Genomic DNA, 49,388 nt, shown 5'->3' with positions numbered 1-49,388 from the left:
TCCTCAAACTTTGGTCGGTGAGAGAAGCTACCTATGCTACCGCAGCTTACCCTCTAACCAACTCTGTCGAGTTGCACTTGGAAATTGAATTCGCGATTAATAATTGCGATTATCTCAATTGGATGAAACAAAAATCGGCGGCTATCTTTGATGGACGTACTGAGGTAGGTGCGCATTTACCAAAACCCACAAACAGGAGAATAAAATGGAACTGAAAGGCAGCAAGACAGAACAGCATCTGAAGGATGCCTTTGCTGGCGAATCCCAGGCCAACCGTCGTTACCTCTACTTCGCCAACAAGGCTGACGTGGAAGGTCATCCAGATGTTGCGGCACTGTTCCGTTCAACCGCAGAAGGTGAAACCGGTCATGCCCACGGCCACCTGGAGTACCTGGAGCAGTGCGGTGATCCCGCTACCGGCATGCCGTTCGGCTCAACCTCTGACAACCTCAAGACCGCCGTAGCCGGTGAGACCCACGAGTACACCGACATGTATCCCGGCATGGCGAAAGACGCCCGTGACGAGGGCTTCGACGAAATCGCCGACTGGTTCGAGACCCTGGCCAAGGCGGAGCGTTCCCACGCCAACCGCTATCAGAAAGCCCTGGACGAGATGGATTAATGTCCGTCAGCCGGGGCCCAATGGCCCCGGCTTTTTGCTTAAGCAGATTCAAACAATAACGAGATCTGGAGAGACACCATGGCTGTACGAGAAGGTAACCTTGAAGCCCCCACACGGCATCCCCTGGATTGGAAAACCCCCGAGTTCTACAACGAGGAGTCCCTGTTCAAGGAGCTGGAGCGGGTGTTCGACCACTGCCACGGTTGCCGACGCTGTGTCAGCCTCTGCCAGTCCTTCCCCACCCTCTTCGACCTGGTGGATGAGTCCGACACCTTCGAGGTGGACGGAGTAAAGAAAGAGGATTACTGGCAGGTGGTGGACCACTGCTATCTCTGTGATCTCTGCTACATGACCAAGTGTCCCTATACACCACCCCACGAGTGGAACCTGGACTTCCCCCACCTGATGCTGCGGGCCAAGGCGGTGAAGTACAAGAAGGGCGATGTGAAGACCCGCGACAGAATTCTTACCAGTACCGATGCTGTCGGTAGCTTTGCTGGCATTCCGGTGGTGGCCGGTATCGTAAACGCAGCCAACAAGGCAAAGCCCACCCGCAAGGTGCTTGAGTCGCTACTGGGTGTGCATGCAGATGCCAGGTTACCTGAATTCCATTCCAAGACCATGCGCTCCCGCCTCTCGGAAAAAGTGGGCAACCAGGCCACAGGCGAGACTGCAGGCCCAACCAAGGGCAAGGTGGCCCTGTTTGCCACCTGCTACGGCAACCGCAACGAACCGGTGATCGGCGAAGACCTGGTGGCCGTATTCGAGCACAACGGTATTCCGGTCACCATGGCCGAGAAGGAACAGTGCTGCGGTATGCCGAAACTGGAACTGGGTAACCTTGATGCGGTGGAAGATGCTAAGAATGCCAACATTCCCGTACTGGCAAAACTGGTGGACGACGGATGGGATATCGTCGCGCCAGTGCCCTCCTGCGCCCTGATGTTCAAGCAGGAACTACCGCTGATATTCCCTGATGATGCTGATGTAAAGAAAGTGAGCGAAGCGATTTTCGATCCCTTCGAGTACCTGCTGCATCGCCATAAGTCAGGCTTGCTGAAGACCGACTTCAAAACCGCCCTGGGCAAGGTGGCCTACCATGCGGCCTGTCATCAACGTGTTCAGAACGTTGGCGCCAAAACCAGGGAGGTATTGTCATTGATTCCCGATACGGAAATAACAGCCATCGAGCGCTGCTCTGGTCACGACGGCACCTATGCCGTGAAGAAGGAGTTCCACGAAGCCTCGATGAAAATCGTGCGGCCGGTAGTGAACCAGGTGAAACGTGCCGAAGCCGACCACTACGGCAGCGACTGCCCCATGGCGGGCCACCATATCGAGCAGGGCATAAATGACGGCAGCCAAACCGAACACCCCATGAGCCTGCTCCGCAAGGCTTACGGTATTTGAGTGTCGACCTCTGGGGCGAGAGATCCAATAGATTTGAACTGAATTGAAGAGGAAGCACCCGATGAGCAAGCTGTCTCATGAAGATCTCTACAGTCTGGAAGAGTATGCCCGCGTTCGTCCTGAATTCCGGGCAAAGGTGATCGAACACAAGAAGAACCGAAGGGCAGCCATCGGTGAGCATGCTGCGCTCTACTTCGAGGATGCGCTGACCATGCAGTACCAGGTCCAGGAGATGCTGCGCATCGAACGCATCTTCGAACACGACGACATCCAGGAAGAACTCGACGTCTACAATCCGCTGATCCCCGACGGCAGCAACTGGAAGGCCACCTTCATGATGGAGTACTCTGACGTCGAGGAACGTAAAGTGATGCTGGCCAAGCTCATCGGTGTTGAGAGAGCACTCTATATCCAGGTCGAAGGTTTCGAGCGGGTTCACCCAATTGCCAATGAAGACCTGGACCGGGAAACCGAAGATAAGACCTCGTCGGTTCACTTCGTTCGTTTCGAGTTGAGCCCGGAGATGATCGCCGCAGCCAAGGCGGGTTCGGCACTTGTTGCCGGTATCGACCACTCGGCGTACACGGCGGAGACTGAGATCACCGGAGAGACCCGGGGCTCACTGGTGGGTGATCTGCATTAGTCGTACACCTTCTACACCAGTTAAAAAGGCTGATGGAAAGAACTCAAGCCGCCTGGCTTCGCTGCAGCTGTGCCCGGTTCAATGAAGAGAGAGTACCGCGTTGAGTGAGGCGCTGACCGTATCATGGTCGAATGAGACGCCGGATACCCGTCGGCCATCCACGTTGATCTGCACATAGGCCACCGCTTCTGCATTGGTGCCTTCGCCAATGACGTGTTCGCTGTAATCCACCACGTTGAGATGCTGACCGTTCATACGGATCCAGGCATCAACGAAAGCCGAAATGGCCCCTTCACCCTCGCCCTTGATGGTCTGCTCCCTGCCGTCAACGATGATGTTGGCCTCGATCACATCATGGGTCTCGCGATCCAGGCGATAACCGGCCAACCGCACTGGCGCCCGGTCTGCCACGAAGTTTTCCACGAACAGGCCGTGGATCGTCGCACTGTCGACCTCCCCCGCTTGCTGTTCACTGGCAGCTTGCACCAGCTGTGCCAGTTCAACCTGGAGCCAACGGGGCAGGTTCAGGCCGCAGTCCCGTTCCAGGACGAATGCCACACCACCCTTGCCCGACTGGCTGTTCACCCGGATCACTGCCTGGTAATCGCGCCCGAGATCCTTGGGATCGATGGGCAGGTAGGCCACCTGCCAGGGCTTGTCCGGGTGCTGCTTGTGGAGGCACTTGCGTATGGCGTCCTGGTGACTGCCCGAGAAGGCGGTGTAGACCAGCTCTCCCACCCAGGGATGGCGTGGATGCACAGGAATACCGGTGCACTCGGTTACCACCTGGATGATCTCGTCGGGAGTGGACGATGGCCCGCTTGACGCCCTTGAGCGCCTCAAAGATGCGTACGATGAGATTCTCACGCGCCTAGACCAGGGCCTGCACGGTAACATCCTCGGGGATCTGGTTCTCATCGATGAGCCAGCGAACGAAGTCGTAGTCCGGCTGGCTGGCAGAGGGAAAGCCCACCTCGATCTCCTTGAAACCCAGTTTGACCAGCAATTGCCAAAGTCGTCGCTTCTTCTCGACGCTCATGGGCTCCAGCAGTGCCTGGTTGCCGTCACGCAGATCAACGCTGGTCCAGATGGGAGCCTTTTCGATGACACGGTCGGGCCACTGGCGGCTGGTCAGGCTGACCGCCGGTGCCGGGCGATATTTGTTGTGGTCAAACGGTTTCACAGGTTACTCCTTCAATGTTCTAAAACCGTACTCGACGGATTGCGGACTCTCACCGGGTAGATGGAAAAGCCCTGCCGGTCCTTTTGGGCCCCGGCTGTTTCCTGACCGATATTGGGTAAACAGCGGTCAATTCGTCCGTGGGTAACGGACAGTCATAGATTAATTCAAAATTGGAGATAGATTCTTGCGAAATTGCCGTAATAATGTACTTTATAAATATATTTTTGCGTTTTTTGATATTTTTTAGCTATTTTTTATCTCATTGAGCCTATTTGAGGGCAGCAAATGAAACTCGATCGCTACGATAAGCGCATCCTGGAGATACTTCAGCAGGAGGGACGTCTCAGCAACCAGGAACTGGCTGAGCGCATCGGGCTCTCCCAATCCCCATGCCTGCGCAGGGTCCGGGCATTGGAGGAGAGTGGACTGATCACCGGTTACCGGGCCATGGTGGATGCCCAGAAGCTGGGACTGACCCTGTTTGCCCTGATCCATATCTCAATGGACCGCCACACGCCGGAGCGTTTTGCCAACTTCGACGCCACGGTCAGCGCCCTGCCGGAGGTGCTCGAATGCCTGCTGATCACTGGCCAAGAGGCTGATTACCAGCTCAAAGTGGTGGTAAAGGACATGGAGGCCTACCAGGAGCTGCTACTGAACAAGATCACCCGCATCGAGGGGGTAACCGGTGTGCACTCCAGTTTCGTGATGCGCCAGGTGGTGACAAGGACGGTGCTGCCCCTGCCGTGATCAGGCTAAAGGGTTTTCTGAACCCAGAAGGTATAGATTCCATCATCAGCAGTGGTCGCCACCAATTCCAAGCCCGGAAGACGACAGAGGGAGGGAAACTCTTTCTGTGAATCGGGATGGGTGGCAATCACCTTGAGAACCTGCCCTACCTCCATCTTCGCCAGCTGCGCCTTGCTTTTGAGCACAGGCAGCGGGCAGGAGAGCCCGGTAACATCAAGCAACTCGTGGTAGCCCTTCTCTTGGTTCAGTTTCTCTGCGGCATTCCCCATTTGACCATCTCCTCCAGCCAAGCCTTTAAATGAACAGCGGGAGGTTAATGATATTTCTTTTTATTATAGATGCAACAGTTTTTTTATGGCTTCGCTTTGCCACGTATCAATGAATCAGTCCCTGCCCCAATCAACTGCTGTGTAGTATCCTATGCCTCTTTTTGACGACAGGGCCAAAGAAGCCCTTATTAACCGATGGGAGAATCCGAGTGGAAATCGCATGTTTAGATCTGGAAGGTGTACTTATTCCAGAGATCTGGATCAACTTTGCCGAACGTACCGGCATCGATGAATTGAGGGCTACCACGCGCGATATCCCCGATTACGATGTACTGATGACCCAGCGCCTCCGAATTCTCAAGGAGCACAAGCTGGGTTTGCCCGATATCCAGGAAGTGATTGACGGCATGGGTCCCCTGGAAGGTGCCCGTGAATTCCTGGACTGGCTGCGGGAGCGTTTCCAGGTGGTGATCCTGTCGGACACCTTCTACGAGTTCGCTGCCCCGCTGATGCGCCAGCTCGGTCACCCCACCCTGCTCTGCCACAAGCTCAGCGTGGACGAACAGGGTTTTGTCACCAACTATCACATACGCCAGAGCAATCCCAAGCGCCAGTCCGTTCTCGCACTCAAGAGCCTCTACTACCGCATCATTGCAGCGGGAGACTCCTATAACGACACCACCATGCTGGCCGAAGCGGACGCAGGCATCCTGTTCCGCCCGCCACCGAACGTGATCGATGAGTTCCCACAGTACCCCGTGGTGAATGACTACGAGGCCTTTAAAAAGGCATTCTGCGAGGCGAGCATCAGGGATTTGAGCGTTTAAACAGAAACGACCTGAACGGTCAACGCCGTTCAGGTCGTAAAGACGGAGAGGATGATCCACACCCTTATCAACAAACCTCAGGCAGGAACAGACCGCGGGCATGACCAGCTACTGCCGTGCTCCATCGAGAGCAACCCGTTCGATCTGCACGCGGTAGTCAATCGCACTGTTCACATGATATCCGCCAAGGCCTCGGAGAAAGGATTGGCCCTGGTCTGTCATATTGGCCCACTGATACCTTTCCGGCTGATTGGTGACCGGTTGCACCTGATCCAGGCACTGTCCAACCTGCTCGACAACGCCATCAAGTTCACGGATAGAGGAAGGGTCACTCTCCTCTGCAAACACCTTGATCAGAAAGACTGTTCAGAGCGGATCCGTTTCAAGGTCATAGATACCGGTATCGGAATACCTGAATCGCTGCAACAAACGATTCTCGAATCTATCGCCCAGACAGATGCAGACCCAACCGGAGATTTCAGCGGCACAGGGCGCGGCATCAATATCTCAAGTCAGCTCGTGCGGCTCATGGGGGGACAATCGGCCTTGAGTGCGCCCCGGATCAGGGTTCAACATTCTGGTTCGAAACCGGATTCCGATGTCAGCAGGACCTGGTCGATGAACAGGATATGCGTGACATCAGGCACTGCCAAACCGTTCGGCTTACCTCGCCTGATACCGGGATTACCGACACATCCCACTGCCTGAACGGCTGGGGTGTTCCTTACGTGGATGTTCATGATATCGAATCTGCAATAAGCAAATTGTCGGAAACGGACTGCCAGGTCCTGGTCATCGACGGATTCCACGTAAACCACGACAGGCTTGAAAAACTCGCTTCAGTACTGGGCAAGGATGGCATCGGCCTGGTAGTCGTTAAAGATGATATCGGTCCTGACGCAAACCCCGGCGAGCTCCCCCAAGGCACCACCTTGCTCCAGACACCTATCCGGAAACCCCACCTCTTCAATTCGCTGCATGCACGTCTTCCGGCAGGCTACGAGAAAGCGAATACGGCAACACCGATGGAAGATATTGGAGATATCAGTCTCAACCCGAATCTCCGGGTGCTGGTTGCTGAAGACAATCGAATCAACAGTGTCATCATAGAGAGAATCCTGGAACTGACCGGGATAGATTACCAACTGGTCGAAAATGGACAGGAGATCCTCGATTCCCTGGACAAGAGAGCTTATGACCTGGTCATACTGGATATGCAGATGCCGGTTCTGGATGGCATCGAAACCTATAAGCGTTATATCCGGCACTGCCCCGATGAAGAGAGGATACCCTTCATCATGCTAACGGCAAATACAACGTCGGAGACACGGGAAGCATGCGAAAAAGCAGGAATTGCCTACTTCCTGACCAAGCCGATCTCTGCTCGCCAGCTCGTCAATACAATCAGAGAGGCTACTGAAACGAGTAGCGGCAGCTCTGAGCATTGACCACCCGTCGAAAAAGTGGATTCAAGAGAGCATTTGTTGCTCGATGAGTTTGTCATTGAAGAGGTGCTGGAAATTGCACCTGACAAAAAGTTTCTGGTCTCTCTTGTGAAGAGTTTTGAGCTAGGTACGGGAACAATATCCAAAAACATGGAACAGGCATGCTCAAAGGGTGATACCCGCCATTTCATTGCCCCCCGAGGAAATTCGGTAGGCATGCCTCACGCTGTACCCTCACGACATGCCAGAAACAGCTTCGTTGCCGCGGGTGAACAGATTATAATCCCCGCGTTGTAAAGCGACCGGGTGAAATATCTGGGTTAACCCATCTCTGGAGTTTCCGTTGGATCAGAAAAACAGAATAACCGGCGTGGTCCTTGCCGGGGGAGAAGCGCAAAGGATGGGCGGCATGGACAAGGGCCTCATAGAACTGGCTGGCCGCCCCATGATCGAGTACGTGATCGATGTGCTATCACCCCAGGTGGACGAACTACTCATCAATGCCAACCGCAGCCAGTCCCGATACCTGGCGTACGGCTTTCCGGTATTTGAAGACGCGGTGACGGGATTTGCCGGGCCGCTGGCGGGCATTGCCGCCGCCATCGATCATGCAGCCAGCGACATGATCCTGACCGTCCCCTGCGACGGCCCCTGGCTCCCGGCCGACCTGGCAGTACGCCTCGAACAACGGCTGTTAAAGGAGGATGCGGATATCTGTATCGCCCATGACGGCAACAGAAAGCAGCCTGTTTTCGGTCTCTTTCACCGCAGGGTCGTCACCAGCATCAATAACTTTCTTGAAGCGGGTGACCGTAAACTGCAGCTGTGGCTGAGTACCCAGAAATTCGCTGTTGAAGACTTCTCTGATCATCCTAACGCCTTCATCAATGTGAACACGCCGAAAGAGAAGGCACGGGTGGAAGAGATCCTGCGCAGCCCGTAGCGAGTGGATTACGTTTTAGGCCTGACCCTGGCAGTTGGCACTGCAGACCAGGGGTCGTCAGGCCAGTAGTGCTTGGGGTATCTCCCCTTCAGCTCTTTCTTCACCTCCTGGTAAGTGCGCTCCCAGAATCCACACAGGTCCCGGGTCACCTGGATCGGGCGTTGAGCCGGCGAAAGCAGGTGCAGCTGCAACGCAACCTTGCCGCCACATATGGTCGGTGTATCGGCCAGGCCGAACATCTCCTGCAGTTTCACCGCCAACACGGGATCGCCCTCCTCCACGTAATCGATGCGCTTGCGTGAACCGCTGGGGACCTTGATGTGGGTTGGGACCAGGTCATCCATACGCTGCTGGCTCTCCCAATCCAGCAGCCCGGTCACTACCGCCTTCATATCCAGGCGCTTCAGGTGATCTCTTCTGCTCATACCCGCAAGCCATGGGCCCAGCCAAGTATCGAGTGTTTTCATGAGGCCCTGCTCACTGACATCAGGCCACCCGGCATCCGGCTGCCACTGCCCCAGAAACCTGAGCCGCCTCAGCCACTCTTCACTTTCGCGACTCCAGGGCAAGGCCTTCAAACCCATCTGCCGTACGCCCTCGAGCATCCCCTGCAACTGTGCTTCAGGATCAATCTCTTCGAGTGGCCGGAAAGAGAGCACAACTGCACCGAGACGCTCCTCTTCCCGGGCTGTCACGGCAGCACTCGCCTTGTCCCATCCTATCTGGGTCTCCCGTGATATGCGCCTGGTGTGAGAGGAACTGATCTCATCCAACCTTATCTCTGCCGCCAGAAAAACCCGGCCCTCGGAACGTCCCGCGTCAAGTTGGGCCATGACCAGGAACTCCGAACCACACAACCGGTCTCCTTCAGGCAAACGCGCACCACGCCCCCCGGCCAGGAGATAACCCTCGCCATCTGGAGACCTGCGTTTGGCGATGCGGTCAGGAAAAGCGAGTCCCAGCAACCCCCCTGTGGACAGTTCGAGCAGTGTCGCTTCAGAGACCTTGGCACGCCGCCATTGCCTGCTCGCTTGCTCCACCCTTCGACACGCGTTGTGGTCGATGCCCGGCATCCTTCTCTTGCCCTGCTCACGCCAGGTGTTCAACAGCTGAAGGCGGTCATCGATATCCACCGGCAGCACATCACCACCCCTCTCACGCCTTAACAGGTCACGTTCCGTGAGAATGGCCGCCAGGTCCGCTGCAAGGGAGATCTGTCCACTGCTGCAGGCGTAATTCAGCATATGTCCCAGCCTGGGGTGTACGGCGCTTTCAACCATGCGACCGCCTGTCTCTGTTATGCGCCCTTTTTCGTCTATTGCCTCAAGGTCCAGGAGCAGCGATTTTGCCTGGGCGTATGCCCCTTTCGGCGGTGAATCCAGCCAGCGAAGATCGGCGGGATCAGCCACACCCCAGCTGGCCAGTTCCAGGGCAAGCTGGGCTAGATCGGCACCCTGGATCTCCGGTGGCGTGTGTGCATTGAGCAGGGAGTGCTCCGATGCGGTCCAGAGCCTGTAGCAGACACCGGGGCCAAGTCGCCCCGCCCTGCCGGCGCGCTGGTCTGCTGATGCCAGGGATACCCGCAGGGTCTGCAACCGGGTGAGGCCGCTGTTGGGATCGAACTGCGGCAACCGGGACCAACCGCTGTCCACCACGCAGGCAATCCCTTCGATGGTCAGGCTGGTCTCGGCAATGGAGGTCGCCAATACCACGCGGCGTCTGCCGCCTTCATCGGGCAATATGGCCCTGTCCTGAGCCTCCTTCGACAGATTACCGTAAAGCGAACAGACAACAACTTCTGAACCGAGTTGTTCGTTGAGCAGTTGCTCGGCCTGGCGTATCTCCCCGGTACAGGGTAGAAACACCAGGATATCGCCGTTCTCCGTGTTAAGTGCTCGCAGCACGGCATTGACCGTAACCTTGGCAGTGAGACCCTCTGCCCGCTTCTCGAGATAGTGAATGTCCACCGGGTAACTGCGCCCTTCTCCCTTCACTACCGGTGCATCATTCAGCAGGCTGGAGATCCGACCGGTATCCAGGGTCGCAGACATCACAAGCAGCCGCAGGTCATCCCGCAGGACGCCCTGAACGTCGTTACACAGTGCCAACGCAAGGTCAGCGTGCAGGCTGCGCTCGTGAAACTCATCGAATATCACGAGGCTCACGCCATCGAGCTCGGGATCGTGCTGCAGTCTTCGCGTGAGGATGCCCTCGGTCACCACCTCGACTCTGGTCTGCCTGGAGACGCAGCTGTCAAAACGCACACGGTAACCGACCTGGGCCCCTATCTTTTCACCCAGCAGCTGCGCCATGCGCAACGCAGATGCCCTGGTTGCCAGGCGGCGCGGTTCCAGCATCAGGATCTTCTTCCCGGCCAGCCAGGACTCGTCAAGCAGTTCAAGGGGCACAATGGTGGTCTTGCCCGACCCGGGCGGAGCGGAAAGAACCACCGAGGAGGCGTTCGCCAGGGCCTCCCTCAGGTCAGGAAGAACAGCGTGTATCGGAAGGGATTCCATTCAGGAGGCTTCAACGTTCCCGGGTTATGTACTTCAGGATCTCAACCACCTGCTCAGGTGTCTCGGCCACGGCCTGGGCGGCAGCGTCCACCTCCTTGAGGGCATGGGTCAGCTCAGGTGCATGCAGAATGATGGTGGACTTGCCGAGGGCTGAGGCATACCCCGCATCAAAGGCTGCATTCCACTGTTTGTATTTATCACCAAAGCGCACTACTACCAGGTCCGCCTCCTCGATCATTTTCCGGGTGCGGATGGCATTGATCTTTGCCGCCTTGTGATCCCGCCAGAAAGGATTGATCTCCTCCCCCAGCAGCTTTTCCCCGCACTCGTCGCTGTCGGCATGATCGGTGATGGGCCCGGTGAAGAGCATGGAGAGCTCTGCCTCCTCCGCGCCCTCGATTATCTGTTCACGCCAATCGGTATGGATCTCCCCAGATAGATAGACAATCCAGTCGTACATGCTCCTCTCATCCTGATTATGAAACTCTGTCGATTATTCCGTTATGATACTTCCAATGGCAAAACAGAAACACCCGACCACCCAGGCCGTACGCGCCCTGCGCCAGGCAAAGATTCCTTTTGAAGGCTTCCCCTATACCTACGAAGAGGGCGGCGGCACTGCGCTGTTTGCGAAGCTGTTCGACGTGGATGAGCGCCAGGTGATCAAGACCCTGATCATGGAAGACGAACGGAAACAGCCGCTGATCGTTCTGATGCATGGCGACCGGGAGGTCTCTACCAAGGCACTGGCCCGCCAGATCGGGGTCAAGTCGATCCAGCCGTGCAATCCCAAGGATGCAGACCGCTACTGCGGCTACCAGGTAGGGGGCACCTCCCCCTTCGGCACGCGAAAGAAAATGCCCGTCTACTGCGAGGCGGGCATTCTTGAGCTGGAGAAGATCTACATCAACGGAGGTAAGCGGGGTTACATCATCTCGATGCAGTCACAGGATATGGCCAGGCTGCTTAACCCCACACCGGTCTCCGCAGCTCAAGACTGACCCCGGCTTCATTTATTGCGCTTTCGGGTCACCCAGCCAACCAGCCCAACAGCGCCGAAGAGTGCGGCGATCATGGCGTGGTTGCGCTCCATGCCCAGTGCCAGGTAGCCGGCAGCCCCGCCCCCTATGGCACCGAAAGCGAGGCCGCGCATGAAGCTGCAGAAGGCACAGCTTTCGTAACGATCGGTCATGGCGCTAGTAATGGGTCTCTTCTCCAATCGGCATTGGCTGATCAGTTGGCGCGGAAGCCAGTACCTGCTGCTCCGTCACCAACTCACGCTGCTCCCTATTACAGGTAATAGGCAGATCGAAGACGTGGTCGTTCGGGAACTCCTGGGCCACGATCCAGACCTGGGTGATCTCATCACTGAGATCGGGCAGTACCTTGAGTGAGCTGCGGGTACGTTCCTGGTCGAAGAAGGCAAAGGGTTCATCCAGAAAGATGAACTGCTTGCCCACCACGGTGCTGTTGACCAGCTCCTGGGAGAGGACCAGGCGTACCGCCAGCATGATCTGGCGCTGGGTACCGCTGGAGATCTCTTCCAAGTCCATGAAATCCCGTTTCTCGTTGGAGAAGACACGGACAGTGAGGTCCCCGTCTATCTGCAGGTGTTCGTAACGGTTATCCGTGAACAGTGGCAGCGTACGCCCCACCAGGTCGCGCAGATCGCGATTGAAGCGCTGGGAGAGCTGCTTGGTGGCACCAGCCAGCAGTTCGGACGCCAGTTCCCGCTGACGGATTTCCTGACGGTGCTCCTCCATCTTCTGTTCCAGGGCCTGCTCCACGTCGTTGAGCTTCTCTGCCTTGGACAGGCGATCCTTCTCGCTCCAGATCTCCTGCTCAAGCTTGATGAGACGCTCTTGCTGCTGCTGGCGCTCACGTCGCATCCGGGCCAGTTCCCGGCCGACGGAATCCCGCACTTCGAAGGGTGAAGCCTGGGCGGCAGCAATGCGCTGGCAGATGGCGGCAATCTCGGTATCGGCGGGGGGCAAGTCCTCCTCTTCAGAGGTATCGTCTTCCGATTCCACCTGTTGTTCTGTCTCAGGCACTGCCTCGTAAATGGCGGACAATTTCTCTGAGAGCTCAGTCGCAGATTGGTTCAGCCTGGTAATGCGGCTGGTGAGGACACCACCCCGGATCATCAGGAAAACAAGCAGAATGCCGAACCCTATAGCGACGTAGAGCAACCAGGGCAGATACTGGGCTCCCCACTGGGGGATCTGCTGTTGCAGCAGGCCATCGAGCTGCTGGGCATAGGGGTGCTCGGGCATACGGGTCAGCAGGCCCCAACTGGCCCCGGCAATCAGGGTCAGCAACAAGGAGATGAAACGGAAAAAGCGCGTTATTCCCCGTGCAGAGGTGGCCGACTTTATCTTGGGGTCTGCATCTTGGTAAGCGGTGGACGCAGCGTCCAGTTCCTCGATCTCCCCCTGGAGTTGGCTCTCTGAGGCAACCAGTTGTTCACGCTCACTCTCCAGGGCATTCAACTGGCCGGGGTCGATGGCAAGATCCTCCAGTTCCTGGTCGATGTCGGCGATCTCCTGGTCCAGTTCGCTGATGGCCGCCTCTTCGTGGCGGACCTCTTCTTCGAACTCGTAGGAGACATACTCCAGGGAGGTGATCCCGGCCATCGCCTTCACGGCATAGCTGTGAGGATGAGGCGTGGTGATCTCCCGCTGGGCCAGGTAGAACGATTCGATGAACTCATCGTAGCCATAACCCAGGATGTCGTAGATGGCGTTGTCCACATCTTCGACACCCCTGGCGATGGGATTCTCGGACTCTCCCACCAAGTTGAGGCGCACGCCGTGGTTGCCGTCGCGATCCAGAAAACGGGCCACCTCGTAGTGGGTCTGGTCACTTGATTTGAAACAGAGATTGACGGAGCAGTGGTTCTCACCCCAGCGGATCATCTTCACGAGTTCGCTGGGCTCCAGTGAAAAGGTGCGTCCGAACAGGGCGAAACAGATCGTCTCGCCGATCGTGCTCTTGCCGGACTCGTTGGGACCGCCGATGGCGATCACGCCGGACTCGGGCAGGCCTTTAAGATCCAGGGCGTCGTACTTGAGAACATCCCGTGCGGTGATATCGGTAATGATCATGCGTAACCCTCGTCTTCCAGGGCACGTAGACGGCGAAGGGTCATCTCCATCGCTTCCCTGTATTCGTCCTCTTCGATGGGTTCACCGGAGTTGCGGCGGCGTTCGAACTCCGCTTCGCAGTAATCGGTAAAGTCCTGGGAAGGTCCCTGCAGCTCGGATGTGCTGAGGGGTTTGACCTCAAGCTCTGCGGTCATGTCTGCTCTCCGTATGAATCTGTCTGTTTCCGGTCAATCACCGGTTTTAACAGTTGTTGTTTTTTTAGTCGTTCCAGTATAGGGAGCGGGCCTCGAAAAAGCGAGATCCTGCCACTATTCAATCACCCTGAACCAAGCGGTGAGATCCGCCAGGTCGACCTCCCTGACAGCCAGCCTGATCTCCTGGTCGAGGGGTACTTCCCGGCGCAGCCTCACCCTGGTCTCCATGGCCAGTTCCGGAATAATGACCGTGGCCCGCTTGTCGTTCATCTCGACCACGACCCCCGTCCCCTGCCACAGGGAGTTTCTCTGCAGGTAGACCATTTTCCAATGGGTGTTGGAGAAACGTTCTGCACGACGTATCGCGCCACCCGTCCCGTCTGTGGCACCGATACGCTCCGTGATGTCACTGACCGCCAACAGGGTTTCACCCTTGAGATGGGCACGCAGCTGCTGGTGGGTGACAAGGTCGAGGTATCGCCGCAAAGGGCTGGTGGTGCGGGTATACACTTCCAGGCCCAGGCCGGAATGGGCCTCCTCGACCGCTTTCGACTGGGAGGGTTTCATCTGGCGCCGGTATGCGTACATCTGTGCCATGCCTTCGGGCTCCGCCCTGGCATCGGGCGGAGGCTGGGTGGCAAACGGCACGGGGATATCCCGTACGATGGCGTAGCGCGCCACCGCCTCCCCCGCCATCAGCATGGCATCGGTGACCATCTGGCGGCTATCCAGGCGTTTCAGGGGTTTTATTCTTATGTTTTCATCATTGACCCGGACACTGACCTCGGGCAGGTCGATGGAGGCTGCGCCGGCAACCTTGCGCCGGTTACGGTAGCGTTCCGCCAGCTGATACAGCGTGGCGAATGGCTCTTCTCCCATCCGTTCATTGATCTCTGCATAACTGTGGCGACTCACTCTCACCAGGCTGGCGGCGACCTCCAACTCCTGGGGCTCACCCTGTTCGTCGAGCCGGAACCCGAAGGAGAGCGCCGGAGAGATCTCCTGCAGGCCAAGACCAAGGATATCGGTGATTGCCGGTGGCAACATGTGCACGATGCGCTCGGGAATGTAGAGATTGGCCGCTCTCTCCCTGGCCTCCAGGTCGAGTTCCGAATCGGGCGTGACCAGGGCTGCAACATCTGCAACATGCACCCAGATTCGATCCCCGTCGAGACTGATGGCATCGTCCGGATCCTGGCTCCCCTCGTCGTCAATGGCATAGGCCGCCAGGTGGGTCAGGTCGAGCCGCTCCTCCCGGGGCAGTTCCGGCAGGGAGTGGTCGGGATCGACTTCCACCAGTGACTGTCTCGCGGGATAGGGGTTGTGAGTCGCTTCCCAGTAGCCGACATCCACCAGCATGCGGTGTGCATTCTCGGCGCTCTCCTGGTGCCCCAGTGCCTGAAGGATGCGACTCCTGTCATTCACCTTGAGGGCCATGCGCTCAACCTCTGAAAGGCGCTCCCTGTCCCCCTCTTCGAGGGCACGGGACCGCAGGCGCTCCAGGAAAGTCTCCCTGTCGCGCTCCGCGGCCGCTTTGGCTTCGCATTGCGCCCTGTCCTCTGCGATCTGGGCTTCCGACCGTACCTTGATATTTTCCGGGGTTCCTTCGAAGTAGAGCCCTTCGGCCACCAGTTGCCAGGCTGCCCATGCCGTGGTCGGCGTGTAATCGCCAAAGGCCAGCTCCGCCAACTCCTCCAGGTGGGTCTCTCCCCCCTCCAGGAGGGCCCACGCCTCGTCTACATTCCCTGCGGGATCACCGAGGTCCCCCAGGCTCTTCAGGGGGCCGGGATGGAGTATGGCGATATCCTTGGGCCGTACCCGTTTGCTCTTGCACCCGTCCAGGGTGATATCGATTTTGTCGCTTACGGCAGTAACGATTGCCGGCCTGATCTTGTAGAGGGCCAGGCTGCCAGCGGAGGGGCGATGGTCAAACATGAAATTCCCGTGAAACTACCATGGATAAATACGTATTAGCAGATGGGCTATGGTACCCTCTTGAGCAGTGTTCTGTCCCATGAGACAACATGGATTGCATATCGTTTGACCGATGCCTTGCATATCGGGCTTGCAGACACCACCTTCAACTCCAGCATTACGGATTGAGAGAGAGTTTAGAATAATGAATAGCGAGTGGAAAACTTTCCTGGAGAGCCAATCTGGCCAAATCGACGATAACGGCGGCGTCAACTTCCAGACGACGGAGAGTCAACCTGCCTGCGCCCTTTTCGATCTCTCCCATCTGGGTCTCGTCAGCGTCAGCGGTGAAGATGCAGAAGCCTTTCTCCAGGGCCAGGTCACCAACAATGTCCAGGAGGTGACAGAGAGCCACTCCCAGATGAGCAGCTACTGCACGCCCAAAGGGCGCATGATGGCCAATTTCAGGGTTATTCGCCATAACAGAGCCTATCTTCTGCAGATGCCCCTGGAGACGATGGATGCGGTGACGAAACGACTGCCCATGTTCATCCTCATGTCCAAGGTGGAGGTAAAGGATGCCAGTGATGAACTGGTCAGCATGGGCGTTGCCGGAGATTGTGCCCTGGACCTTCTGAGCAAGCGCTTCAGCCAGCTTCCCGAAAACTTTGGCGACGCCCTGTCTGAACAGGAGATCACAATGGTCTGCCTGCCGGGGGAGAGCCCCAGGTTCGAGTTGATTGGATCCGCAGAGAATATGATTTCACTCTGGAGTGAACTGGCTGCCGGCGGCGCTGTCGCCGCCAATCGTGAACGGTGGTCATTGATGGATATCCGAGCGGGGATCCCAACCGTGCTGAAACCCACCATCGAGGCCTTCGTACCCCAGATGACCAATATGCAGCTGATCGATGGTGTCAGTTTCACCAAGGGGTGTTATACCGGCCAGGAGGTGGTCGCCCGAATGAAGTACCTGGGCAAACTCAAGCGCCGCATGTACCTGGCTCAAGGCGACAGTGAACAACCGCCGGCACCCGGGGACGAGCTCTTCTCCTCCATCAGCCAGTCCGGTCAGGGCGCAGGGCGCATTGTGGACGCCCAACCCTCCCCTGACGGCGGCTACGAATTGCTTGCTGTTGCTGAGATCGCGAGTATCGAAGCCGATGACCTGCATCTTTCAGCTGCCGACGGCCCCAAGCTCACCTTTCGGGAGCTGCCCTACGACTTTGAGGCATAGATCCCAAAACGGTTCTGAATAACAGGCCCCAGGTAAACGGTGATGTTCAATCAAGGGCTGATTTGTAAACTCTGAATTATTCGTTTAGGGAAATCCCTAAAAGCGTTCCATGCTCTTCGCGCAATTTGTCCGGCTCTTCGCTGTGCTCCGCGAAGTTCCCTAAACAACACAGCAAACTGCCGACAAATGGAGAAGGATTCCATTTTCCCTTTAGAAGAAAATCAACAATGATCAATACAGCAGAATTTTAAGAGAAGCTCCAGCAGGCCATTGCAGACGAACAGATCACGCTGCCCACCCTCCCGGAGGTGGCCCTGCGCATTCGTGATGCTGTAGACAGCGCGGACTCGTCGGCAGACGAGATAGCAGACCTGGTTGCAACCGACGCTGCACTCAGTACCCGGCTGCTGCAAGTTGCCAACAGCCCGCTTTACCGGGGCCAGGTACCTATTGAAAGCATACAGATGGCGATCACCCGCCTGGGTATCACCCTGGTTCGGAGCCTGGTGATCAGCCTTGCCATGAAACAGATTTTCCAGGCCACCACGGATGCTGTTGACACGCGCCTCAGGGCGGTCTGGAAAAACAGTGTACAGGTGGCGGCCATCAGCCGCGTGCTGTCCCAGGTACTGCCCAACCTCGACCCCAACCAGGCGATGCTGGCCGGTCTCATTCAAAATATCGGCACCCTGCCGATCCTGATGTTCGCGGAATCCTTTCCTGAACTGATGGAAGATGACAAGCAGCTTGACCAGCTTATTGAATCCCTTACTCCTGAGATCAGTGAACAGATCCTGGACGGTTGGAATTTTCCCGAACCCCCTTGTCCACGTAGCCAAGTACAGCCACAACCTGGATTATGACAACGGGCCATCCGCTGACTACGTGGATGTGGTTCTGGTAGCCCGATTGCAGAGCCAGGACCCCGACCTTGCTGACCATGCCGACTGGGCCGAGATCCCCTCGTTTCGAAGAGTCGGCCTGGAGCCTGAAGTTGAGGCAATCAGCATGGAAGGTGCTGCAGAGGAGATCCAGGAGCAAGCGAGTCTTCGACCTCGTGAAAGATTTTCCCTCTAGCGTGCTGCGCACACGACGGGCAAGCAGTGCGGCCTCACGGCTACCGGGGACTAACCGCCTCGGCTTTCAGCCTTCCATGGCGGTCAGCGGTTGAAGAGATTTTCCTCTAAATCACAGGCATCTTGCTTGTAATCTAATTCCCACAGCAATTGGGGATTCCTGCCAATTACAACCTGGGATAGAGGGACTACCCTTACAGTAGGCTCATTAATGGAGTGGAGTCTCAATGGATTTATCAACGGAAGATAGAATCGAGCTTTACCGCAAGGAGATTGAGCGGCATACACCCCCTATGTCACATCATGACATTTTCATGAACGATGTCTTTCAGTTTCTCCTGAAGTCTGCCCTGGAACAGAAAGCGTTCGAAGATGGCTCCGGGGGGACGACTGTACAGGAAACAGGCTAGATCCTGTTAAAATAAAGAAACGCCATGCCGCTTTACGGACCGGCATGGCGTTTTTTATTGACCCGGCGACCAAGTATGTCGCCGGGTTGATCCCGCGGTGAATCAGATTTCTGCCCGCATATGGGGGAACAGCAGTACGTCCCGTATCGACGGGGAATCGGTGAACAGCATCACCAGGCGGTCGATGCCGATCCCTTCACCCGCGGTGGGCGGCAGGCCATGTTCCAGCGCACGAATATAGTCAGCGTCGAAATGCATCGCCTCCTCGTCGCCCGCCTCTTTTTCCTCCACCTGTTTGCGAAATCGTTTGGCCTGGTCTTCGGCGTCATTGAGCTCCGAGAACCCGTTGGCGATCTCACGTCCACCCACGAAGAATTCGAACCGATCGGTGACGAAGGGGTCATCGTCGTTGCGACGGGCCAGGGGTGAAACCTCGGTCGGGTATGCGGTGATAAAGGTGGGGTTCATCAGGCGGTGTTCCACCGTCTTCTCGAAGATTTCGATCTGCACCTTGCCCAGACCGTAAGAGTCCTTCAAGGGAATCTCCAACCGGGTTGCAAGCGCCCTCGCCTGCTCCGGGTCGTCCAGTTCGGCCTCGCTGATCTCAGGATTGAAATGCAAGATGGACTCTTCCACCGTCATCCTGGCAAACGGTTTGCCGAAATCGAGGTTCTCACCCTGGTAGTTGAGGGTGGTGGAACCCAGGACTTCCATTGCCAGGGCCCGCAGCATGTCTTCCGTGAGGTTCATTAGGTCATGGTAGTCGGCATAGGCCTCGTAGAACTCTAGCATGGTGAACTCGGGATTATGGCGGGTGGAGAGGCCCTCGTTGCGGAAGTTACGGTTGATCTCGTAGACCCTTTCAAAACCACCCACCACCAGGCGCTTCAGGTAGAGCTCAGGCGCAATACGCAGAAACAGCTGCATATCCAGGGCGTAGTGATGGGTGGCGAACGGGCGAGCTGTGGCGCCTCCCGGAATCGCTTGCATCATGGGCGTCTCCACTTCCAGGAAATTGCGCCCATTGAGGTAGTTGCGGATGAACTGAACCATCTGGGTGCGCACCCGGAAGGTGTCCCTGGATGCCTCGTTCATGATCAGGTCCAGGTAACGCTGGCGATAGCGCTGCTCCTGGTCGGTGAGTCCGTGAAACTTCTCGGGGAGTGGACGCAGGGACTTGGTGAGCAACTGGATCTCGTCACAACGCACGGAAAGTTCGCCGGTCTTGGTCTTGAACAGCTGCCCTTCGGCACCGACGATATCACCCACGTCCCACTCTTTCTTGAACTGCTGATTGTAGACCCCTTCAGGCAGCGCGTCGCGCTGTACAAACACCTGGATACGGCCTGACATGTCCTGGATGTGGGCAAAACTCGCTTTGCCCATGATGCGCCGGCTCATCATGCGGCCCGCCACCCTGACACGGACAGCCATCTCTTCCAGCTCTTCACCGCTCTTCTCCCCATACTCGGCATGGAGTTCACCGGCCATCACGTTGCGGCGGAAATCATTTGGGAAAGCGATGCCGCGCTCACGAATCTGCTCGAGCTTCTCTCGGCGCTGGACTATCAGCTTGTTTTCGTCCTGGACTTGATCAGTCATGGTCTAACTCAAATATGCTATGTAAGTGTTAACAGGCCCTATAGGCCGCTCTTCAGGCTGGCCTCGATGAAAAGGTCCAGACCGCCGTCGAGCACCGCCTGTGTATTGCCGGTCTCAACACCGGTTCGCAGATCCTTGATCCGGGATTGGTCCAGCACGTAGGAGCGGATCTGGCTACCCCAGCCGATATCCGATTTCGTCTCTTCCAACGCCTGCTGATCTGCACTGCGCTTCTGCATCTCCAGCTCATAGAGCTTGGCCTTGAGCTGCTTCATCGCCTGGTCCTTGTTCTTGTGCTGGGAACGGTCGTTCTGGCACTGGACCACGGTGTTGGTGGGCATATGGGTAATACGCACCGCCGACTCGGTACGGTTGACATGCTGACCGCCGGCACCGCTCGCCCGGTAGACATCGATGCGCAAATCCGCCGGATTGATATCGATCTCGATAGAGTCGTCGATCTCCGGTGAGACAAAGACTGCAGCAAATGACGTATGGCGCCGGTTGCCCGAATCGAAGGGAGACTTGCGCACCAGGCGGTGTACCCCGATCTCGGTGCGCAGCCAGCCGAAAGCATACTCACCGTCGAACTTGATGGTGGCTGATTTGATGCCCGCCACGTCGCCTAGAGACACTTCCATCAACTCGGTCTTGAAACCGCGGGCCTCCCCCCAGCGCAGGTACATGCGCAGAAGCATCTCCGCCCAGTCCTGTGCCTCCGTACCACCGGAACCCGCCTGAATATCGAGGAAGCAGTGATTGGAATCCATTTCGCCGGAGAACATGCGGCGGAATTCGAGACCGGAAACCTTGTTTTCGTAAAGCTCCAGATCGGCGACCACGGCATCCACCGTATCCTCGTCGCCCTCCTCTACTGCCATCTCCAGAAGATCGGCCGTATCAACAAGCCCCGAATCCAGCTCTTCCAGGGTCAGCACCACGCCCTCCAGGGAGGCACGCTCCTTGCCAAGCGCCTGGGCTTGATCGGGATTGTTCCAGATCTCCGGATCTTCCAGTTCGCGCAGGACCTCGGTCAGTCGCTCTTTCTTCTCAGGGAAGTCAAAGATACCCCCTAAGCGCTTCCGAGCGCTCTTTCAATTCACTGATTTTATTAGTGATGGGATTCAAGTCCTGCATGGTCAGCCTCACATGGAACGGAGCGCGAATATTACACTACTAGTGGGCCATACGGGAAGTGCGCATCTTCGCGCCACAGTGGGGGAAATCACTCTTTTCACTTGTCAGCATTGAGTTTATACCGTAGCTTATCTCTGAAAGCGCTTCCCATGATTTTTCACCTGATCCAGGCAGAGTATTAAGACAAACGCCAAGCCACCCAAGTTGGCGATTATTGATCACGACACATGGAAATCGACCTCAACAAATTCAGGAAGCTGATCCCGATCAACTCCTTGTACGAGGATAATCTCCTCCACCTAGCAAGGGAGAGCACCCTCGAGCGCCGCAGCAAGGGTGAAATCCTGTTTGAAATCGGAGATCAAAGTCCTGACTCTCTTTTTCTCATGGAGGGAGAAGTGCTTGAGATCAGTGTTGAAAATCAAAAAAAGATAGTTCGTGCCGGCACGGAAGAGGCCCACTATGCACTGGCCAACCTCAGACCGCGCCAATTCAGAGCACAAGTCACCTCGGAAACAGCAGTTATCGCGCGGGTCGACTCCAAGCTGCTGGACAAGATGCTGGCCTGGGGCCAGTTCGCCCCTTCCGCCTCCACGGAAGGCATGGAGGTGGCGGAATTTGAAGGCAATGGAGTCGAAGATGGAGAGTGGATGATGGCCATGCTCCAGACCTCGGCCTTTTTGAAACTCCCCTCGGCAAACATTCAACTGCTGTTCCAGAAAATGAAAGAGTATCCCGTGAAGGAGGGAGATGTAGTCATCAAACAGGGAGACCCTGGCGACTACTACTACATGATCAAGGCGGGGCGCTGCAAGGTCACCCGACCCAGTGACTCGGGAACAACCGTACTGGCGGAACTCGACCGCTGCGACAGTTTCGGTGAAGAGGCCTTGATATCCGACGTGCCACGCAATGCCACGATCACCATGTTGACTGACGGAACCCTGATGCGGGTTTCGAAAAATGACTTCCTCAAACTGCTGAAGGAGCCCCTGCTGAACTGGGTGGATCTGAAAAAGGCCAGCAAGATGGTGCGCGAGGGTGCTGTACGCCTGGATGTGCGCCTGGAGAGCGAATTCAAGAAATCCCGCATAAAAGGAGCCGTCAATATCCCTCTCTACATGCTGCGACTGAGAGCCCCCCGGCTGGACAGAACCAGAAAATACATTTTGTATTGCGATACCGGCCTGCGCAGTTCAGCGGCTGCATTCCTGCTCAGCCAGCGCGGCTACCAGGTCTTTGTGCTAAAAGGCGGTCTCTCGGCTCTGCCGCGTCATCACTAGCCATTCTCCCTGTTCTTCAGATTTGGCCTGAAAAGGCTCGCATACGACCAAGTCACCAATCGCTGCCAGCTCCCCATCGATAAAAAGCAACGGTGTACGCCACCGCTCCCAGGGTGGAACCCCGTGCTCCTGGAAAAGCTTTTTCAGGCTGATGCTGATACCCCGGCCTGCCGGTCTGCATTTGAGCCCCTCCTGCCTGAAGCGCACACGCAATACCCCCTGGCGCCAGCGCTCACCATCGATGCCTCCATGTCCGGTTCGCTTTGTGAGCACGCCGATACCGCTGGGCAGTTCCAACTCACTTTCACCATCCCAGGCGAGCTCTACCGATGAGTCCGGATAAGGAAGACGCGGCATGAGATAGAGTGATCCGCGATAACGGCGCAGTTCCGCAGCATCCCAGCTGACCACTGGATTACGGTCGTCACCTGCCCCGAGCACTTCACTCTGAATCTGGTTTATGCGCCTGCTGTTGGGGGCCCTGAAACCGCTCTCCCTGATCCACATACACAGGACCGAACGCTGCCGGGCCGGTTCCAATGCCGACACACCCTCGATGGAGAGGGCATTGTCTTCAGGGTTGAGAACTGTCGCCAGGTCATCCGCTGCAATCCGGTCGATCTCACCCTGGGCCTCGGCACAGTACGAGGCACTGCGTGCAAGGGTCTGTTTCACACTCGGCCAACGCTCGAGCAACTTCGGCATGACACTGTTGCGCAGAAAATTCCGGTCGTAACGGGGATCGAGATTACTTTCATCTTCCACCCAGCTGAGACCATGCTTTTCCCCGTAGTCTTCCAGTTGGCTTCGGGAAAAACTCAACAGTGGTCGCACCAAGCGGCCTGGACCAAAGGGAATCGCTTCAGGCATGGCGGCCATCCCTTTCAGACCAGCTCCCCTGAACAGCTGAAGAAGAAGTGTTTCAGCCTGGTCATCCAGGTGATGTGCGGTAAGCAGCAGGTCGCCATTATGCATCAGTTCCCGGATCGCCCCGTAACGCGCGTTTCTGGCGATCTCCTCGACACTTTCGCCCCGCTGCAGTTTCAGAGTGAGGGTGATGGTCTCCAGGGGAATGTTCAGTGAACGGCAAGTCTCGACACAGTGGGCTGCCCACTGTTCAGCTCCTTCCTGCAGGCCGTGGTTCACGTGCACGGCCAGAACTGGTGAGGATAGGTGCTCTCTCAGGGATGCGAGAGCATGCAACAGGACCTGGGAGTCGCAACCCCCGCTATAGGCAACGATATACCGCCCTACAGAGTCGGGGGTTAATGAAATCAGACGATCGTGGAGATGATCCCTATTGAATTCCATTGATCACAGCCGCAGCAATAGTGAATGATGCTTCACTCCCAATATTAACCCGGTACCAAAAAAGAAAAGGCCGGCATTACCCGGCCTTTTCCGATCAGTTCACAACCCGACCAGCCTCAGTTGGAATGTTGACCGTAGGACATCAGGCGTTGGTAACGGTCTTCAAGCAACTTGTCCGTGGGTACCGTACCCAGGTGTTCCAGCGACTCGATCAGTGCATGCTTGAGGTTTCTGGCCATGGTATCCACATCGCGGTGCGCACCACCCAGGGGTTCGGGCACAATGGTGTCGATCAACTCCAGGTCTTTGAGACGATCAGAGGTAATCGCCATAGCCTCTGCAGCCAGGGATGCCTTGTCGGCGCTCTTCCACAGGATCGATGCACAACCCTCGGGTGAAATCACGGAATAGGTGCTGTACTCCAGCATCATCACTCGATCGCCTACGCCGATCGCCAGGGCGCCGCCTGAACCGCCTTCACCCATCACGGTGCAGATAATCGGCGTCTTGAGGCCAGCCATCACCTTGAGGTTACGTGCAATCGCCTCGCTCTGCCCCCGCTCTTCGGCATCGATGCCGGGATAGGCACCCGGCGTGTCGATGAAGGTAAGAATAGGCATCTTGAAGCGCTCTGCCATCTCCATCAGACGCAAGGCCTTGCGGTAGCCCTCCGGACGGGGCATACCAAAATTGCGATAGAGCTTCTCCTTGGTATCGCGTCCTTTCTGGTGTCCGATGACCATAACGGAAACACCATCCAGCCTTGCCACACCGCCGACAATTGCATGATCATCGGCGAAAGCACGATCACCGTGCAATTCCTGGAAATCATCGAAAATACGCTCGATGTAGTCGAACATGTAGGGGCGCTGAGGGTGCCGCGCCAGCTGGGCGATCTGCCAGGGTTTAAGATTTGAGAATATGGACTCTGTCAGGGCACGGCTCTTGGTTTCCAGGCGGGTAACCTCGTCATGGATGTTGATCTCGTTATCGTCCCCGACAAGACGCAATTCTTCGATTTTCGCCTCGAGTTCGGCGATAGGTTGCTCAAATTCAAGAAAGTTCAGATTCATAGGGCGAAATATACCGGATTCAGAACTGTTATTACAGGGTATTTACATATATTGAACCGGGATCCGGCGTTTGAAATCCCGAGCTGCTGCTGCCGACAAACCAACCATCAACCGGCCATTGCAGCGCCATTCTCCGGCATCTGTTTTCGTGGACCGTAGACCACCTCCACACGACCGGGGCCCAGCATCCTTTCGAGCCGTTTGATCAGTTCGTCCGTGGGCCTTACCCGCCATTCATCTCCCAGCATCATGGTTCCCATGGCCGTTGTGCCTGAATAGGTCAGCCGCAATCCGCAGTTCCCCCCTTGGTAGGTAGCTAGCAGTTGACTGAGTTCACGGACAAAGCCGGCAGCCGAGTAGCTGCCATCCTGGAACCGGTTCCAGTCCACCTGCAGTCGCAGGTAACTGGCATAGGCGTCCCTGGCCTGTTCGAACTCCATCAGGTGGTCGACCCGAATGCTCAGACCGCCCCGGTACTCGTCGTAGTTGAGGGTTCCCGACACCGCCAGTATCTTATCACCCACCAGCAGCTCCCGGTAGGTCTCATAGACTTCTGAAAAGAGTGTTGCCTCTATTCGCGCAGTCCGGTCGTCCAGTGTCACGGTACCCATCCGGCCCCGCTGGGTCTGCCGGTGACTGACCGACAGCGCCAATCCGGCCACCATAACCCTTGGGCCACCCCGTCTGCGGAATCCACCATCCCCACCACCGTTGCCGCCATCGAGAGACAGGTTCGCTATGCGCGAACAGCCCAGTCCGGAGAGTTCGGCTCCATAACGATCGATGGGGTGGCCGGTAAGGTAGAGGCCCAGGGTCTCCTTTTCGCCCTGAAGCCTGATTTCGTCATCCCACTCTTCGGTGTCCTGGGGCACCACCTGCAGGTCGGCTCCCATCTTGGGCTCCGGGTCGGCCATGCCGAACAGATCGTCCTGCCCTGCCGCTTGCATCTCGTGGTGCTGCTCGGCCATCTTCAGGGCCAGGGGTAGCTGGGCCATGAGGCTGGCCCGGTTGGCACCCAGTTCATCCAACGCACCTGCACGTATGAGAGATTCAAGCACCCGGCGGTTTGCCTTTCGCAAATCGATGCGACGGCAGAATTCGAACAGATCATTGTAGGACCCACCCGACTTGCGTCCCTCGATGAAGCTCTCGATAGCCGACTCGCCAACGCCCTTGATTGCACCCAGGCCATAGATCACCGTGTCATCGCCATCCACAGTGAACATGAACTCCGAGTGATTGACATGGGGAGGGTCGACCTTGAGCTTCATGGACCGGCACTCCTCGATTAGGGTGACCACCTTCTCGGTGGTATCCATGTCTGCTGAGAGCACTGCCGCCATGAATGCTGCCGGGTAGTGCACTTTGAGCCACATGGTCTGGTATGAAACCAGTGCGTAGGCAGCGGAGTGGGACTTGTTGAAGCCGTAACCCGCGAACTTCTCCATCAGGTCGAAAATGTAGGTGGCGGTGTCTGCCTCTACGCCTCGTTCTACTGCCCCTGTACGGAAGATCTCGCCCTGCTTTTTCATCTCCTCGTGCTTCTTCTTACCCATTGCGCGGCGCAGCAGGTCCGCCCCACCCAGGCTGTAGCCTGCCAGGACCTGGGCAATCTGCATCACCTGTTCCTGGTAGAGAATCACGCCATAAGTGGATCTTAGAATCGGTTCGAGATCGGGATGAGGATAGACCACCTCCTGGTGACCATGTTTACGGGCAATAAAGTCATCCACCATTCCCGACTGCAGGGGCCCCGGGCGGAACAGTGCCACAAGCGCTGTAATGTCATCGAAGCAGTCGGGCTGGAGCTTTTTGATCAACTCCTTCATACCCCGGGATTCCAGCTGGAAGACCGCGGTTGTCTCGCAGTTCTTGAGAAGACGGAAGGAGGCCTCGTCATCCACCGGTATGGCCGAGATGTCCACCGGCTCAAGCCCTTGGGACTGGCGCTCGGTATTGACGGTCTTCAATGCCCAATCGACGATAGTCAGGGTACGCAGACCGAGAAAGTCGAACTTCACGAGGCCCACCTGTTCCACGTCGTCCTTGTCGAACTGGGTGACCAGGTTCTCTCCCCCGGGCTCGCAGTAGAGGGGGGTGAAATCGGTCAGCTTGCCGGGGGAGATGACCACGCCTCCTGCATGTTTGCCGGCATTGCGTGACAAGCCCTCCAGCTTCTTGGCCATGTCGATCAGGGCGGTGACCTCTTCCTCGCGCTTATAGGCCTGGCCCAGGTCTTCGCTCTCCTTCAGCGCCTTGTCCAGGGTCATACCGATCTCGAAGGGGATCATCTTGGCTACCTTGTCGGTGAAGCCGTAGGGATGTCCCAGTACGCGTCCTACATCACGCACCACCGCTTTCGCCGCCATGGAGCCGTAGGTGATGATCTGGGACACCGAGTCGCGGCCGTAGCGCTGTGCCACGTAGTCGATAACCCGGTCGCGATTGTCCATGCAGAAGTCCACGTCGAAGTCGGGCATGGAGACACGTTCGGGATTGAGAAAGCGTTCGAACAGCAGATCGTGCTCTATGGGATCGAGGTCGGTGATTTTCAATGCGTAAGCGACGATGGAACCGGCACCGGATCCACGCCCCGGACCTACGGGTATGCCGTTGTCCTTGGCCCACTGTATGAAGTCGGCCACGATCAGGAAGTACCCGGGAAATCCCATCTGGTTGATCACGTCCAACTCAATCTGAAGGCGATCTTCGTAGACTTTGCGCTTACTCTGGTACTCCGAGTCATCTTCAGAGAGTATGCGCTGCAGGCGCCACTCCAGTCCCTTGTAGGACTCGGCGGAGAAAAACTCTTCGATGGTCATCCCCTCGGGGATGGGAAAATCCGGTAGAAAATTCTTACCCAGGGTCAGCTCTATGTTGCAGCGCTTGGCAATCTCTACACTGTTCTCCAGCGCCTCGGGGATATCGGAGAAGAGTTCATGCATCTCCTCTATTGAGCGCAGATACTGCTGGTCACTATAGTTTTTCGGTCGCCGCGGATCATCGAGAGTGCGCCCTTCATGGATGCAGACCCTGACCTCGTGGGCTTCGAAATCCTCCGAGTTGAGAAAGCGCACTTCATTGGTCGCAACTACCGGAACACCATGAGCCAGGGCCAGATCGACGCTGGCATGGAGGCACTCCTCCTCGTTCGCCCTGGCGGTACGGTGGATCTCAAGGTAGTATCGATCGCCAAAGATGCTCAGCCATTGCTCCAGCAGTCTGTCGGCGTCCTGACGATTGCCAGCCAGAATGGCCCTGCCCACATCGCCCAACCGTCCGCCGGACAGGGCGATAACACCTTCACATGTTTCACGGGTCAGCCATTCACGCTCCATCATGGCCCGCCCCAGGTGTTGCCCTTCGCGATAGCTTCGGGACACCAGCTCAGTCAGGTTCCTGTAGCCCCGGTTATTCTGAACCAGGAACACCATGCGGTAGGGATTGTTGGGATCTTCCGGGTCGCGAATCCAGGCGTCGACCCCGCAAATCGGTTTTACACCGGCAGCAACGGCCGCCTTGTAAAACCGAACCAGCGCGAAAAGATTGGATTGATCCGTGACCGCGACGGCCGGCATGCCCGCCTTGGCCGCTGCACCCACAAGGGGTTTGATACGCACCAGCCCATCGACCAGTGAGTACTCTGAATGAACCCGCAAATGGACAAACTGTTTCGACATATGATTTTTATTGAGGGAGCTGCCTTGTCAGCCACCTGCTAATTCTCGTATCTGCCTGGGTCCTGTGCAACACACAATCTCGTGACAAACAGCTTTCGTCTTCATGCAAACCAACGATCACACAATACTTCCCATTAAATTTCATGTGCTTGCAGGCGTATCTGTATGACCTTTATTAAGCCGTGAGAAGGCGCTTCACAGGACCGAAGGAGCGTCGGTGTATTTCCGTGACGCCCAGTTCGGCAAGGGCCTCCAGGTGGGCCTTGGTAGGATAGCCCTTGTGCTTGGCCAGGCCATAACCCGGGTATCGTTCGTCCAGGGCGATCATCTCCCTGTCCCTGGCAACCTTCGCGATGATCGATGCAGCACTGATAACCGGTACGCTGTTGTCACCACCGACAATTGCCTCTGCACTGCACAGCAACTGAGGACAGCGATTTCCATCCACCAGGGCGTGATGTGGGGCAACTGACAGTGCCTCCACTGCACGCTTCATGGCCAGCAGGCTTGCCTGGAGGATATTCAACCGGTCGATCTCCTCCACCTCTGCCCTGCCCAACGCCCAGGCCAGGGAACACGACTTGATCTCCTCATCAAGCCTCTCACGCCGCTTTTCAGTCAGCTTTTTCGAGTCGGCCAATCCGGCTATCTCGCGACCAGGATCGAGAATCACGACTGCAGCCACCACAGGGCCCGCGAGAGGACCCCGCCCGACTTCGTCGACACCGGCTATCAATCGGGTATCACTCATGAGCCTGGCCTGCCGCGGATCAGTTCCAGAACGGCACCAGCTGCTGTTTCTGCAGCATTCAGCCGCATGTGCTTATGGATTTCACCATAGACGGAACGGATTTCAGCACGCCGCTCTGGCGCGTTCAGCAGTTCCATCAGTGCTGGACCGAGCTGTTCAGGATTACACTCATCCTGTAGAAACTCGGGAGCCAAAGGCTCGGGGGAGAGAAGGTTGGCCATAGCAAAATGCGGAATTTTCAGTAGATCGAACGTATTGACCAACCAATAGGTCAGCCAGTGGAGTCTGTAACCGACCACCATCGGACGTTTCAACAGCAAAGTCTCAAGGGTTGCAGTTCCAGAAGCGGTAAGGACCTGGTCCGAGGAGAGAATGGCATCCCTGGAACTCCCATCCACCAGGTGTATTGGCAAGTCGGGAGCGAGTCGTTCCAGTTCCGACTCGAAGGCTTCACGTATCCTGGCGTTGACCAGGGGTGTGACAAACTGCAACCTGGGCTCCCTTTCATGGCACCACTGGGCGGTGCGTATGAAAGTTTCGGACAGCCCCTTCAGTTCGCTCATCCGGCTGCCGGGCAGTATCCCGATCACGGGGACATCTGCCGGGATGCCAAGCCTTTCCCTTGAGGCAGTTGCATCGTTTTCCAGGGGGATTTCATCCGCCAGCGGATGCCCTACGCAGGCAACCGGCACATCGTGTTCCCGTAGAAAATCGACCTCGAAGGGAAAGATGCTCAGCATCAGGCCCACTGCCTTGTGTACCTTTTTGACCCGCTTCTGGCGCCATGCCCAAACCGTTGGGCTGACGAAATGCACGGTCTTGATCCCTGACTCCCGCAGCCGGGTTTCCAGCTGCAGATTAAAATCGGGCGCATCCACACCAATGAAGACATCAGGTGGATTCTCCACGAAGTGTTTGAACAGCGCCTTCCGGGTTGAGATCAGCGAAGGCAGGTGCTTCAGCACCTCGGCCAGCCCCATGACCGGGTCGATCACCGCAAGGCTTTTGCACCCCTCCCCTGCCATTGCAGGTCCTGTCATCCCTTCAAACTGGATATCGGGATGCTTGGTTCGCAGCGCACGTATCAAAGAGGCAGCAAGATGATCTCCCGAGACCTCGTTGGCCACGATGCCGACTCTTAGGGTATCTGCCATGGAAAGTGTTAGCGGACTATGCCGCGATCGCTTTTTTGAAGGAAATCGGTATACAGGGAAACTTCCGGAAAATCCCGGGCCAGTGCGTCCAATGCTTCCCTGGCTTCCTCCAGTTTGAGTCCCCTCATATAAATCAGCTTGTAACCTTCCTTGATCGCCGCTATGGCATCAGCGCTGAAATCCCGCCGTTTAAGTCCTTCGGAGTTGATACCGTGGGGTTTTGCCGGATGACCACTGACTGTGACATAGGGCGGCATGTCCTTGTTGACGGCTGAACCCATGGCGCAGAAACTGTGTGCACCGATGTGGCTGAACTGGTGGGCTATTGTGAAGCCTCCCAGTATTGCCCAGTCATCGATAACGGTATGACCGCCAAGGGATGCGGCGTTGGCCATGATGACGTGATTTCCTATCCTGCAGTCATGGGCAACATGGGTATAAGCCATTAACAGGTTGTCATTGCCAATCTGTGTCACCCCGGCATCCTGGGCAGTACCCCGGTTGATGGTCGTGAATTCACGGATTACGTTGCGGTCACCAATCTCGAGACGGGTACGCTCCCCCGCATATTTCTTATCCTGGGGGTCCTCGCCTACTGAAGCGAATTGGAAGATGCGGTTATCTTCTCCAATTGAGGTCTCCCCTTTGATAACCACATGCGGCCCAATGTCGGTTCCCTTGCCTACCTGAACGCCAGGTCCAATCACCGTAAACGGGCCGACCTTAACGGACTCGTCCAGCTCCGCCTTGGGATCAATGATGGCACAGGGATGGATCAATCGTTGAATTCCTTTGCCGTGCACATGATGTCAGCAGTAGCCGCAATTTTTCCATCAACCTTTGCCGTGCAGGAAAAAACGCCGATACCCCGTTTCATGTTGTTGAGGAAAACCTCTATTTCCAGTTGGTCTCCAGGCTCTACAGGCCGCTTGAACCTGGCCTTGTCGATTCCGACGAACAGGTACAGGGAATTTTCTCCCACCGTGGAAGGGTCCGACTCCATGGCCAGCAGGCCTGTTGCCTGGGCCATTGCCTCGACAATCAGGACACCAGGCATGACCGGTCGTATCGGAAAATGGCCATTGAAAAAAGGCTCATTGATGCTGACATTCTTGACTGCCAGAAGGCGTTTGTCTTTCTCAAACTCCTTCACCCGGTCAATCAGCAGGAACGGGTAGCGGTGCGGCAGAAGGCGCATCACCTTGTGAATATCCATTGTGCTCAAAACTTCCCCTCCAGACAGGTGATCATCACATTGATCCCGTCGCAGAAACTATAAAATTCTATTCTCAGTCGTCTGTTGCTTCTTTTTCGGCCTGTTGGGCAACCTGCTTTTCAAGCTGCTTCAGTCGCCGTGCCATATCATCCAGCTGTCTCGTCCTTGCGATGGTTTTCCTCCATTCGGAATTCGGAGTTGCCGGCAGATTGCCGCTGTACAGCCCTGGCTCCTTGACAGAACGACTGACCAGGCTCATGGCCGAGAAATGGGTGTTATCACCAAGTTCGAGATGCCCCACTACCACGACTCCCCCACCAAAGGTACAGTGGGCGCCAATGGTTGTTGAGCCGGCCACCCCTGTACAACCTGCCATTGCGCTGTGGGCGCCAACATGTACGTTGTGAGCGATCTGTATCTGGTTGTCCAGCTTGACCCCTTGCTCAATGACAGTATCTCGCAGGGCACCCCGGTCAACCGTGGTGTTGGCGCCAATCTCCACGTCGTCGCCTACGACCACATTTCCGAGTTGCGGGACCTTCTCCCAAACGCCGTTATCGTTGGCGAAGCCGAAACCATCACTTCCTATGACCACGCCTGGATGGATGATGGCCCGCTTTCCGATACGGCTGCCCTTGCAAACCGTCACATTGGCCACCAGTCGGCTCTCCTCGCCAACTGAAGTATCGCACTCAAGCACACTGCCAGGACCTATGTATGCCCCGGGGCCCACATGCGCACCGGCGCTTACCACGGCACAGGGACCGATATACGCAAGACTGTCTACATGCACCCCCTCATCAACGAAGGCCGATGGGTGAATACCGCCCGCCACAGGCGGCCTTGGATTCAAAAGCGCAGAAACTCTTGCATAAGCAAGATAGGGATTGTCACAAACCAGCGCATTGACCGGGCACCCCTCAGCGAACTCAGCCCCCAGAATCACCGCTGAAGCCCGTGTTGTTGACAGGTATTTTCGATACTTGTTGTTTGCTAGAAAGCAGATGGCCCCTTCACCATCGGCATCCTGAATCGTATCGACCCTGTCTATCAGACAACCGGGATCGCCCTGCAACTGCGCATCCACAGCCCGGGCAAGCGCTTCAAGCCGAGTAGCCATAATTTTTCCCGGCAGGTTACTTGCTGCCTCCGGATGTAGCCTGGGCATTGAGTTTATCCAGGACATCTTCGGTGATGTCCAACCGCTTGCTCGCATACACAACACCCGGCACGTTGCTAAGCACCAGATCGAGCTTCCTTTCCTCTGCAACCTGGTTGATCACCTCGGAAATATACTTCAGCAGCTTATTGGTCTCTTCGGAGCGACGAAGATTAAGGTCCTCGCGAAATTCGTCCCGGGAGTTCTTGAGTTGACGCTTGCGTGAACGGATATCCTGCTCTAGGCGTTTCGCCTCATCCGCACTCATCACTGCGCTATCCCGCTCCAGTTTTTCTTCCAGTGTTTTCAACTTCTTCTGCTTGCCAACCAGATCATTATTGCGGCTTTTGAACTCCGCGTCCAATTTTTTGCTGGCAGCATTATTTTGTGGTGACTTGGCCAACAGATAATTGATATTCACCACGCCAATCCTGAGCTCTTCGGAAAGCACAGTTCCACAAAAACCAAGCAAACCCGCCAATAGAATAATCGCTGTCTTTTTCAAAGCCGTTCTCCGGAGCTTTTAAAATGTAGTGCCAAAAGTAAACTGCAAGCTCTCTACCTCATCGCTACTCTTATCGTTGAGCGGCAGTCCCAGACTCAAGCCGAGTGCCCCCAGCGGAGAGAGCCATAACGCGGACAGGCCGGTAGAGTAGCGCAGTTCACCCAAATCAATATCCTCATCACCGGAAGTGTCATAGACATTACCGGCATCAAAGAACCATCCCAGTCTTACAGATCGCTCCAGCAATCTGAAACCGGGTTGGTAATACACTTCGGCATTGGCAACCAACCTAAAGTTCCCTCCCAGAGGATCATCAATGCTATCCCGGGGCCCGAGGCTGTAATCCTTGAATCCACGGACAGACTTTACGCCGCCGGCAAAATAGTTTTCCCAGTATGGCAAGCGTGTTGAGTCTCCATAGACATCGCCGTACCCGACATCCCCTGACAGGGCCAGGGATACGAATTCATTGAGAGGGAAGTACTTCTTGTGCTTGTAGTTGATCTTGTAATACTCGAGATCACTGCCAGGAAACGTGGCCATTGCCTCGAATCTCTGCATGGATCCACTGGTCGGCATAACCGCAGAGTCACGGGAATCACGGCTCCAGTTCATTCCGACCTTAAGATCCACGAAATCATCGCCATTGTCCGTCGCAAAATCCGCGATCTCGGTCGAAGCGCCAGCACCTACCTTGTACTTTGTGTTGGCCAGGTCGAAACTAACGCCAACCCTGTCGGTCTCTGTTACCGGAATACCGAAATTTACCCCGGCAAGGGCTGTATCCGTCAGGTATTTCGCGGTATCTACCTCTTTGAAGTCGGTCTTTTTGTAACCGAGATTAAAACCCCGGCTTATGCCATCAACGGTATAGTAGGGATTGGTGTAACCAAGTGAGTAATTGGTGTTCGCCCCGCTGTTGTCAAACGCCAGGCTTACCCGCTTACCGGTGCCGAGAAAGTTCGTCTGGGTAATACTGCTACTGAATACGATACCTGATGATTGGGAGTAACCCAGGCCAGCAAGCAGGTTACCCATGGGCTTTTCAATTACCGAAATATCCACATCCACCTGGTCAGTAGAGCCGGGAACGGCGGGCGTCTCGATATTCACCTCGTCGAAGTAACCCAAACGCTGCAGTCTATTGCGGGAGCGGGTTACCAACTCTCTGGAGAACCATGCAGACTCCATCTGCCGCATTTCCCTGCGCAGGACCTCGTCCCGGGTTTCATGGTTTCCGCGCATGTTCACCCGACGTACGTATACCCGTTTACCCGGATCCACGAAATAGGTGATGGCTACCTGTTTCTTCTCTTTATCGATATCAGGAATGCTGTTCACGTTGGCAAACGCATAGCCCTTGTTGCCCAGCAGGTCAGTGATACGCTCCGCACTGCTTGTCACTGCCTTGCGTGAAAAAACTTCGCCGCGTGTAAGACGAATTAACGGGAAAAACTCTTCTTTTGGCGCAGCCAACTCACCAGCCAGCCTGATATCGCTGATGGTGTAGACATCCCCCTCCGAGATGTTCACCGTGACATAAATATCATTCTTGTCAGGCGTAATGGAAACCTGGGTGGATATGATCTTGAAATTGAGATAGCCCCGGTCAAGATAGTAGGTACGGAGTTTTTCCAGGTCGCCCGCAAGTTTCTGCCTGGAATATTGATCGTCCTTGGTAAATGCCGAGAGAAAGCCCGTGGTACTCAGGCTGAACTCATCCAGAAGATCCTCTTCCTCTAATGACTCGTTGCCAATGATATTGATCTTTCTGATTCGTGCAGTCGCACCCTCGGAAATCTTGATATTGACTCCGACCCGGTTCCGCTCAAGAGGGGAAACGGTGGACTCCAGCTTGACGCCGTATTTTCCCTGGCTGAAATACTGTCGACGAAGCTCCTGTTCGATTTTATCCAGGATGGATCGATTGAAAACACGACCCTCTGCAAGACCGATATCCTTGAGGGCCAGCAGCAGTTGTTCCGATTCCATGGACTCATTACCACTGATGTCGATTTTGGCAATGGCCGGGCGCTCGGTGACAAAAACGATCAAGACATCGCCTTCACGCTCCAGCCGGATATCCTTGAAAAAGCCGGTTTTGTAGAGAGACTTGATGATGCTCGAGGTCTCGGTGGCATCGATCGCTTCGCCAATCTTCACAGGGAGGTAATTGAATACCGTACCTGCTGAAATTCTCTGCAGCCCCTCGACGCGGATATCCTTGATAACAAACGATTCGCCAAAGGCGACAAGAGGTAGAAGCGTCAATACGGCAAAACAGACCTGGAAGAACCTAATGACAGAGTTCATATTTTCGTTATATCTGTTTGATTTTTATGAATTTTAACAATCCCACAAAGGATCATCCTACATCCCTGTGACGAATCCAGGTAACAGCCCGCTCATGCCAGGCAGAGACTGTTAATCATCGTCCGTCCCACAAAGATGCTCTAGTATAAATAAACTTTCCGAACTATCCCAGCAGACGGGCAATGTCGACATAAAAAGCCAGTCCCATCAGGGCCAGCAGAATCAGCATGCCGATCTTCTGGCTCTGTATTTGAGCCTCTTCGGACATCGGACTGCCCTTGACCCCCTCGACCAGGAAGAACAGCAGGTGACCGCCATCGAGTACCGGGATCGGCAACAGGTTCAACACACCCAGGCTGATACTGATGAGGGCCAGAAACTTTAAAAAATAGACCAGGCCATAGCTGGCTGATTTGCCCGCTGTCTGGGCGATGGATATCGGTCCACTGAGATTCTTGACTGAAGCTTCGCCGGTTACCATGCGGCCAAGCATTTTCAGCATGAACAGGGACATGTCCCAGGTCTTCACTACCGCCTCACCTACCGCCTCGACGGGTCCGTATCGCACCTCTACACGATAATCCCGGTAGAGCTCTTCCGGGATATGAACCCCTGCGCCTATTCTGTCGATCGTCTCACCATTGGCCTCGCGAGAGCCCACAACAAGTGAAATCGAGAGCCTCTCCAACCCGCGTTCAACCTCGAGTTCGACCTTTTGACCAGGATGGGCTCTCACGTAGGTCAGGAATTCCCCCCAATCCGGGACATGCTCCCCATCGACACTCAGAATCCTGTCCCCGCTTCTGATGCCAGCAACAGACGCCGCTTCCCCTGGCACCAGCTCCCCAATAACAGGGGGAACCACGGGCCGCTTGGGTGTCAATCCCATGCCCTGGAGCAGGTTGCCGTTTTCGCTCAGACTGACAAGCTCACCGCCTGGCAGATGGCGACTCTCTTCAAAACCGTCAGCACTCCTGACCACGACCTCCAATGGGGAAGCGCTGTCGGAGCGGGACAACAGGGCAAACACTGCGCTCTCCCAGGTCGGAGTCGAACGACCACCAATGGAGATCAGTTCGTCATCAGCGCGAAACCCTGCAGAGTAGGCTATTGATTCGGCTTTCACTTCACCCACAAGAGGGCGCGTCCCATCGTCCCCGGCAACGAAAATTGCCCAGAAAGCGAAAATCGCAAAAAAGAAGTTGAATACCGGTCCAGCCGCAACAATTGCGGTGCGAACTGAAAGGGACTGGCGATTGAAAGCCCGCGCCTTCTCCTCTTCAGCCACCTCCCCTTCACGCTCGTCGAGCATTTTCACATAACCGCCGAGGGGAATGGCGGCAATCACGTACTCTGTATCGTCGCGTGCACCGGTACGACTCCAGAGGGCCTTGCCGAAGCCGATGGAAAAGCGCAGCACCTTGACGCCGAGTTTCCGGGCCACCCAGAAATGACCGAACTCATGCACCGTGATCAGCACACCCAGGGCGACGATAAATGATGCAACAGTAAACAGAAAGGAATCCATACCGAAAATCAGACCAGGGTGGCGATCGTTTGTTCCGCCACGAATCGGGCTTCGCGGTCCACTGCCAGCAGAGACTCCAGGTTCGAGGCAGGCGTGACCGGCATCTGCTCAAGAGCCGCCTCTATCAGTTTTGGGATTCCGGTAAAACCAAGTTTGCCATCCAGAAAAGAGGCAACGGCAACCTCGTTTGCCGCGTTCAGCACAGCTGGCGCGGTACCGCCCGCCTCGACGGCCTGGTAGGCCAACGCAAGACAGGGGAAACGGTCCATGTCCGGTGGCTCGAAATCAAGCCGGGCCACCTCGAAGAAATCGAGATTCGATACGCCGGATTCAATCCGCTCGGGCCAAGCCAGGGCGTGCGCGATTGGGGTACGCATGTCGGGATTGCCCAGCTGGGCCAGCACTGATCCATCGACATATTGAACCAGGGAGTGAATCACGCTTTGAGGATGGAGTACTACCTGTATATTGTCCACTGACGTATGAAAGAGCCAGCAGGCTTCGATAACCTCCAACCCCTTGTTCATCATGGTGGCGGAATCCACAGAGATCTTTCGCCCCATATCCCAATTCGGGTGGGCACAGGCCTGCTCGGGAGTAACGTGTTCTAACTGCTCCAGGGACGTCTGTCTGAACGGCCCCCCCGAAGCTGTCAATAGAATTCTCCGCACACCCACACGCTCCAGGCCCTGGTTGAACTCGGAGGGCATGCACTGGAAGACCGCATTATGCTCACTGTCGATAGGGAGAATCAGTGAGCCGCTTTTTTCGGCCTCCTGCATGAACAGTTCACCGGAGACCACCAGTGCCTCTTTATTGGCGAGCAGAATCCTTTTTCCCGCACGAACCGCAGCCAGGGTCGGCAGCAACCCTGCCGCCCCGACGATTGCGGCCATTACATAATCCACTTCGGGGTGTGCGACAACCGCCTCCAGGTTTTCAATCCCCGCCAGGACTTCGGTCTTCAGCTCCGTAGAAGAAAGCATTGTCTCGAGTTGCTTTGCTGATTCCGAATCTGCCATCACGGCATAAGCGGGGTTGAATGACTGGCACTGCCTGAAGATGCCCTCTACATCCCGGTTCGCCGTGAGGGCCACTACCCTGTATTTCTCAGGGTGTCGCGCAACCACGTCGAGGGTGCTGACCCCGATAGACCCGGTGGACCCCAGCACGGTCAGACCGATCATCACACCCCTCCCAACAACATCAAGCCAGAAACGAAGACCGGTGCCACGGCGGTCAGACTGTCCATGCGATCCAGTACGCCCCCATGACCCGGCAGCAGCCTCCCGCTATCCTTCATCCCTGCCTGTCGCTTGAGCAGACTTTCGAACAGGTCGCCCACTACCGAGATGATACACACCAGAAGGCAGAAAAGTACCAGCACCAACACAGAACCCAGTTCCGGTGCATACCATGCCAACAGCAGCCCCCAAAGTGCGGCTCCTGCAAGGGCGCCATACACTCCCTCACGTGTCTTCCCTGGGCTGATAGCGGGTGCCAGCTTCACTTTCCCCCAGCGGCTGCCTGCAAAGTAGGCGCCACTGTCAGCCACCCAGGAAAGGGTCATTGAAAACAGCAACAGAACAGGCCCCTTTTCCCCATAACCGTGTATTGCTACAAGCGCCGCCCAGGCGGGAACCAATACGATCAGACCGAGAAACGCTTTGAAAAGAGAACCACCGAAGATGGCCTGTTGGGGACGATAGCGATAAAGAAGAACAGTCACAATCACCCACCAGACAACCGAAGCGACAAACATGTAGAGAGCCAGCTCCGGCCGCTGTATCAACCAGTACGCACCTGCGATACCTGCTGTGACAACGGCAAAAAACAGCAGCTTGCCGGAAAAATTCCGAATCCCTGCGAGAGCGGTCCATTCACGCGCCCCCAGGAGCACGATCAGCGCAAAAACTGCAGCCAGGATTGTGATTGGCAGGTAAAGCACACCGGCAATGACCAGTGGGATGAGAATCAGTGCAGTGATGAGTCTCTGGATCAGCATGAAAACTACTCTTCTGTGTTTTCCGGTGTTTCCTGATCGATCTGTTCACCGGTCTTACCGAACCGACGCTGTCGCTGCCGGAAAGATGCCAATGCACCTTCAAAAGCTTCTGCATCGAAATCGGGCCAGAGTACGTCAGCGAAATAGAGTTCGGTGTAAGCAGTCTGCCAAAGCATGAAATTACTGATCCGTTGCTCACCACCTGTTCGTATGAACAGATCCGGATCAGGCAGGTCTGCAAATGAGAGCGTTTCCGCAATCATGGATTCAGTGATCTGGCTCGACTCAAGTTCACCGGCCTTTACTCTTTCGGCAAGTTGTCGAGCTACCTGCGTGATATCCCATCGGCCACCATAATTAGCAGCGATCTGGAGGACCAGCCCTGTATTCTCTGCCGTGGCGGTTTCAGATTCTGCGATCTTTTTCTGGAGTGCAGGATCGAATGCTGATCTGTCACCAATGATACGGAGCCTGACATTGTTTTTATTGAGCCGCTTAACCTCTTTTTTAAGCGCCACCATGAACAGTTCCATCAGCATGCGCACCTCTTTCTTTGGGCGCTTCCAGTTTTCGCTGCTGAAGGCGAACAGGGTCAATACTTCAATGCCCAGTTTCGCGCACTGCTCAACCGATGTCCGTACGGATTTGACACCGGCCTTGTGACCAGCATATCGAGGCTGACCACGTTTTTGTGCCCATCGGCCGTTGCCATCCATGATGATGGCCACGTGCCGAGGTAACCGAGGATATTTGGTCATCCCGGACGTCTGTCAGATCGACATCAGGTCTTCTTCTTTCTTTGCCAGAAGCTCATCGACGTCTTTGACGTGCTGATCGGTGAGCTTCTGGATGATCTCCTGTCCCCGACGCTCATCGTCTTCGGATATCAGCTTCTCTTTTACCAGGCTCTTCAGGTCCTGGTTGGCATCACGCCGGATATTGCGTACAGCAACGCGTGCCTGCTCCGCTTCCTGGCGAACCACACGAATGAGGTCCTTGCGCCGCTCCTCTGTCAGTGGAGGCAGCGGAACACGAATAACAGTACCTGCCGTGTTCGGATTGAGACCAAGATCTGAACTCATGATCGCTTTCTCCACAGCAGCAACCATGGTCTTTTCCCAGGGCGTTACTGCCAGGGTGCGCGCATCATCCACGGAGATATTGGCAACCTGGTTGAGGGGGGTGTCATTTCCGTAGTATGACACCGTTATGTGATCGAGCAGACTTGGATGGGCGCGGCCGGTCCTGACCTTCGCCAGTTCGTTGTTCAACGCATCCACGCTTTTCCCCATGCGTTCTGCCGCGTCTTTTTTTATGTCATCGATCATTTCCATCTCCACTCTCTACTAGAGAACCCACATCTTCTCCCTGAAGCAGGCGCATCAGTGCGCCAGGCTCATTGATGTTCATCACACGAAGGGGCATGTCGTTGTCGCGGCAAAGAACGATGGAAGTCGCATCCATCACCTTGAGCCCCTCTGCCAGCGCCTGATCATAACTCAGACGCGGATAAAAAACCGCCTCAGGATTCGTCACAGGATCGGCTGAATAGACGCCATCGACCTTGGTCGCCTTGATCATCAGCTGGGCACCGATTTCGACGGCCCGGAGGCTGGCAGCCGAATCCGTTGTGAAATAAGGATTACCGGTACCACCGGCCAGTATCACAACCTCGCCATCCTCGAGATGCTGAACAGCGTTGCGGCGCACATAGAAGTCGCAGACCTGCTCCATCTTGATTGCGGACAGGGTCCTAGCCTTCACACCGGTCTTCTGCAGGGCATCCTGCATGGCCATGGAGTTCATGACAGTTGCCAGCATACCCATGTGATCACCGGAGACCCGGTCGATCCCGGATCTAGCAAGCCCTTCACCGCGAAAGATATTGCCGCCGCCGATGACGACACCCACTTGCATGCCCGCATCGACCAGCTCCTTGATATCGCTGGCCAGGCGGGAGATCACGTTCGGATCGATTCCGAAATTGCCCTGCCCCATCAGCGCCTCACCGCTGAGCTTGAGTAAGATGCGTTGGCAGATCATTTCAGACATATTGTTCCGAGCCCCTCCGATCGTGATATATATTTTGTTTATCTTATACGAAAAGCCCCCGAAAATCGGGGGCTAATCGCTAGGACTGACTTAGTTGCCTGCAGCCGCTGCTTGGGCTGCAACTTCATCGGCAAAGTTTTCAACCTTCTTCTCGATGCCTTCACCCACTTCAAAGCGGGAGAAACCGGTCACCTTGGCGTTGGCACCAGAGAGCAGTTTGCCGACGGTCTGGTCAGGATCCTTGACGAATGCCTGCCCTACCAGGGTGATCTCGGCGAGGTACTTGCGTACGCGGCCATCGATGATCTTGTCGACGATGTTCTCGGGCTTGCCGCTCTCGAGCGCCTGGGTCTTGAAGATGTCACGCTCTTTTTCCAGCATGTCGGCTGGCACCTGCTCTTCGGAGACACAGACTGGGTTGCTGGCTGCAACATGCATGGCAATATCCTTGCCCAGGGACTCGTCGCCACCCTCGAGCTCAACAACAACACCGATACGAATACCGTGCTGGTAGCTCGCGAGCATACCGCCATCGGTGCTGAAACGCTGAAAACGGCGAACGCTCATGTTCTCGCCGATCTTGGCGATCAGGGCTTCACGGGCGGTGTTGATGGTGGTCTCTTCACCGTCGTGCAGAGGCTGCTCCAGCAGCGCTTCAACGGTATCAACGTCAGAGTTGAGTGCACGCTCTGCAACGGCGTTGGCAAAAGAGGTGAAGTTCTCGTCTTTGGCCACGAAGTCAGTTTCACAGTTGACCTCCACCATAGCGGCTTTCTTGGCATCGTCACTGTACTTGATAACAATAATGCCTTCAGCGGCGGTACGGCCGGACTTCTTGGCAGCCTTGGCCTGGCCGGACTTGCGCATCATCTCGATGGCGGCTTCGATATCACCGTTGGTCTCCACCAGCGCCTTTTTGCATTCCATCATGCCGGAACCGGTACGTTCGCGCAGTTCCTTTACCATAGAGGCAGTAATAGCCATGGTTCGAAATCCTCAAGTTGTCTAAATAAATTGAGTGCCCCAAATCCGGGTTATGGACATGGGCCTCACTTGCTAACAGAAGCAACCCCGGCCCTGGGCTTTATCCAGGGCGAGGGTCAATTGGTTGTCACATCGTTTACCGAATGACTGCCCGCGGTTTATTCGGCTGGCGCCTCAGCGGCAGCTTTCTCTTCAACTTCAACGAACTCGTCATTGCCAGAACCACCGAGGTGGGCAGCGCTGGTGCGGCCTTCCAGTACAGCAGCAGCTGCACCCTGGACGTAAAGCTGAATAGCGCGGATGGCGTCATCGTTGCCGGGGATCACGTAATCGATATCATCGGGATCGTTGTTGGTATCCACAACACCGACCACCGGAATACCCAGCTTCTTGGCTTCAGCGACGGCGATGTTTTCATGACCGGTGTCTACCACGAACAGGACATCGGGCAGACCCGCCATGTCCTTGATACCGCCCAGGCTGCGATCCAGCTTCTCCATCTCGCGGCGAAGACCCAGGGCCTCTTTCTTGTTGAAGCGTTCAACAGAACCGTCTTCAAACATCGCTTCCAGGTCTTTCAGGCGCTTGATGCGCTGCTTGATGGTCTTGAAGTTGGTCAGCATGCCACCCAGCCAGCGGTGATTGACGTAAAGCATACCACAACGCTCGGCCTCTTCGCGCACGGTGTCACGTGCAGCACGCTTGGTGCCAACGAACAGGATCTTGCCGCCGTTGGCAGCGAGAGAACCGAGGTAGTTCATTGCATCTTTATAGAGTGGCAGCGTCTTTTCCAGGTTGATGATGTGGATTTTGTTGCGCTGACCGAAGATGTAGGCCCCCATCTTGGGGTTCCAGTAGCGAGTCTGATGGCCGAAGTGAACGCCGGCCTCGAGCATCTCGCGCATTGATACGTTGCTCATAAAATCTCCAAATTGTTGGGTTTTTCCTCCACACACCCCGGCTGCCGACCCGGTTTCCCGGGCACCCCGACAGTCGTGACGGTGTGTGTGTGTAATATTCCCCGGCAGATGATTTCTGCCGGAGTACAGAATCGTTTGCGATCCTGAGGCGCGCTTTATATCATATCGCGCCTGTTGCCACAATCATTGGGACTCAGGGGCTGAGCCTAGCCAAGATCTTATTTTTCCCAAAGTTTTTCAGGAATCACAGCCAGATGAGTGTAACCATCAAGACCGCCGACGAAATAGAAAAAATGCGGGTAGCCGGCCGGCTCGCAGCCGATGTGCTGGATATGATCGAGCCCCACGTAAAACCCGGCATCACCACCGATGAGCTCAACCAGCTGTGCCACGACTACATCGTGAACGAGCAGAAGGCCATTCCCGCCCCCCTCAATTACCGTGGTTTCCCCAAATCCATCTGCACCTCGATCAATCACCAGGTCTGTCACGGTATTCCAGGGACGAAAAAACTCAAGAACGGCGATGCGGTGAATATCGACATCACCGTCATCAAGGACGGCTTTCATGGCGATACCAGCAAGATGTTCTTCGTCGGCGAGCCCTCGATCCTGGCCCGCCGCCTGGTGAAGGTTGCCAATGAGGCCCTCTGGACCGGCATCAGAATGGTCCGCCCGGGCGCAACCCTGGGTGACATCGGCCAGGCAATCCAGCGCCACGTGGAGGCGCACAATTACGCCGTGGTCCGCGAATATTGCGGGCACGGTATCGGTCGCGACTTCCACGAAGACCCCCAGGTGCTCCACTACGGCACCGCCGGCAACGGCCTGGAGCTCCAGGCGGGCATGTGCTTCACCATCGAGCCGATGATCAACGCCGGCAAACGCCAGGTAAAACTGCTTCCCGACGGCTGGACTGTTGTTACCAAGGATCGCAGCCTTTCCGCCCAGTGGGAACACACCCTCCTGGTAACGGACGACGGCTATGAAGTGCTCACCCTGCGAGCAGAAGAGCGGGAGCAGACAGCTCCCGAGGCACTACAACCCAATGCCTGATCGTATCCTGGACACAGCCGCTTTTCTGAGGGAAGCCGCTGAGACGGATAATCCACTGGCACTCTTTCGAGATGCCATCGGCAGGGGTAAAGAGCACCTCAAAACACTGTTTGAAGCGGGTGAACCGGTCTCCAACCTGGTTCAACTGCGTGCCGAGATCATCGATCTGTTGCTGAGAGCGGTGTGGGAGCGGCAAGTTCCCCTGGATGCCGATGTGGCACTGATCGCAGTGGGCGGCTACGGCCGGGGTGAACTCCATCCGAACTCAGACATCGACCTGCTGATCCTGCTCGGCGAAGGCGATCACGATCAACTGTCGGAGTGCCTGGGCAGCCTGCTCACCTTTTTCTGGGATATCGGCCTTGAGATAGGCCACAGCGTCCGCACCCTGCAGGAGAGTATCGAGGAGGCGGAACGGGACATAACCGTCGCCACCAACCTGATGGAGTCCCGCCTGCTCTCCGGCCCGCTCCGACTGTTCAACGCACTTCGCGACAGCACCGGCCCTGACAAAATCTGGCCCATCGAGCGTTTTTTCCAGGCCAAGTGGGAGGAACAGAAGCAGCGCCATCTCAAATTCGATGGCACCGTCAGCAATCTCGAGCCCAATATAAAGGAGAGCCCGGGGGGATTGCGGGACATCCAGATGATCGGTTGGGTTGTAAAGCGCCACTTCAGGGCGGATACCCTGGACGAACTGGTCTCCCACGGCTTTCTGACCAAAACCGAATTCGAGGACCTGATGGAGGGCCAGGAACTGCTCTGGCGCATCCGCTTCGCCCTGCACCTGCTCACCGGACGCCATGAAGACCGCATCCTGTTCGATTACCAGCGCACCCTGGCCGAGCAGTTCGGATACAGCGACGACGAGAGTGGCCTGGGCGTCGAACAGTTCATGCAGCACTACTACCAAATCGCGATCCGGCTCAACCGGATGAATGAAATGCTGCTGCAGCTGTTCCAGGAATACATCCTGCTCAAATGCCACCTGGACGAACCCAAACCCATCAATCCCCGTTTTCACTCCAGGAGCGGTTTCCTGGAGATCACAAGCGAGGATATCTTCGAGCGCTATCCCCTGGCCCTGCTCGAGATGTTCCTTATCATGGAACAACACCCCGAGCTCTACGGCGTACGTGCCAGCACCATCCGCCTGGCACGCAGTCACCGCCACCTGATCGATGACAAATTCAGGGCCGACCCGGCAACCCGCCACCTGTTCATGGAGATCCTGCGCCAGCCCCGCGGCATCGCCCACGAGCTTCGCCGCATGAATCGATATGGCATCCTGGCACGCTACATCCCCGAATTCTCCAACATTGTCGGGCGCATGCAGTACGACCTGTTTCACGCCTACACCGTGGACGAGCATACCCTGTTCCTGATACGCAACCTGCGCCGTTTCGCAGTCCCGGATCACCGTGCCGAGTTTCCGCTCTGCAGCGATATCATGGAGCGGCTGCCAAAACATGAACTGATTTACCTGGCCGCCCTGTTTCACGACATCGCCAAGGGACGTGGCGGCGACCACTCAACGCTGGGCGCCGAAGATGCCCTGAAATTCTGCAGGCACCACGACCTGAGCGAACACGAAAGCCTCCTGGTCTCCTGGCTGGTAGAGAAACACCTGTTGATGTCCATCACCGCCCAGCGCAAGGACACCAGCGACCCCGATGTCATCCGGGCATTTGCCGAAGAGGTGAAGAACCCTGTCAGGCTCGACTACCTCTACCTCCTGACAGTCGCGGATATCCGCTCTACCGACCCCAAGAAGTGGAATAGTTGGAAAAACTCCCTGCTGCGTGACCTTTACATGACCACCAAGCAGGCCCTGTTGCGGGGGCTCGAGAATCTCAAGGACCGCGACGAGGTGATCCAGAACAAGCAGGCCGGTGCACGCCACCTGCTTAAAGCCGACGGCATCAGCCCGGAGGACTCCAATGCATTCTGGCTGACCCTGAGTCTCGAATACTTCCTGCATCACACCTGGGAAGAGATCGCCTGGCAGAGCAAGATGGTGCTCACGGCCAAGAAAGAGGATCTGCCACTGGTGCTGCTGCGCAAATCCAGCACCCGCGGCGGAAACGAGGTTTTCATCTATACAACCGACCGGGACAACCTGTTCGCTCTCACCACCAGCCTGCTGGATCAACTGGGACTTAACATCCTGGGTGCACGTATCGAGTCCACCCATACAGGTTACTCCCTGAGCAGTTATATGGTACTTGAGAACGATGGCAGCGCGATTGACAACCCCGGCCGCCGGGAAGAGATCTGCGCCACTCTCAAGGAGGCCCTGAGTAAAGACGAAATCGATGACATCACGGTAACCCGGCGCGTACCACGACAGATGAAGCACTTCACCACTCCGACCCGCATCGATTTCGTACTGGATGGCGGCAATCAACGCACCATCATGAAACTGGTCACCGACGACCGTCCGGGACTCCTCTCCCAGGTGGGTTATGCCTTTACAGCCTGTGGATTGCGCCTTATCAACGCCAAAATCGCGACCATCGGCGCCGTAGCGGAAGACACCTTCTTCATCACCGACCGCGAGGATCGCCCACTGGACGATCGCAGCCAGTTCAAGTGCATCGAAAAAGCGATCCGGGAGCGGTTGGACGCCAATTCAGAGGTCTAACCGGGCATTTTCTGCTCCAACCTTCACCCTGATCCGGAATTCCCTTATTTTTTTCGCACCTGCAGCACGTTGGTCTGAAAGCTCGAATAGCCTATACTACCCGCCTCGTAACGAACCGGACTTGCCGTCCAACAGTATGACAGTGGACCTGATGAACCCGAGTCTGGACAAACTCCAGCCCTACCCTTTCCAGAAGCTCGCGACCCTCAAAGCAGGCGTAACGCCCCCCGAAGAGCTGAACCACATCCCGCTCTCAATCGGGGAGCCCAAGCACAAGACCCCGGTCTTCATCCGGGATGCACTGCATGACAATCTCCATGGCGTGGCCACCTACTCCGCCACCAAGGGCACGCCCGAGCTGCGCCAGGCTATCACCGACTGGCTGATCAAACGCTACGACCTGCCCCCGGAGAGCCTGGATATCGAGCGACATGTCCTCCCGGTAAACGGCACCCGCGAGGCGCTGTTCGCCTTTGCCCAGGCGGCGGTCGACGCCTCCAGGCAACCCCAGGTACTGATGCCGAATCCCTTCTACCAGATCTACGAAGGGGCGGCGCTGCTGGCCGGTGCGGAACCCGTATTTCTCTCCTGTACAGATGAGAATAACTTTCTGCCCGATTTCGACGGCATCAGCCCCGGGACCTGGAAACGCTGCCAGCTGCTCTACCTCTGCTCCCCCGGCAATCCCACCGGTGCCGTGGCGGATATGGCAACCCTGCAGAGACTTATCAACCTGGCCGAAGAGCACGATTTCATCATCGCCTCGGACGAGTGCTACTCAGAGATATACCTGGACGAAGAGAACCCGCCACCCGGACTGCTTCAAGCCGCCGCGGAGATGGGCAACACGGAATACCGCCGCTGCATCGTGTTCAACAGCCTCTCGAAGCGTTCCAGTGTTCCCGGTCTGCGCTCCGGCTTTGTCGCCGGAGACGCCGACTTGATCAACCCCTTCTTCCTCTACCGCACTTATCACGGTTGCGCCATGCCCACTCATCACCAGGCAGCCAGCATCAAGGCCTGGAGCGATGAGCAGCACGCGGAAGAGAACCGGTCCCTCTATCGCAAGAAGCTCGAAGCGGCGCACGACATCCTGTACGATGTACTGCCTGTGGAGCGCGCAGCCGCCGGATTCTACCTCTGGCCGGAGACCCCGGTTTCGGATACCGAATTCGCACGCGGGCTGTTTGCACAGCAAAACGTAACGGTGCTGCCCGGCAGTTTCCTCTCCCGGGAAGTGGACGGAATGAATCCCGGCAGTCATCGTGTGCGCATGGCGCTGGTCGCCCCGTTGGACGAGTGCGTGGAAGCCGCCGAGCGCATTAAGACTTTTATCAAATCGTTGTAGACAAGAACACTAACTGGAGAGAAAAATGAGCGATATCCAGTCGATCATCATCGAAGCCTTTGAAAACCGGGCAGAGATCACCCCCCGCAATGTAGACACCGTGGTCAAGGATGCCGTGGCCGAGGCCATGGAACAGCTGGACCGCGGTGAGATCCGTGTAGCCGAAAAGAAAGATGGCGACTGGGTGGTCAACGACTGGGTGAAAAAGGCGGTGCTACTCTCCTTCCGCATCCACGATAATGAATTCCTGAAGGGCGGGTTCACCAACTACTACGACAAGGTTCCCTCAAAGTACGCTGACATGAACTCCCGCGAGTTCCGCGAAACCGGTGTCCGTGTCGTACCTCCGGCCACCGCGCGCAAAGGCGCCTATATCGCCCCCAGCACCGTGCTGATGCCCTCCTATGTGAATATTGGCGCCTACGTGGACAGCGGCACCATGGTCGACACCTGGGCAACCGTTGGCTCATGCGCCCAGATCGGCAAGAACGTCCACCTCTCCGGTGGCGTCGGCATCGGCGGCGTGCTGGAGCCCCTGCAGGCTGCACCCACCATCATCGAGGACAACTGCTTCATTGGCGCTCGCTCCGAGATCGTAGAAGGCGTGATCGTCGAAGAAGGCGCCGTCATCTCCATGGGCGTTTACATCGGCCAGTCCACCAAGATCTACAACCGCGAGACTGGCGAGATCTCTTTCGACCGCGTCCCGGCCGGTGCCGTGGTGGTACCTGGCAGCCTCCCTTCCAAGGACGGCAGCCACAGCCTTTACTGCGCAGTGATCATCAAGCAGGTTGACGAAAAGACCCGCTCCAAGGTCGGTATCAACGAACTGCTGCGCGATATTTGATTGCTCCAAACTGCAGAGCCAGGGAGATACCAGGGAATAACCAAACGAAGAAACGGCATCATAAAACGCCTGCAACTTATTGTTTAGATTATATATTAAGGCAAATCTGATTAATTTCGAAAATCGTATACCATCGACCTATTGATCTCCACTCCCAGGAAAACGATGAGACAGCAAAACCTAGAAGCCAGTGGCTACGAGAAATTCAGGAAAAAAGACCCGCAAGGAACAATTTCTGGATGAGATGGAGCAGGTTATTCCCTGGAAGGAAATTTGCG

49 protein-coding genes are annotated in these 49,388 nt (G+C 56.3%); 20 read left to right on the top strand and 29 right to left on the bottom strand.

The annotated features are described in order from the left end of the window. The 4 genes from BOW53_RS12910 to BOW53_RS04210 all read left to right on the top strand — a co-directional run. Positions 1 to 215, top strand: a 215-nt coding sequence (locus tag BOW53_RS12910; protein ID WP_216641085.1) for a hypothetical protein, incomplete at its 5' end; no start/stop codon positions are given. Beyond that, entirely contained in the window at positions 206 to 622 is a 417-nt protein-coding gene (locus BOW53_RS04220; RefSeq protein ID WP_078486262.1) for a rubrerythrin family protein, read from the top strand. The genes BOW53_RS12910 and BOW53_RS04220, both read left to right, overlap by 10 nt. Before the next feature lie 78 nt (positions 623 to 700). Continuing rightward, positions 701 to 2,032 (top strand): heterodisulfide reductase-related iron-sulfur binding cluster, encoded by a 1,332-nt coding sequence (locus tag BOW53_RS04215; RefSeq protein ID WP_078486261.1) that lies wholly within the window; start codon positions 701 to 703, stop codon positions 2,030 to 2,032. A 43-nt stretch (positions 2,033 to 2,075) separates the two neighbouring features. Further along, positions 2,076 to 2,675, top strand: a complete 600-nt coding sequence (locus BOW53_RS04210; RefSeq protein WP_135606993.1) for a DUF3501 family protein — start codon at positions 2,076 to 2,078, stop codon at positions 2,673 to 2,675. Between the two features lie 78 nt (positions 2,676 to 2,753). Here the strand turns inward: BOW53_RS04210 and BOW53_RS04205 are convergent, their stop codons facing one another. After that, positions 2,754 to 3,542, bottom strand: coding sequence for an alpha-isopropylmalate synthase regulatory domain-containing protein (locus BOW53_RS04205; protein ID WP_425442898.1), 789 nt, complete (start codon positions 3,540 to 3,542; stop codon positions 2,754 to 2,756). Positions 3,543 to 3,546: 4 nt separating this feature from the next. After that, positions 3,547 to 3,858 carry a hypothetical protein gene (locus BOW53_RS13835; RefSeq protein ID WP_425442897.1) on the bottom strand — a complete coding sequence of 104 codons (312 nt, stop codon included), beginning with the start codon at positions 3,856 to 3,858 and terminating at the stop codon, positions 3,547 to 3,549. Positions 3,859 to 4,143: 285 nt separating this feature from the next. Here BOW53_RS13835 and BOW53_RS04200 point away from each other — a divergent pair, with 285 nt between their 5' ends. Continuing rightward, positions 4,144 to 4,608, top strand: a complete 465-nt coding sequence (locus BOW53_RS04200; RefSeq protein WP_078486259.1) for an Lrp/AsnC family transcriptional regulator — start codon at positions 4,144 to 4,146, stop codon at positions 4,606 to 4,608. A gap of 5 nt (positions 4,609 to 4,613) precedes the next feature. Here BOW53_RS04200 and BOW53_RS04195 read toward each other — a convergent pair whose 3' ends face one another. Then, positions 4,614 to 4,877: a sulfurtransferase TusA family protein gene (locus tag BOW53_RS04195; RefSeq protein ID WP_078486258.1), complete on the bottom strand. Its 264-nt coding sequence runs from the start codon at positions 4,875 to 4,877 to the stop codon at positions 4,614 to 4,616. 209 nt (positions 4,878 to 5,086) lie between these two features. On the opposite strand from BOW53_RS04195, the gene thrH reads away from it, so the two are divergent. The 5 genes from thrH to mobA are packed head-to-tail and all read left to right on the top strand — an operon-like array spanning position 5,087 to position 8,092. Next, positions 5,087 to 5,704, top strand: coding sequence for a bifunctional phosphoserine phosphatase/homoserine phosphotransferase ThrH (thrH, locus tag BOW53_RS04190; protein ID WP_078486257.1), 618 nt, complete (start codon positions 5,087 to 5,089; stop codon positions 5,702 to 5,704). A gap of 51 nt (positions 5,705 to 5,755) precedes the next feature. Next, positions 5,756 to 6,412: an ATP-binding protein gene (locus BOW53_RS04185; RefSeq protein WP_078486256.1), complete on the top strand. Its 657-nt coding sequence runs from the start codon at positions 5,756 to 5,758 to the stop codon at positions 6,410 to 6,412. Continuing rightward, entirely contained in the window at positions 6,334 to 7,152 is an 819-nt protein-coding gene (locus BOW53_RS04180; protein WP_078486255.1) for a response regulator, read from the top strand. The genes BOW53_RS04185 and BOW53_RS04180 overlap by 79 nt, the downstream gene beginning before the upstream one ends. A 36-nt stretch (positions 7,153 to 7,188) precedes the next feature. Continuing rightward, positions 7,189 to 7,446 carry a hypothetical protein gene (locus tag BOW53_RS12905; RefSeq protein WP_078486254.1) on the top strand — a complete coding sequence of 86 codons (258 nt, stop codon included), beginning with the start codon at positions 7,189 to 7,191 and terminating at the stop codon, positions 7,444 to 7,446. Between the two features lie 46 nt (positions 7,447 to 7,492). Then, a complete protein-coding gene (gene mobA, locus BOW53_RS04175) occupies positions 7,493 to 8,092 on the top strand; it encodes a molybdenum cofactor guanylyltransferase MobA (RefSeq protein WP_078486253.1) in 600 nt (199 codons plus the stop codon). Between the two features lie 8 nt (positions 8,093 to 8,100). On the opposite strand, the gene hrpB is transcribed toward mobA, so the two are convergent. Continuing rightward, positions 8,101 to 10,608 (bottom strand): ATP-dependent helicase HrpB, encoded by a 2,508-nt coding sequence (gene hrpB, locus BOW53_RS04170; protein ID WP_078486252.1) that lies wholly within the window; start codon positions 10,606 to 10,608, stop codon positions 8,101 to 8,103. Between the two features lie 10 nt (positions 10,609 to 10,618). After that, entirely contained in the window at positions 10,619 to 11,068 is a 450-nt protein-coding gene (locus tag BOW53_RS04165) for a YtoQ family protein (protein ID WP_078486251.1), read from the bottom strand. Between the two features lie 55 nt (positions 11,069 to 11,123). On the opposite strand from BOW53_RS04165, the gene ybaK reads away from it, so the two are divergent. Continuing rightward, entirely contained in the window at positions 11,124 to 11,609 is a 486-nt protein-coding gene (ybaK, locus tag BOW53_RS04160; protein ID WP_078486250.1) for a Cys-tRNA(Pro) deacylase, read from the top strand. A gap of 8 nt (positions 11,610 to 11,617) precedes the next feature. On the opposite strand, the gene BOW53_RS04155 is transcribed toward ybaK, so the two are convergent. From BOW53_RS04155 to BOW53_RS04140, 4 genes are all read right to left on the bottom strand, one after another. Beyond that, positions 11,618 to 11,800 carry a hypothetical protein gene (locus tag BOW53_RS04155; RefSeq protein ID WP_078486249.1) on the bottom strand — a complete coding sequence of 61 codons (183 nt, stop codon included), beginning with the start codon at positions 11,798 to 11,800 and terminating at the stop codon, positions 11,618 to 11,620. A gap of 4 nt (positions 11,801 to 11,804) precedes the next feature. Continuing rightward, positions 11,805 to 13,712: an AAA family ATPase gene (locus tag BOW53_RS04150; protein WP_078486248.1), complete on the bottom strand. Its 1,908-nt coding sequence runs from the start codon at positions 13,710 to 13,712 to the stop codon at positions 11,805 to 11,807. Next, a complete protein-coding gene (locus tag BOW53_RS04145) occupies positions 13,709 to 13,906 on the bottom strand; it encodes a hypothetical protein (protein WP_078486247.1) in 198 nt (65 codons plus the stop codon). The genes BOW53_RS04150 and BOW53_RS04145 overlap by 4 nt, the downstream gene beginning before the upstream one ends. 114 nt (positions 13,907 to 14,020) lie before the next feature. Further along, positions 14,021 to 15,841 (bottom strand): RNB domain-containing ribonuclease, encoded by a 1,821-nt coding sequence (locus BOW53_RS04140; RefSeq protein WP_078486246.1) that lies wholly within the window; start codon positions 15,839 to 15,841, stop codon positions 14,021 to 14,023. 184 nt (positions 15,842 to 16,025) lie between these two features. Between BOW53_RS04140 and ygfZ the strand changes: the two genes are divergently transcribed. From ygfZ to BOW53_RS04125, 4 genes are all read left to right on the top strand, one after another. After that, the gene (ygfZ, locus tag BOW53_RS04135; protein ID WP_078486245.1) at positions 16,026 to 17,057 is read left to right on the top strand and encodes a CAF17-like 4Fe-4S cluster assembly/insertion protein YgfZ; all 1,032 of its coding nucleotides are present in this window, start codon (positions 16,026 to 16,028) and stop codon (positions 17,055 to 17,057) included. Between the two features lie 308 nt (positions 17,058 to 17,365). Continuing rightward, a complete protein-coding gene (locus BOW53_RS04130; protein ID WP_245831993.1) occupies positions 17,366 to 17,920 on the top strand; it encodes an HDOD domain-containing protein in 555 nt (184 codons plus the stop codon). 46 nt (positions 17,921 to 17,966) lie between these two features. Continuing rightward, positions 17,967 to 18,134, top strand: coding sequence for a hypothetical protein (locus BOW53_RS13075; RefSeq protein ID WP_245831992.1), 168 nt, complete (start codon positions 17,967 to 17,969; stop codon positions 18,132 to 18,134). A gap of 226 nt (positions 18,135 to 18,360) precedes the next feature. Continuing rightward, entirely contained in the window at positions 18,361 to 18,543 is a 183-nt protein-coding gene (locus tag BOW53_RS04125; protein WP_078486244.1) for a hypothetical protein, read from the top strand. Between the two features lie 102 nt (positions 18,544 to 18,645). On the opposite strand, the gene lysS is transcribed toward BOW53_RS04125, so the two are convergent. Both lysS and prfB read right to left on the bottom strand, forming a co-directional pair. After that, positions 18,646 to 20,145: a lysine--tRNA ligase gene (gene lysS, locus BOW53_RS04120; protein WP_078486243.1), complete on the bottom strand. Its 1,500-nt coding sequence runs from the start codon at positions 20,143 to 20,145 to the stop codon at positions 18,646 to 18,648. Between the two features lie 38 nt (positions 20,146 to 20,183). Further along, positions 20,184 to 21,282, bottom strand: a protein-coding gene (gene prfB / locus BOW53_RS04115) for a peptide chain release factor 2 (protein WP_135606992.1) whose coding sequence is annotated in 2 segments (ribosomal slippage) — positions 20,184 to 21,206 and positions 21,208 to 21,282 — 1,098 coding nt in all. Because the reading frame shifts where the segments join, the coding sequence is not laid out codon by codon here. 227 nt (positions 21,283 to 21,509) lie between these two features. Here prfB and BOW53_RS04110 point away from each other — a divergent pair. Further along, positions 21,510 to 22,565: a cyclic nucleotide-binding domain-containing protein gene (locus BOW53_RS04110; protein ID WP_078486241.1), complete on the top strand. Its 1,056-nt coding sequence runs from the start codon at positions 21,510 to 21,512 to the stop codon at positions 22,563 to 22,565. On the opposite strand, the gene tilS is transcribed toward BOW53_RS04110, so the two are convergent. The 18 genes from tilS to rpsB all read right to left on the bottom strand — a co-directional run bounded on the left by tilS (position 22,527) and on the right by rpsB (position 43,216). Further along, a complete protein-coding gene (gene tilS, locus BOW53_RS04105) occupies positions 22,527 to 23,876 on the bottom strand; it encodes a tRNA lysidine(34) synthetase TilS (protein ID WP_078486240.1) in 1,350 nt (449 codons plus the stop codon). The genes BOW53_RS04110 and tilS overlap by 39 nt on opposite strands. A 116-nt stretch (positions 23,877 to 23,992) precedes the next feature. Continuing rightward, entirely contained in the window at positions 23,993 to 24,949 is a 957-nt protein-coding gene (gene accA / locus BOW53_RS04100; RefSeq protein WP_078486239.1) for an acetyl-CoA carboxylase carboxyl transferase subunit alpha, read from the bottom strand. A gap of 107 nt (positions 24,950 to 25,056) precedes the next feature. Further along, positions 25,057 to 28,629 carry a DNA polymerase III subunit alpha gene (gene dnaE, locus BOW53_RS04095; protein WP_078486238.1) on the bottom strand — a complete coding sequence of 1,191 codons (3,573 nt, stop codon included), beginning with the start codon at positions 28,627 to 28,629 and terminating at the stop codon, positions 25,057 to 25,059. A gap of 175 nt (positions 28,630 to 28,804) precedes the next feature. Continuing rightward, positions 28,805 to 29,380, bottom strand: coding sequence for a ribonuclease HII (gene rnhB, locus BOW53_RS04090; protein ID WP_078486237.1), 576 nt, complete (start codon positions 29,378 to 29,380; stop codon positions 28,805 to 28,807). Further along, on the bottom strand, positions 29,377 to 30,534 hold the full coding sequence (gene lpxB, locus BOW53_RS04085; RefSeq protein WP_078486236.1) for a lipid-A-disaccharide synthase: 1,158 nt from the start codon (positions 30,532 to 30,534) through the stop codon (positions 29,377 to 29,379). Before lpxB ends, rnhB begins: the two co-directional genes overlap by 4 nt. A gap of 8 nt (positions 30,535 to 30,542) precedes the next feature. Further along, positions 30,543 to 31,313 carry an acyl-ACP--UDP-N-acetylglucosamine O-acyltransferase gene (gene lpxA, locus BOW53_RS04080; protein ID WP_078486235.1) on the bottom strand — a complete coding sequence of 257 codons (771 nt, stop codon included), beginning with the start codon at positions 31,311 to 31,313 and terminating at the stop codon, positions 30,543 to 30,545. Beyond that, positions 31,310 to 31,750, bottom strand: a complete 441-nt coding sequence (fabZ, locus tag BOW53_RS04075; protein ID WP_078486234.1) for a 3-hydroxyacyl-ACP dehydratase FabZ — start codon at positions 31,748 to 31,750, stop codon at positions 31,310 to 31,312. Before fabZ ends, lpxA begins: the two co-directional genes overlap by 4 nt. 73 nt (positions 31,751 to 31,823) lie before the next feature. Next, positions 31,824 to 32,870, bottom strand: coding sequence for a UDP-3-O-(3-hydroxymyristoyl)glucosamine N-acyltransferase (lpxD, locus tag BOW53_RS04070; protein ID WP_078486233.1), 1,047 nt, complete (start codon positions 32,868 to 32,870; stop codon positions 31,824 to 31,826). A gap of 16 nt (positions 32,871 to 32,886) precedes the next feature. Beyond that, a complete protein-coding gene (locus tag BOW53_RS04065; RefSeq protein ID WP_245831991.1) occupies positions 32,887 to 33,330 on the bottom strand; it encodes an OmpH/Skp family outer membrane protein in 444 nt (147 codons plus the stop codon). Positions 33,331 to 33,432: 102 nt separating this feature from the next. Next, on the bottom strand, positions 33,433 to 35,727 hold the full coding sequence (gene bamA / locus BOW53_RS04060; protein ID WP_078486232.1) for an outer membrane protein assembly factor BamA: 2,295 nt from the start codon (positions 35,725 to 35,727) through the stop codon (positions 33,433 to 33,435). Between the two features lie 163 nt (positions 35,728 to 35,890). Beyond that, on the bottom strand, positions 35,891 to 37,255 hold the full coding sequence (gene rseP / locus BOW53_RS04055; RefSeq protein ID WP_078486231.1) for a sigma E protease regulator RseP: 1,365 nt from the start codon (positions 37,253 to 37,255) through the stop codon (positions 35,891 to 35,893). Positions 37,256 to 37,263: 8 nt separating this feature from the next. Further along, positions 37,264 to 38,442 (bottom strand): 1-deoxy-D-xylulose-5-phosphate reductoisomerase, encoded by a 1,179-nt coding sequence (gene ispC / locus BOW53_RS04050; RefSeq protein ID WP_078486230.1) that lies wholly within the window; start codon positions 38,440 to 38,442, stop codon positions 37,264 to 37,266. Beyond that, the gene (locus BOW53_RS04045; protein ID WP_078486229.1) at positions 38,442 to 39,260 is read right to left on the bottom strand and encodes a phosphatidate cytidylyltransferase; all 819 of its coding nucleotides are present in this window, start codon (positions 39,258 to 39,260) and stop codon (positions 38,442 to 38,444) included. Before BOW53_RS04045 ends, ispC begins: the two co-directional genes overlap by 1 nt. Positions 39,261 to 39,265: 5 nt before the next feature. Then, entirely contained in the window at positions 39,266 to 40,018 is a 753-nt protein-coding gene (locus BOW53_RS04040; RefSeq protein ID WP_078486228.1) for an undecaprenyl pyrophosphate synthase, read from the bottom strand. 12 nt (positions 40,019 to 40,030) lie between these two features. Further along, positions 40,031 to 40,588: a ribosome recycling factor gene (frr, locus tag BOW53_RS04035; RefSeq protein ID WP_078486264.1), complete on the bottom strand. Its 558-nt coding sequence runs from the start codon at positions 40,586 to 40,588 to the stop codon at positions 40,031 to 40,033. Beyond that, positions 40,578 to 41,312 (bottom strand): UMP kinase, encoded by a 735-nt coding sequence (gene pyrH, locus BOW53_RS04030; RefSeq protein WP_078486227.1) that lies wholly within the window; start codon positions 41,310 to 41,312, stop codon positions 40,578 to 40,580. The genes frr and pyrH overlap by 11 nt, the downstream gene beginning before the upstream one ends. 90 nt (positions 41,313 to 41,402) lie before the next feature. Then, positions 41,403 to 42,296 (bottom strand): translation elongation factor Ts, encoded by an 894-nt coding sequence (tsf, locus tag BOW53_RS04025; protein WP_078486226.1) that lies wholly within the window; start codon positions 42,294 to 42,296, stop codon positions 41,403 to 41,405. A 158-nt stretch (positions 42,297 to 42,454) separates the two neighbouring features. After that, positions 42,455 to 43,216 carry a 30S ribosomal protein S2 gene (gene rpsB / locus BOW53_RS04020; protein ID WP_078486225.1) on the bottom strand — a complete coding sequence of 254 codons (762 nt, stop codon included), beginning with the start codon at positions 43,214 to 43,216 and terminating at the stop codon, positions 42,455 to 42,457. A gap of 254 nt (positions 43,217 to 43,470) precedes the next feature. Here rpsB and map point away from each other — a divergent pair, with 254 nt between their 5' ends. The 4 genes from map to dapD all read left to right on the top strand — a co-directional run bounded on the left by map (position 43,471) and on the right by dapD (position 49,110). After that, a complete protein-coding gene (gene map / locus BOW53_RS04015) occupies positions 43,471 to 44,271 on the top strand; it encodes a type I methionyl aminopeptidase (protein WP_078486224.1) in 801 nt (266 codons plus the stop codon). Further along, the gene (gene glnD, locus BOW53_RS04010; protein ID WP_078486223.1) at positions 44,264 to 46,915 is read left to right on the top strand and encodes a [protein-PII] uridylyltransferase; all 2,652 of its coding nucleotides are present in this window, start codon (positions 44,264 to 44,266) and stop codon (positions 46,913 to 46,915) included. Before map ends, glnD begins: the two co-directional genes overlap by 8 nt. 151 nt (positions 46,916 to 47,066) lie before the next feature. Next, entirely contained in the window at positions 47,067 to 48,263 is a 1,197-nt protein-coding gene (gene dapC / locus BOW53_RS04005; RefSeq protein WP_078486263.1) for a succinyldiaminopimelate transaminase, read from the top strand. A gap of 25 nt (positions 48,264 to 48,288) precedes the next feature. Continuing rightward, positions 48,289 to 49,110, top strand: a complete 822-nt coding sequence (gene dapD, locus BOW53_RS04000) for a 2,3,4,5-tetrahydropyridine-2,6-dicarboxylate N-succinyltransferase (protein ID WP_078486222.1) — start codon at positions 48,289 to 48,291, stop codon at positions 49,108 to 49,110. The last annotated feature ends 278 nt before the right edge of the window (positions 49,111 to 49,388 follow it).

Origin of the sequence: Solemya velesiana gill symbiont, assembly GCF_002020805.1 — a bacterium.
Classification (GTDB): Bacteria; Pseudomonadota; Gammaproteobacteria; order Chromatiales; family Chromatiaceae; genus Sedimenticola_A.
The sequence above is the reverse complement of the archived record's forward strand: the minus strand, read 5'-3'. Positions and strand labels throughout refer to the sequence as shown.

Excerpts from the sequence above, each read along its gene's own strand:
- BOW53_RS04220 (WP_078486262.1), top strand. The coding sequence starts at position 206 with ATGGAACTGAAAGGCAGCAAGACAGAACAGCATCTGAAGGATGCCTTT.
- BOW53_RS04215 (WP_078486261.1), top strand. The coding sequence starts at position 701 with ATGGCTGTACGAGAAGGTAACCTTGAAGCCCCCACACGGCATCCCCTG.
- BOW53_RS04200 (WP_078486259.1), top strand. The coding sequence starts at position 4,144 with ATGAAACTCGATCGCTACGATAAGCGCATCCTGGAGATACTTCAGCAG.
- BOW53_RS04195 (WP_078486258.1), bottom strand. The coding sequence starts at position 4,877 with ATGGGGAATGCCGCAGAGAAACTGAACCAAGAGAAGGGCTACCACGAG.
- BOW53_RS04185 (WP_078486256.1), top strand. The coding sequence starts at position 5,756 with ATGATCCACACCCTTATCAACAAACCTCAGGCAGGAACAGACCGCGGG.
- BOW53_RS04180 (WP_078486255.1), top strand. The coding sequence starts at position 6,334 with ATGCGTGACATCAGGCACTGCCAAACCGTTCGGCTTACCTCGCCTGAT.
- hrpB (WP_078486252.1), bottom strand. The coding sequence starts at position 10,608 with ATGGAATCCCTTCCGATACACGCTGTTCTTCCTGACCTGAGGGAGGCC.
- BOW53_RS04165 (WP_078486251.1), bottom strand. The coding sequence starts at position 11,068 with ATGTACGACTGGATTGTCTATCTATCTGGGGAGATCCATACCGATTGG.
- ybaK (WP_078486250.1), top strand. The coding sequence starts at position 11,124 with ATGGCAAAACAGAAACACCCGACCACCCAGGCCGTACGCGCCCTGCGC.
- BOW53_RS04155 (WP_078486249.1), bottom strand. The coding sequence starts at position 11,800 with ATGACCGATCGTTACGAAAGCTGTGCCTTCTGCAGCTTCATGCGCGGC.
- BOW53_RS04150 (WP_078486248.1), bottom strand. The coding sequence starts at position 13,712 with ATGATCATTACCGATATCACCGCACGGGATGTTCTCAAGTACGACGCC.
- BOW53_RS04145 (WP_078486247.1), bottom strand. The coding sequence starts at position 13,906 with ATGACCGCAGAGCTTGAGGTCAAACCCCTCAGCACATCCGAGCTGCAG.
- BOW53_RS04140 (WP_078486246.1), bottom strand. The coding sequence starts at position 15,841 with ATGTTTGACCATCGCCCCTCCGCTGGCAGCCTGGCCCTCTACAAGATC.
- ygfZ (WP_078486245.1), top strand. The coding sequence starts at position 16,026 with ATGAATAGCGAGTGGAAAACTTTCCTGGAGAGCCAATCTGGCCAAATC.
- BOW53_RS04125 (WP_078486244.1), top strand. The coding sequence starts at position 18,361 with ATGGATTTATCAACGGAAGATAGAATCGAGCTTTACCGCAAGGAGATT.
- lysS (WP_078486243.1), bottom strand. The coding sequence starts at position 20,145 with ATGACTGATCAAGTCCAGGACGAAAACAAGCTGATAGTCCAGCGCCGA.
- BOW53_RS04110 (WP_078486241.1), top strand. The coding sequence starts at position 21,510 with ATGGAAATCGACCTCAACAAATTCAGGAAGCTGATCCCGATCAACTCC.
- tilS (WP_078486240.1), bottom strand. The coding sequence starts at position 23,876 with ATGGAATTCAATAGGGATCATCTCCACGATCGTCTGATTTCATTAACC.
- accA (WP_078486239.1), bottom strand. The coding sequence starts at position 24,949 with ATGAATCTGAACTTTCTTGAATTTGAGCAACCTATCGCCGAACTCGAG.
- dnaE (WP_078486238.1), bottom strand. The coding sequence starts at position 28,629 with ATGTCGAAACAGTTTGTCCATTTGCGGGTTCATTCAGAGTACTCACTG.
- rnhB (WP_078486237.1), bottom strand. The coding sequence starts at position 29,380 with ATGAGTGATACCCGATTGATAGCCGGTGTCGACGAAGTCGGGCGGGGT.
- lpxB (WP_078486236.1), bottom strand. The coding sequence starts at position 30,534 with ATGGCAGATACCCTAAGAGTCGGCATCGTGGCCAACGAGGTCTCGGGA.
- fabZ (WP_078486234.1), bottom strand. The coding sequence starts at position 31,750 with ATGGATATTCACAAGGTGATGCGCCTTCTGCCGCACCGCTACCCGTTC.
- lpxD (WP_078486233.1), bottom strand. The coding sequence starts at position 32,870 with ATGGCTACTCGGCTTGAAGCGCTTGCCCGGGCTGTGGATGCGCAGTTG.
- bamA (WP_078486232.1), bottom strand. The coding sequence starts at position 35,727 with ATGAACTCTGTCATTAGGTTCTTCCAGGTCTGTTTTGCCGTATTGACG.
- rseP (WP_078486231.1), bottom strand. The coding sequence starts at position 37,255 with ATGGATTCCTTTCTGTTTACTGTTGCATCATTTATCGTCGCCCTGGGT.
- ispC (WP_078486230.1), bottom strand. The coding sequence starts at position 38,442 with ATGATCGGTCTGACCGTGCTGGGGTCCACCGGGTCTATCGGGGTCAGC.
- BOW53_RS04045 (WP_078486229.1), bottom strand. The coding sequence starts at position 39,260 with ATGCTGATCCAGAGACTCATCACTGCACTGATTCTCATCCCACTGGTC.
- BOW53_RS04040 (WP_078486228.1), bottom strand. The coding sequence starts at position 40,018 with ATGACCAAATATCCTCGGTTACCTCGGCACGTGGCCATCATCATGGAT.
- frr (WP_078486264.1), bottom strand. The coding sequence starts at position 40,588 with ATGATCGATGACATAAAAAAAGACGCGGCAGAACGCATGGGGAAAAGC.
- pyrH (WP_078486227.1), bottom strand. The coding sequence starts at position 41,312 with ATGTCTGAAATGATCTGCCAACGCATCTTACTCAAGCTCAGCGGTGAG.
- tsf (WP_078486226.1), bottom strand. The coding sequence starts at position 42,296 with ATGGCTATTACTGCCTCTATGGTAAAGGAACTGCGCGAACGTACCGGT.
- rpsB (WP_078486225.1), bottom strand. The coding sequence starts at position 43,216 with ATGAGCAACGTATCAATGCGCGAGATGCTCGAGGCCGGCGTTCACTTC.
- map (WP_078486224.1), top strand. The coding sequence starts at position 43,471 with ATGAGTGTAACCATCAAGACCGCCGACGAAATAGAAAAAATGCGGGTA.
- glnD (WP_078486223.1), top strand. The coding sequence starts at position 44,264 with ATGCCTGATCGTATCCTGGACACAGCCGCTTTTCTGAGGGAAGCCGCT.
- dapC (WP_078486263.1), top strand. The coding sequence starts at position 47,067 with ATGAACCCGAGTCTGGACAAACTCCAGCCCTACCCTTTCCAGAAGCTC.
- dapD (WP_078486222.1), top strand. The coding sequence starts at position 48,289 with ATGAGCGATATCCAGTCGATCATCATCGAAGCCTTTGAAAACCGGGCA.